Here is a 57,671-nt window from a genome sequence, read left to right as displayed (position 1 = left end):
CCCTGGCCCGACGGTTCCATCACCCGGTGCTTCACCGCCGAGCAGCTCACCGAGACGCTCTCGGACGCGGGTCTGGAACTGGAGTGGATCAAGCCCCGCACGGTGCTGTCCGCCTCCACGGTGGAGATGATGCTGGCCCGCGACCCGAGGTCGATGGGACGCCTGGTGGAGATGGAGCTGCGGGCGACCGAGTCCGACGACTACGTCGGCGTGCACCTGGTCGCCAGCGCCCGCAAGCCCGGCTGAGCGGCGTCTCCTCCGTCGGCGTCCGCCCCCCGGGGGGGTGCGGACGCCGACGGAGCACGGCGGTGGGCAGGGCTCGGGAGCCGGCGGAGTTTCTCGTGGAACCTGTGGTACCCACGGGGTTTTCGGTGCCCGTCGCGGGCCGGTCCGGGCGCCGACGCCGGGTCTGCGGGGCGGGGTCCTCCGCTACAGGGCCGCGGACAGGAGGACGGCGTTCGCGAGGGAGAAGACCAGCAGGACCGGGCCGGCGCCCGCACCCGTGGTGAAGCTGGGAGCCAGGCCCCGGCGGTTCGCCAGGCACACCGCGAGGAACGGCCACACGGTCAGCAGCGCGGCGAGCAGGTACAGGCCGGGGTCGGCCAGGACCGGCGCGAGCGGGAAGAAGTGAACGCCGACCACCAGGCACACCCACGGGGCGAGGTAGGCGCCCCGCTTCAGCGCCAGCAGCACGAGCACGCCGAGCAGGGCGACGCCGAACTCGACGCCGAGAACGGTCAGGTACAGGTCCATCCCGCCCTCGACGGACAGGACCGAGGCGGTGTCCCAGTGGATCCAGGCCGTGATCCCGCCGAACGCCGCGAGGAGCAGCCCCAGGGCCGACCCGCCGCCCAGCCACCACGTCGCCCGGCCCTCCGGCGGCCTCTCCTGCGCCCACCCGAACCATGCGGAGGCAAAGAAGCCGAAGATAGCGGTGGTCATGGCGGCGTCGCGGACGAGAACGTCCATGGGACCTCACAGGCGGTGCGGGGGTGGTCGGGGGGCACGACAGCCTTCCACATTCCGCGGCCGGCCCGCCCACGTGGCCTGGCTCCGCTCCGCCGGGCACGAGATCCTGGAACAATCTCCCGCATGGGTGTCAATGTTGGGCGCGCCGCTCTCCTCGCGAACCGCGACCGTCTGGCGAAGTGGGGTGAGCAGATCGCGGACGAGCAGAGGGACGTCGCCTGCCTTCTCCTGTTCTACGCCGCGGAGTGCGGACTCAAGGCGGAGCTGATCCGCCGGTCCGGGAGTCGAGACTCCGTCAGTCTGGCGAGGTCCCACGATCTGCGGAGCCTGGCGAGGGCGCTCAACTTGCCCGGCTCCGTGATGAGCGGGCTCATCGACTGCCGTGCCAGGCACGACGTGAACCAGCGCGTCCCGATCAGGGACCTCCACGAAGCCTGGCGCTACGGTGCGAGACTGGATCCGTCGGATGAGAAGAAGGCCCTGGTCGCACTCCGAGCGCTGATCCGTTGGTGTCAGCAGGCGTGAACCGAGTCCTGTGAACTGACGACAGGGAACGAGGAGGAACAGTGGAGGACTTGGTCTCATCAGCACCCGTCCGCCTGTACACATGGGTGGACGTCGAGGAGCGGCTGAGCGAGCTCGCTCTGGGAGACGGCTGGCCGACGTGGCTTCTCGAAGTCGACGCCTGGTGGGACGGGCTCCAGATGGAGGTCGTGGACGGAACCGAGCCGGGTACCGTCCTCGCCTGGCTGGAGGACGAGAAGTGCTTCGGCCCCGGGTCGGTCTCCCGCGTGGGCGGGGCACCGGCTCTGCTCTTCGACGGGCCGTCCCAAGACCCGGCGCCGACTCTTCCCATCGAGATCGGAGCCGGACGCGGCGGTTCGGACCTTCGCCGTCTGCCCCGACTCCGTGAACGCCGCATCGTTCGCGAACTGGCCGACCCGCTTCCCCGCCCCGGATCCGACCAATTCGTCTCCGGGGTCCAGGTTCTCGCGTTCCACTCCTTCAAGGGCGGGGTGGGGAGGACCCTGCACGCCGTCGCCCTCGCCGATCACCTCGCCCGACGCGGCAGCCGTGTCCTTCTCGTGGACGCCGACCTGGAAGCTCCCGGCATCACGTGGATGTACCAGGAGCAGGGCGGGCAGATGGACTTCGCCTACGAGGACTTCCTGGCAAGCCTGCACGGTTCGGTCGGCGAGGACAGAACGCGCGCCGTCGCCCTGGCCGCATCGTATCTGCCCAACCAGCAGATCGGCAGGCATCCCGGCGGAGGAGCTGTGCTCGTGCTGCCCGCCAGCCGACGAGGTCTCCTCACCCCGCCGAGGATCGACCCCGGCGATCTGCTGACACCCGACCGCTCGCGCTACTTCGTCTCCGAGGCCCTGGCGGAACTCGCGGAGTCGGTCCGGGCGGACGTCGTCATCGTGGACCTTCGTGCCGGTTCCTCCGAACTGTCCGCGCCGCTCCTGCTCGACCCCAGGATCCAGCGCGTCTTCGTCACGACCCTGAGCGGCCAGTCCCTCTCCGGGACGGCACGACTCATCAGGCAACTCGGCCGCCGGGCGCCGTCGGTCCACGGCACCGACCCTGTCAGCTCCGTCGTGATCACCCAGTTCCGCCACGACGCGCACAGGGAACAGGTCGAGGCCGCGCAGCAAAACCTCTCGGACGCGCTGGCCGATTCGGTGGGCATCGTGCCGGAAGAGAGCGTCGAGGACAAGCCCGCGCTTCTCGACACCGACTTGTTCACGCCGCCGCTGCTGAGTCCCTTCAACGAGAACCTGTTGGCGCTCCCGCCCCAGTGGGACGGGGTGGTGACAGCCATCGAACGCTCAGAGTTGAGGGAGACGCTGTCCGCGCTGGTGCCGGAACCACCGGTACAGGACGCCCCGTCACCGGAAGAACAACGGATCGACGTCCGAGACCGGCGCCGGCGCCTGGCGAGCTCGGCCGAGGACCTCGTCTACGCCGAGAACCAGGGCCTCACGTCGGCGACCGGGTTCCTTGCCACCGAGCCCCTGCGACGCCTGGTCGGCGACCACCGGACCGAACCCCCGATCGCCCTGGTGCTAGGAGCCAAGGGAGCGGGGAAGACCTTCACGTACGCGAAGGCGTGCGCGGCGCGGGAATGGCGCCGCTTCGCAGAGCAGTCGGACGTCGCCGACGTCACCTTGGACGCCTCGATCGTGCCCGTCCTGGAGCCGGACTCCCTCCAGCAGAACCAGGCGAGCCTGACGACGCAGACCCTGCGGGACACCTTCGCCGAGCAGCACGGCGGCACGGCGGCGACGACCATCGACATCCGCGACACTCTCAGCCGGGCCCTCTCCGCCCTCCCCGCTGAGGACACACTCCAGTGGCGGTCGATGTGGTTGCGCTGCCTCGCCATGGCTGCCGGGGCGGACGTGTCCGAGCGTTCTCCCGAGGACGCACTGGTCGCGCTCGGAGGACGGGTGCGCGCCGTCTTCGTTATCGACGGTTTGGAGGACCTGCTCCAGAAACTGGACTCCGAGGTCAAGCGCACCGCACTGCGAACGCTGTTGATCGACACCCTCAACTGGCTTCGTGCCCTGCGCGGGCGGCCGCTCGGCATCATCGCCTTCGTCCGCAGGGACCTGGTGAACTGGGCGGTACAGCAGAACAGCAGCCAGCTCGCGGACCGGTACAAGTCGTACGCGCTGCGCTGGGACAGCACGGACGCCCTGCGTCTGACCGTGTGGATCGCCTCCCAGGCCGGGGCGCTGGACAAGCCCGGGGTGGACATCTCCGACATCGCGGAGGACGACCTGCCCAAAATCCTGGTGCCCCTCTGGGGATGGAAGATGGGTTCCGAGAAGTCCCGGGAGGCACGTTCCCACCTCTGGGTTCCCGCCGCTCTGGCCGACTACAACAAGCAGGTCCAGGCGCGTGACGTCACGGCGTTCCTCGCCGAGTCGGCCAAACTGTCCCAGGGGTCGGGCAACAGCCGCTGGACGGACCGGGTGCTGGCTCCCTCGGCCATGCGCACCGCCCTGGCACGCTGCAGTCAGATCAAGATCGACGCGATCAAGACGGAGAACCAGGACATCGGCAAGCTCCTCGCCCGGCTCCAGAGCCGTGGAGCCACGGTCACCGTGCCCTTCACCCTCGACGACGTCGGCCTGACCACGGACGAGGCGGACGCCCTTCTCACCGCGGGAGTGTTCTACTTCGACGACAGCAGCGGGCGGTACAGGGTGCCGGAGATCTACCGTCACGGACTGGGATTCAACAGCAGCCCCAAGGCACGAGTGCTCAATCCCTGGGGACCCGGAGCACGGGGGAGCCTCGGAGCGGTTCCTCGCCCCGACCGCCGCGAGCGGCCCGCCCCCCGGTCTCCCGGGGGACGGGCCGGGCCCGCGGACGCCTGACCCTCCGGGGCGCCCGCGGCGCACGCCCTACTCGGCGAGGGGGAGGTACACGCGTTTGCCCTGTTCGGAGAACTCCGCCGACTTGTCGGCCATGCCCCGCTCGATGGCCTCGACGGTGTCCAGACCGTGCTCCTCCGCGTAGCGGCGCACGTCCTGGGTGATCTTCATGGAGCAGAACTTGGGCCCGCACATGGAGCAGAAGTGCGCCGTCTTGGCCGGTTCGGCCGGCAGGGTCTCGTCGTGGAAGGACCGGGCGGTCTCGGGGTCGAGGGACAGGTGGAACTGGTCCTGCCAGCGGAACTCGAACCGCGCCCTGGACAGCTCGTCGTCCCACTCCTGGGCCCCGGGGTGCCCCTTGGCCAGGTCGGCGGCGTGCGCGGCGAGCTTGTAGGTGATGACGCCCGTCTTGACGTCGTCGCGGTCGGGCAGCCCGAGGTGCTCCTTGGGCGTGACGTAGCAGAGCATCGCCGTGCCGAGCCAGCCGATCTGCGCGGCACCGATCGCCGAGGTGATGTGGTCGTAGCCGGGGGCCACGTCGGTGGCCAGGGGGCCGAGCGTGTAGAACGGCGCCTCGCCGCACAGCTCCTCCTCCAGGCGCACGTTCTCCGCGATCTTGTGCATGGGGACGTGCCCGGGGCCCTCGATCATCACCTGGACGTCGTGCGCGCGGGCGACGTGGGTGAGCTCCCCCAGGGTGCGGAGCTCGGCGAACTGGGCCTCGTCGTTGGCGTCGGCGATCGACCCGGGTCGCAGCCCGTCGCCGAGGGAGAAGGTGACGTCGTACTCCCGGAGGATCTCGCACAGCTCCTCGAAGTGGGTGTACAGGAAGCTCTCCCTGTGGTGGGCCAGGCACCAGGCGGCCATGATGGAGCCGCCCCGGGAGACGATGCCGGTGACCCGGCGGGCGGTGAGCGGCACGTACCGCAGCAGCACCCCCGCGTGCACCGTCATGTAGTCCACGCCCTGCTCGCACTGCTCGACCACGGTGTCCCGGTAGACCTCCCAACCGAGCCGGGCCGGGTCCCCGTCGACCTTCTCCAGTGCCTGGTAGATGGGCACGGTGCCGATCGGGACGGGCGAGTTGCGCAGGATGCGCTCACGGGTCTCGTGGATGCGCCTGCCCGTGGACAGGTCCATGACGGTGTCGGCGCCCCAGCGGGTGGCCCACACCATCTTCTCGACCTCCTCGGGCACGGAGGAGGTGACGGCGGAGTTGCCGATGTTGGCGTTGATCTTGACCAGGAAGTTCTTGCCGATGATCATCGGCTCGGACTCGGGGTGGCACCGGTTGGCGGGGATGACCGCGCGGCCCAGTGCCACCTCGGAGCGGACGAACTCGGGGTCCACGCCCTCGCGTTCGGCCACGAAGCGCATCTCGGGGGTGAGGGTCCCGGCCTTCGCGCGGGCGAGCTGGGTGGACGCGCCGCCGGCCGTCCGGTGGTCCCCGGCCCAGGCCAGGCGGGTCGAGGGAAGGCCCCGGTGGACGTCGACGGACACGGCGTCGTCGGTGTAGGGGCCGGAGGTGTCGTACAGGTCGAAGTGGCTGCCGTTGCTGAGTCCCACCCTGCGCCGGGGCACGCGGAGCGTGTGCCCCTCCGGGGTCACGACCTCGCGATAGACCTTGGATGATCCCATGATGGGACCGGTGGTCACCCGGTGAACTGCGGTGTCGGAACCTCTGGTGGAACTGACGTCACGACCGTCGGTAGCCGTCATGGCATGCCTCCCTACGTCGGAATTACCCGAACAGGTTCTGCGGTCGGCGACACCGTCGAGTCGCCCTCTCAGCCCGCCATGGCGCGAGCTCCCGCGTTGCGTATTCACATGTGTGGGCACGTCGAGCGTGCCGCGGCACCTCGATCCCGGTGCCGGGGCCCTTCGGCCACGCACACCATACACAGGGCCGCCCCCGCCGTGTCCACCGTCACAGGGGTCAGAAAAGTGTCCCCGGTTCGCCACCCCCGGTGTCGGTGAGGGGTTCGAGCAGGTCGGGACGGTTGTTCTTGATGGTGTTGACGTCGGTGGACACCTCGTCGACCGCGAACCGGTCGACGGGGGTCTCCCCCAGCAGGTGCGCGAGCTCGTCGGCGCCCGAGGCGGGGTCCAGCCAGGCGGCCCAGTCCTCCGGCGGCACGACGACCGGCATGCGCTCGTGGATGTGGTCGAGCCCGGGCGCCGCCTCGGTGGTGATGACCGCGCAGCTCCACACCCAGGCGGCGGGGTCGTCCTCGGGCACCTCGGGGTCGCGCCAGCGCTCGAAGATGCCCGCCATCGCCAGGGGGCGGTCGTCCCGGTAGTGGATCGAGTAGGGCTTCTTGTCGGCCTTGGCCTTGCGCTTCTTGTGCTGGGGGTCGGTCGCGGGCGAGGTGCTGGCCTGCACGGTGCCGTCCTTGCCGACGAGCTGCCACTCGTAGTAGGCGTCGGCGGGCAGCAGGCACCGGCGGCGGCGGTAGGCGGTGCGGAAGGCCGGCTTGTCGGCGACCGTCTCGCTCCGGGCGTTGATCATCCGGTAGCCGACGTTGCGGTCCTTGGCCCAGGAGGGGACGAGCCCCCAGCGCAGCGTGTGCAGGGTCCTGGGCCCGGGCGGGCCCTGGTCGCCGGCCCGGGGCGGCGGACCGAGCACGGCGTACACCGGCCTTCCCGGCGAGATGTTGTAGTCCGGCTCCAGCTCCTCCAGCGGAGGCCACGACCGGGGGTCCGCCTCCTCGGGGAGGGCCTGCTCGGGCAGCCCGAAGGCGAGCTGCAGCTGGTGCACGTTCCGGGACTGGGCATAGCGACCGCACATGTGTCCGATACTACGGCGTGGCCTCCTCGCCCACCTCCGGAACACAGGCGTGCGCCGGCGGACGCGGCCCCGTCCGCCGGGGCCCGGTCACCACTGCGGGTCGAGGGGTTCCCGGGCACGCCGGCGCCCGCGCCTCCGGGCGGGGGCCTCCCGATCGGCGGGGCCGGCGTCCGCGTCCACGCTCCGCACACCGTCCGCGGGGGCGCCGTCCGCACGGTGGCCCCGCCATGCCCCCACCAGGCCGACGAGGACCGCCAGCCCGCCGAGCGGTCCCAGCGCCCAGGGCGCCCAGGAGTCCAGGGCGCGCAGCAGCACCGACCGGACGCGGGCCTGCTCGGCGTAGGCCGAGACCTGGTTGTCCGCCATGACCAGTTCCGCGTACAGGAGCGGGACCTCGCCCCCGCCGTCCTGCGGGCGCAGGGTCTCCGAGCGCGTCTCGTGGGCGTCGACCACGATCCCGCTGACCGGCTCCACCCAGAACGTGCGGCTCACCTCCAGCCAGCGCGTGGCGGTGACCGTCCCCCGGGCGCCGGACCGGAACAGTCCGGCGGGCACCGGGCGCGCCGACTCCGGCACCTGGGAGGCCTCGACCCACTGGCTGTACCGGCGCACGGGGACCCCGGCGACCTCGTCCCACTCCTGGAACTCCAGCATCGGCGCCGAGCGCACCTCGGCGTCGTAGAACGGGTGGTCGCCCTCCTCGGCCCCGGGCGGCCACGAGTACACGAGCCCCGCCTGGCGGACCGCGCGGTCGCCGTCGACGTGCTCGCCGCAGCAGTTCACCGCCCTGCCGGTCTCGCGGTCCACGATCACCCGCCGGCTCCAGTGGTCGATCATCCGGTCGGGCACCGAGGTGTCCACGGACACCTCCCACGCCGACCAGTCCCCGCCGTGGGCCGAGCCGTCCACGCGGGTCACCCGGGTGAGCTCCGCGGCCTCCACCCACCGCCAGGTGGAGGTGTCGAGGTAGCCGGCGTCCTCGTCGACCATCCTGACGTCGAACCGGGTCTGCGCCGGCAGCAGGGCGATCCTGTCGTGCACGTACAGCGGCAGCAGGGCGGCCAGTGTCAGCAGGAACGCCCCCAGCGCCACCATGACGGCGCCCCGCGGCAGGGGGCGCCCGGGGGACCCGGGCGGGCCGACCTGGCTGTCGGTCCGCGTCCCGGTCGCGCTCATGCGCGGGCCTCCTCGGAGTCGGGCTCCCTCAGGTCGCCGTCACGGGGCTCCGCCGCCGGGGCGCTCCCGTCCGCCCCGCCCGGGTCCGGTCCGCGGGCGGCCCCCGGGGCCGCCCCGGCGGCCTCGCGGACCGCCGGCGGGTCGGCGTCGGCCGCGTCGCCGTCGCCGAGCCGGCCCATCTCCATGACGAGCCTGGCGAGCGCGGGCAGGCACAGCAGCTGGGCCGCCCAGCCGCGCAGCGCTCCCCCGAACGCCTCCGTGACGTCGTGGAAGGGCATGTACAGGGCCAGGTGGGTGCCCAGGGCCACGGACAGCCCGGCCAGGCCCAGCGACACCACCGGGGGCCACGGCCCGGCCAGGTGGGGCAGCAGGCGCCCGCCCATCGACGGCCGCCCGGGCCTGGCGTGCCTGAGCCGCCGGGGCGCGCGGCGGCCCAGCCACCACATGCACAGCAGGATCAGGCCGACCAGGGCCGCGCCGACCCAGCCCGCGACCCAGACCCCGTAGGCCAGGCCGAGCGGCAGGACCGCCCAGCGGCCCGGCCACCCGGAGCCGGCCGCGGGCAGGGCCCGGGAGCCGCGCGGGGGCGAGGCCCGGAGGGCGCGCCCGCCCGGCAGGAGCCGGCGGGGCCACAGTGCCGCCGCCACCAGCACCGCGGCCAGGGCGGCGCCGACGGCGAGGGCGCGGTGGTAGGCGGTGTCGGGCGTGTACGTCAGGGTGACCGTGCCCGCGCTGCCCTCCGGGAGCACCCAGGCCTGCTTCCACCCCTCCAGGCGGATCGGCTCCAGCGGCGCGTCCCCGCCCTCCAGGACCGCCCGCCAGCCCTCGTTGAAGTTCTCGTTGACGACCAGGAAGCTGTCCTCGTCGACGTCCACGTCGAACCGGCGCTCGCCCGGCCCCCACTCGTGCAGCGCCTCCACCTCGGCCGTGGTGACCTCGGCCCGGTCCGCGGCCGGCCCCGCGGAGCCGATGAGCGCCGAGCGCACCTCGTAGCGGTTGCCCGGGTCGACCACGACCCGGTTCTCGCCCTCGACCAGGTCCAGGTCCGTGCAGCTCTCGTAGGGCACCGGCCGACCGGTGAGCTGGTCGGCGAGGGCGCCCCCGCTGATCCGGGTCTCCACGCGCTGTCCGTTGACCCGCAGCGTGGGGCCCAGGCCGCAGGCGGTGGACGCGTCGCCCTCGGGCAGCGGGTCGACCGGTTCGACGCCGGGGAGCTCGACGGAGCCGATCTCCAGCGACTGCCCCTCGGGCCGCTCGAACGTCACCCGCAGCGAGGACGCGGTGAACTCGGCGAAGTCCACCCGGCCGCTGCCGTCGAGCCAGCCCTCGCGGACGGTGCCGCCGCCCTCCACGGTCACGCGGATCGGCCGCATCACGCTGTCGGCGCGCGGGAACTCGACGGCCAGGTACCCGATCTCGGCGGGAGTCCCCAGGTCGATGTCGAGCCAGGGATTCTTCTCCTCCGGGTCCGGGTACCAGACGGTGCTCTCGTCACCGTCCAGGACGCCCCGGCCCATGGCCGCCGGGTGCTCCACCGCGGTGGAGGAGGCGGTCACGTGCGGATGGGGGCCGGCCCGGTTCGCGGCGTTCTCCGCCTCCCTGGGATCGGTGAGCACGACCTCGCCGGTCACGGAGTGCGGCGTGGAGGCCGCGTCCGCCGACAGGTCGAAGGTGCGGTCCAGCCCGCGCGCGTCCTCCCCCTGCACCTGGAGGCGCGGGTTGCAGACCCACACGTGGGAGCCCTCCATGCAGCCGGGCACGGTCCCGGTGGAACCGGTGAACAGCAGCGTCCCGGTGTCCGCGGGGCCGGGCACGCGCAGGGTGCGGTCCGGTTCGAGGCCGGGGACCGAGACGGAGGAGATGCCCACACGGGTGCCGAACCGGTACTCGGGCTCCCAGGCGAGCTCGTCCACGCGCACGCGCAGCGTGCCGGTGGGCCCCGGCGGGGCCATGAGCTCCTGCGGCTCCGCCGTCTCGGCGACGGGGACCTCCGCCTCGCCGTTGTCGGTGACCAGCGTGACGCGGGAGGGCGGCGGCTCGCCGGCGAGCTGCTCGAAGGCGATGCTCAGCCCCGTGAGGTCCTGGGGCTCGGAGAACTCGACCTCGATCCACTGGCCCAGGGCCCCGGTGAAGGCGCTGGACCGCCACGAGGTGGTGAGGTCGTCGTCGAGCGCGGCGTGCGGGGCGTGCCCGGGGTCGCGGTCGCCGGCGCGTGCTCCCGCGCCGCTCTCGGACGAGGAGGCCCTCACCGACTCGATCCCGATGTCCTCGGCGTGGGCGACGTGGTCCTCCCAGGCCGGGTCGAGGACGTCGGGCGCGGGGACGTCGCGTTCGAGTTCCTCGTCCTCGGTCAGGGTCGCGGACACGTTGCGGCGCACGTCGGGGTAGACGACCTCGCGGCGGCGGGCGGTGTCGGTGACGATCGTGTCCTCCGCGGCGATCCCGGCGGCGCCGGGGTCGTCGCCCAGGAGGACGGGGCGGTCGTCGGTGAGCAGGCCCTGCTCGGCCAGGTGGAGCACGGACTCGGGCCCGCCGGTGACCCTCAGCGTCCCGTCGGAGGGGACGGTGCCCACGGTCGGGGCAGCCTCCCCGACCTCGTAGACGGTCAGGGCCGGGTACGGCTGGTCGAACCACTGCGAGGCGGACTGGTGGTCGAGGGAGCCGATCACCGGGCCGAACTCGGCGGCCTCGGTGATGCCGGGCGAGTTCCGGAGCGCCTGGTGGACGCGTGCGGGCCAGCCGCCGTTGTTGGCGGTGCGCTGGAGGTCGTTGCGGACCAGGAGGTGGGTGACTCCCATGCGGGCGAGGGTGGCGGAGAGCCCGGCGGAGCCGCGGCCCGAGGAGACCCTCTGGTCGATCTCGTGGGTGATGCGGGAGACGCCCGCCGACCCCCACGGGATGATCTGGTGGTTGGTCCAGGCACCGTCCAGGAGGGGTTGCAGGGGTTCGTCGAGGGGGCGTCCCCACTCGTACTCGCCGCGCGCGGAGCCCGGCAGGGCCATGGTCATGCCGCGCTCGTCGGAGCGTTCCTCCAGCCAGTCGGCCGCCTCGTACCAGTACTCGGGGATCCGCTCGTAGCCCCCGGCGGGGGCGATGCCGACGGCGCCGATGGGCACGAGGGTGACGAGGAAGACGGAGGAGGCGCCGCCCGCGACCGCCCGGCGGACGCGCCCGGGGACGGGGCCCCCGCTGCGGTCCGCCCGGTCGCGCGCCACCACGACCGGCAGGTGGGCCAGCCCCAGGACCAGCGGCAGGCGGATCAGCGCGTCGAACTTGTGCACGTTCCGGAACGGGGAGAGGGCCCCGTCGAGGAGGGTGCGCACCGTCTCCGCGAAGGGCCCGGTGAGGTCGCCGGTGAAGCCCGCGACGATGATCGCGGTGCCGGTCAGCAGGCTCGTGATGAGGAACAGGCGCTCGGGGGTGCGCCGGTTGACCAGCCCGGCCAGGCCGAGCCCGGCGACCACCGCGGTGGCCGCGATCAGCCAGGGGGTGGTGGACAGCTCCGCACCCGAGGGCAGGGCCGTGTTGCCCTGGTCCGGGAGGAACCCCATCCAGTTGGAGGTGCCGCGCAGCGCGTTGACCAGGGACGTGACACCGGTGGTGACGGCGGCGTCCTCGGTGTAGGGCATGAACGAGTACACGTACCGCGACATGATGAGCAGCGGCGCGACGTACCAGGAGGAGGCCAGGACCAGGGCCGCCGTCCACCACGCCATGAGCCGCCGCTTGCGGGGGCCGTTGGCACGGGTCAGCAGGTAGAGGCCGGGGACGACCAGGACGGCCAGCTCGGAGGCGGCGTTGGTGCCGCCGCACAGGAGGAAGGCCAGGCCGGACAGCAGTGCGGCGCGGGCCGGGGAGTACCCGTGCCGGGCCCCCAGGACCAGGGGCAGCAGGATCCACGGCATCAGCAGCATGGGCTGGAGCTCGGCCGAGTTGTACGACAGCAGCGTCAGCACGCGGGGGGCCAGGGCGTAGGCGACCCCGGCCAGGATGCGCGTGTTGGCGGTGCCGATGCCCAGGGCCTCGGCGACCTTGTACACGCCGGTGAAGGCCGCGACGAGCAGGACCGCCATCCACAGCCTCTGGATGAGCCAGTCGGGCATGCCCAGCGAGTCGAACAGCAGGTGGAAGGGGCCGTTGGGGAAGAAGTACCCGTAGGCCTGGTTCTGGATCTGCCCGAAGTAGGAGGCGTCCCACAGGTGCAGGGCCCGCTCCATGAACCCCAGGGGGTCGGCCGTCAGGTCGATCTTGGTGTCGCTGACGATCCTGCCGGGGTCGATGCTCGCTGCCAGAGCGCCCAGTAGCAGACACACCGTGAGGACCTTGAGCCGTGTGAGCAGCCTCTGGTCCAGTTCTCCGCGGGGGGCGGTCGGTGTGCTGGAATCCTCCGGTTCGCGCCTGGCGGTGGATTCCGCCGAAGTCACATTCGCTCTTTCCTGCCTGCTGCCCCGGCCGGGGCGCCCGGGGTGGTCGTGGTGGCCGGGGCCTCTCCGGCGCCGGGGTGGTCGGGGGTTCCGCCGGGGAGGTCGAGTTCGGCGGCGACCAGCCGGGCCATCCGCGCGCCGCTGGCCTCCCAGGTGAACCGGGCGGCCCACGCGAGGCAGGCGCGGCGCACGGCCTCGGCCCGTCGGGGGTCGGACAGCTCCTCCAGGGCCCTGGCGACCGCGCCGGCGAGGTCCTCGCCCTCGCGGACCAGCCACCCGGTCTCACCGTCACGCACCGAATCGCGAAGTCCGTCCACATCGTAGGCCACGGTGGGCACGCCGAGGCGTGCGGCCTCGATGACGGTCAGGCCCCAGCCCTCGAACTCGGAGGCGGTCACGTGGAGGTCGCACGCCGCCAGGACGCCGTTCTTGTCCTCCTCGGAGAGGAAGCCGTGCAGGCGGACCCGGTCGCCGATGCCGTCGCGCACGACCTGTTCGGCCAGGTGGTCGCCCTCGGGGCCGCGCCCGATGATGTGCACCTTCAGGCCGGGGTGCGCTCCGCGCAGGCTGCGCGCCAGGTCGACCACCTGCGAGACGCGCTTCTGGACGACGAGGCGGCCGAGGCTGACGACGGCGGGGCTCCCGAGGCCGGTGGCGGGGGCCGCGGGGGGCCCGGGGAGGAGCCGGCCGGAGGGCGCGGTCCGGGGGTGGTGGAGGGCGGCGGGCCGGAGGGGACGCGCCGGGGGCGTGCCCCCGTTGTGGACGATCTCGATGGGCGCCCTCCAGCCGAGCTTCTCGCGCATGGCCCGGCGGGAGGACTCCGACACGGTGACGGTCGTGCAGTCGCGGTACACGCGGGAGGCGACGGCCGACTCGATGAAGCGGCCCACCCGGGCGAGCGGGGCCGCGAAGTAGGCGTTGAACTGGAGGTCGTGCACGTGGTGGACGACGCTGACCACCCTGGTGCCGCGGCGCAGGACGAGCCGGGACAGGAAGGGGATGCCGTTCATGCAGTCGAAGGCGAGCATGTACTCGCGCCGCCACAGGGCGAGCCACGCCATGACGCGCGGGTAGACGGTGAACTTGCCGCCCATGCGCCTGATGACGATGCCGTCCCGGGTCTCGACGCGGGCCTGCTCGGGTTCGCGGCTGGTGAGGAAGGTGACGATGGCACCGCGTTCGGCCAGGTGGCGGCTGATCCGCCAGGCGTACTCCTCGGCTCCCCCGGCGGCGGCCTGCCAGGGGTCGCGCCAGTTGATCATGACCAGGCGGACGCCGTCGAGGCGCGGTCCGGGGTCGGGGGGCGCCTCCGTGCCGGCTTCCGCCGGGGCGGGTGCGGTGGTGGCGGCCGGGGACGCGGCGACCCGGGACAGGACGGGTTCCGCCCCGTGGCGGACCTTCTGGAAGACCACACGCTCTCCTTCCGCGCGGAGTCCGGGAGGATCGACCGCGATCACCCTCCGCGTACGCATGGACACGTACGGCGATCACGCGGGGGAAGGGTGGAACGCATGCCGAACAGACCCGTCGACCGGACGTCTGTGGGGGGCGGCCTGGGACGGGGGCCGCGGGGTTTCGGGGGTGGGGCGCCCCGCTGGGGACGGGGCGCCCGCTGTCCTCCGTCGAACTCGGGCTTCCTAGCGGTCGCCGTAGTTGTAGAGGGTTTCGTTCACCGGCTCCGCGGTCGCGGTCGAGTCCGTGGCGAGGCTGGTGGCCAGAACAGTGCCACCCCCCGCCAGGGCCGCGCCGATGACGCAGGCGGCGATTACCTTGATCACTTGGGGATCTCCTTCCGCGCGCCCGACCCCGAACTGGGACCGAGGCACTGGAAAACGAGACTAGAACCTGATCTAGCCATAGACCAGATGATTGCCCCAACTGTAACTAACCCGCCGGTAACTTCCAACCCCGAAATGGTGGCTTTGTCTGCCTTGATGTGCTGATCCTGAACCTCCAGAAGCACCATGTCGGCCCCCTCCACCACCACGGACAGTCCGTCCACCCCGGACCAGAACTGGTTATCGACCGGTGCCGTCACCGCCACGTACCGCACCCCGGCCCCGGCCAGGACCCCGGGGTCCAGCCGCTCGGGCAGCCCGGTCCCCGGGTCCGGCCGCAGCAGCCCGGCGACCTCCCGGGCCCGGGCGTCCTCGCCGGTCACCACCACCGCGCCGCCGTCCGGAGTGCCGACCACCAGGTCGTCGTTCCACACCGTCCGCCGGTCGAAGAGCCGGGTGGCCGGGTCGAGCACGACGGTCGGCCGGCCGGACCAGTCGATCCCCCGGTAGGCGCTCCACGGGAGCACCAGCACCGCCCCGGGGCGCCCGTCCCCGGCCACCGCCCGCTGGGCCTCCAGCCAGGAGGCGGGGTAGTCGGCGGGAGCGAGCGCGCCGCCCGCGCCCCACAGGAGACCGGGGAGGGTCACCACGGGAAGGAGCCCCGCGAACACCGCCAGCACCATCCGCCACAGCCCGGCGGGCTCCGGTCGGGAGCCGCCCGCAGGCGGGGGGCCGTCTCCCCCCGGGGAACGGACGGCGCCCGCCACGGGGAGGCCCCGCGGCGGGGCGCCCCCCTCCCCCGCCACGGAGGAGCCCGACAGCCACAGCACCGCCGCGCCCAGCCCGAGCGCCTGCACCAGCGCCAGGGGGGCGACGTAGAGCTGGCCGTCCCGCAGCACCCCGAACCCCGGCCACAGCCCGACCAGCCAGCCCAGGAGCTCCCGGCCGGGAGCAGTGGCGCCCAGCAGGGCGATCGCCAGGCCCGCGGCGGCGGCCGCGGAGAGCCCCGCCCCGAAGGGTGGCCGCCCCCTCCGCAGCAGCCACGCCCAGCCCGCGAGCGCCGCCAGGCACAGGAGCAGCCGCACGGCGGCCGTCACCGGCTCGCCGTAACCCGCCGGGACGGCCCCCGAGTTCCACACCCCGCCCAGGAGCAGCAGGGACACCGCCGTGCCGAACGGGGTGTCGGACCTGGCCGCGAACGCCTCCACCCCTGCCGGGTCGGTCCCCGCGCCGCTCGTCAGCGACGGCAGCAGCCACGGCAGCGCGACCGTCACCAGCGCCGCGAGGAAGAGCCCGGTCCGCGCCCACCGGCGACCGCCGGGACCGCCCGCTCCGGGCGGGGCGCCGCCGGGCGCCCGACGGGCTCCCAGCAGAGCCACCGGGCCCGCCGTGAGCCCGGTCAGCACCACGGACGAGAACCCGCCCACGGCCGCCGGGACGAGCGCGCGCACGACTCCGGCGAACCCCGCCCCCGGCCGGAGCTCCGCCGACCGGACGACGGCCCCCACCACCCACGGCAGCCCCGCGTAGCCCAGGAGCACGGCCCACTGGCCCAACAGCAGGCGTTCGGCGACGAACGGGTTCCACACGTACGCCAGGCCCGCGGCGGCCGAGGCCGCGAGCGTCCCGGCCCGCACCGGCCCGTCTCCCGCCCACGCGCGGGCGAACAGGACGGACGCCCCCGCCCCTCCCACGGCGAACACCGCCAGCAGCGCCAGCGCCTGCACCGCGTCGCCCGGCAGCACGCCCGACAGCGCGGCCACCACCACGTCGCTGGGCACGGCCCGGGGGAAGCCGTCCGTCCCCTCCAGCACCGTGCCCGGGGACAGGTCCGGCACGAACACCATGTCGTAGCGGAGCACGTACCCGGGGCCGAGCGCCGGCCCGAGCGCCAGGACACCGGCGAGCAGGCCCACCGCCCACGGCAGCAGGCGTGCCGCCCACCGGAGCCTCCGGGCGCCGCCCGCGGCACCGCTCCGCACGGCCATCAGCCGCCCCCCAGGAGGGCGCTGTCGGAGAAACCGCCCTCCACGTAGTCCCGGTAGGAGCGGACCACGACCTCGTAGGCGCCCGACACCGTCGCCGTCCAGCGCGGCTCCTCCCCCGCCGAGCCGAGCGTGCGCCAGCCCTCCCCGTCCTCGGGGCCGCGTCCGTCGCGCCGTTCACAGCCGCCGTCCGGCTCCGAGGGGGCGGGCAGCGGCGCCTCGGGCGCCGGGGTCGGGCCGGGGTCCGGCAGGGGCGGGTCGGTGGGAACCGGGTCCGGTGCCGGCGGGGACGGGTCCGCGCCCCCGTCCGGCGGGGCCGCGCCCCCGCCGTCCGGGCTGCCCGGCATCCCGTCCACGTCCGCGGGGATCCCCGGGGACCGCCGCTCGTCGGCGGACACGCAGTCCAGCGGCCGCACCCACACCTCGTAGTGGGAGGCCTCCTCCACCGCGTCCCACACCACCGTCGCGCCGCCGTCCCGGACCCCGATCCCGTCGGGGCCGGGGGGCGGGTCGTCGTCCCACACCAGCTGCAGGGGCTCGGACTCCGCGCCCTCGTCCCTGCCCTTGAACGGTCGCACGACGAACTCGTACCGCGCACCGCTGAACAGCGACTCCACCAGCACGGACCTCTCGCCGCCGTCGTCCTCCACCTCGACCGGCAGCACCGACGCCTCGTCGGGGTCGGGCTCCACCCGGCGCTGCACCACCCGGTAGCCGGTCGCCCCGGGCACGGCCTCCCAGCTCAGCACGAGTCCGTCCCCGGTCTCCTCCGCGACGGGCTCGGGAGCGGTCGGCGGCCCGACCGGCAGGCGCGGGAGCGGGCGCTCGAACGCCCGGCCGACCCCCAGCGGATCGGCGAGCGCGTCGGCGAACGCCGCGGCGATCCTCAGCTCGCCGCGCGCGTTCGGGTGCGCCTCGTCCCAGTTGTCGCGCGCCGGCGCGTACCCGTCGGCGACCCGCGCGACGACCACGGGCGAGTCGCCGGAGGTGAGCTGCCGGGCCAGGTCGACCAGCCCCATGTTGAACCGGGCGATCTCCTCGTTGAACCGGCCGTCGTCGCCGGTGCCCTCCACCGCGGGCAGCTCCCCGATGACGAAGCGGGTCTCGCCCTGCACGACACGGACCGTGGACACCGTCTCGCCGATGCCCTCCAACGCGTGGTCCGCCCCGTGCCCGGCGAGGATGTCCTCGGTCCCGGCGAGGAGCAGCAGGTACTGGGGGGCGTGCTCGGCCGCCACTTCCGCCACACCGGTGGCGAGTTCCCTCGTGGACGTGCCCCAGCGCGCCGCGTGGTCGGTGTCGAAGCCGGGGTCCGCGTAGTCACGGTTCCCGGGCTCCCCGTCGTCGAGCCCGTACAGGTCGTCGCGGGGGCCGACGAAGTCGATCTCGACGTCGGCCTCCCGCAGGTGGGACCACAGGTGGAAGCGCCAGGTGTAGTCGCCGCTGCTCCCCTGGGTCAGGGAGTCGCCGACCAGCATGAGGCGCAGCTCGCCCGCGGGCGGCCCCGGAACCGTGACGGGCTCCTCCGCGAGCTCGTCCCCCTCGCCCCGCGCCCCGCCCGAACCGGTCTGGATGAGCAGGAGGGTGACGGCCATCGCCGCGAGCATGACCCCCAGGAGCCCGAGCGGACCGGGCTCGAAGCGCGAGGAGCGGTACCGCCAGGGGGTCGGGCGCGGCCAAGGCAGGTCACGCCACGAGAAGTTCCGCGCGTACCCGCGCCAGGAGTGCGGGAGCAGCCCCGCCGCCCGCGACCACGGCGAGGGGCCCGCCCCGCCGGCCGCGGAGGAGCGCTCCTCCGCCTCCGGTTCCGAGACGCCGTTCGCGCCGTCCCCCGCCTCCGCACGCGGGGGGCCGACCGCCCCGCCGCGGGGCTCGGAGGTGTCCTCACCGGGCTCGCCTGGGTCCTGCACCATGCCCCATCCCTCGCCGTCACGCCCTTCGGCAGCCCCGGAACAGGTTCTATGCCCACTCCCGGAGCCACACCGTCCCTGGCTGTTCAGACGAGGACATGGGGCTCGTCAGACCAGACTAGAACTGGTTATATGGAGGTCGTCAACCGTCCAAAGTCCTCCGGCGGCCGATGTGGGACCGCGCATCCCGACGTTAGCGCCACCCGTGTCCGCCGAGACCCCCGCCCCGGCGCTGCCGCACCGGGCGCCGACGCACGGGCCCTCCCGACGCCGCCGCCTCCGAGCCGAAAGGCCCCTCCCGTGATCGGACTCCTGGTCGCGCTCCTGTCCGCCGTGGTCTACACCGTCGGCCTGAGCGTGCAGCAGCGTGCTCTGCACGGGTCGGAGTCGATCTCGGTCAACCGCCCCCTCCGCCTGGCCCGCGTACTGCTCGGCAACCCCCGCTGGGTGTTCGGCTGCCTCTTCACCGCGCTCGGCAGCGTGGGGCTCATCGTCTCCCTCGGCCTGGCCCCGGTGTCCGTGGCCCAGCCCGCGTTCGCCGCCGGGGTGGCGTGCGGCATCCTCGTCGTCACCCTCGTCGTGGGCGAGCGGATCACCCGCGGCGAATACGTGGCCCTGGCCCTCATGCCGGTCGCCCTGGGCCTGCTCACCCTGTCCACCGCCGACGGCGCGGAGACCGGGACCACCGCCGACACAGGGCTGCTCGTCACCGTCAGCCTGGCCACCGTGGCGGCGTGCCTGGCCGTGGTCGCCCTCACCGGCGGCGGCGGACGGTCCATGTCGGCGGCGGCCCTGGGCGCCGCGGCCGGCTTCGCCCAGGGGAGCGCCGGACTCCAGGGCAAGGGCCTGGGCGGACTGCTGGCCGACCACGGCCTGTGGGCGGCCGTGGCCCCCGCGCTCCTGTCCCCCTACCCCTACCTGTACGCGGTCGGGTGGGCGGTGGGCATCGTCCTCTTCCAGACCTCGCTCCAGCGCTCCCGGGCGTCGATCACCGCGCCGGTGTCCAACGTGGCGGGCAACGTGTTCATGGTCGTGATGGGCACGATCCTGTTCGGGGAGCGGCTGCCCGACGACCCGCTCATGCTGGCGCTGCGGATCGGCGGCTTCGCGCTGACCCTGGTCGTGGTGGTCCTGGTGCGCGGCAACGTGGCCCGGGCCGAGGCCGACACCAGCCGCAGGCGGGCGCACCTCGCCGACGCCGCGCCGACCGCCCCCGCCCGGAACGGCACGGACGCGCCCGGGGCCTGACCCCGGCCGTCCCACGGAAGGCGGGGCCCGGCGCCGCCGCCCCGCACCGGAGCCGGCGGCGGGCCCGGGTCCGCGGACACGGGCCCGCCGCCGGCGGACGGCAGGTCCGGGTCAGGCGGCCACGGAGACGGCCTGGCGCAGACCCGGGGCGGCGACGTCCGCCCAGGCCCGCACGACGCTGTCGGGCCGGCCGGTCTCGTCGTCGGCCAGGATCAGGCCGGGCTCGGCCACCCAGGCGCCCAGGTCGGCGAGCAGGATCCGCAGGTCCTCCTCGATGCCGTGGCTGTTGCGCAGGTCGTCCACGACGGCCAGCGGAACCGCGACGGTGTGGCCCAGGCCCAGCTCGGGCAGGCGGTCGAGGAACACCTTCAGCAGGCCGGTGTAGGTGCCGTGCGCCTGCGGGGACGCGACGAGCAGGACGTCGCTCCGCCGCACCGTCTCCAGTGCGGCGTCCACGGCTTCGGAGGACTCGGCGAGCAGGTCGGGGCCCAGCTCCGCGAGGTCGATGACGTCGGGGACGGAGGCGACCCCCGCGCGGGAGGCCACCTCGGAGGCGGCGCGCAGGGCGGCGTCCCGGACGGCGGAACGGGAGCGGGGGGCGGCGACGAGCACGGTGAAGCGGGTCATGCGGAACTCCTGGGTTCGGTCAGAGCGAGCCGGGATCGACCGGAGGAAACGTCGGGGGGCGGCGATCGGGGTGCTGACACCGGAGAGGACGTCGTTCCTCTTACCGACACGGGGAGTGGACCTCGTCGTCCGGGACTCGGTGCGTCGGGCCTGGCAGGGAGGCTCCGCGGGCCGGGGTACGACCCGGGCCCAGAACTGGGAGTGATGAGCGTCCGGTGTCTGCGGTAGGGCACGGTCACGGGAGTACACCCGTGGCGCGGGGCTGCGGCCCCGCAAGGCACTAGCTACGACAGAGCGCGCTCGCCTGCTGTCTCAGATCGACATGCAGGCGCTGGACAAGCAGCTCACCGGCGGACATGCCTCCATCATGAGGCGCGGCGGCCGCTATCGTCAATGCGTGCCGCCCCCCGCCTCGCGACGACAGGCCCCGACGACGTACGGTCCAGCCCTCGGACAGCCGTCCCAGGGTTCGGAACGCCCCAGCTCCGCAGGGGATACGGGGCGCAACGGCGGAAGGCACACCCCCTTCCACCCGGCGCCGACGCGGCGATGTAATTTGCGCCACACAACCTTCGCCCTCCCGTTCACCGGGCGCCGCAGACGCAGAGAGAGCTCGAACATGGCCCACACCCCCGTCACGCTCACCAACGCGCGCGTCGTGACCCCCGACGGAGTCCACGACGGCTGGCTGCGGGTCGAGAACGGCCGCGTGGCCGCGCTCGGCTCGGACGCCCCCTCCTCCGGAGCCTCCCCCGGCGAGGTCCGCGACCTCGCCGGCTCGTGGGTCGTCCCCGGCCTGGTCGACACCCACATCCACGGAGGGGCCGGGCACGCCTTCCCCGAGGCCGATCCGGAGGGAGTCCGCGAGATCGTCGCCTTCAACCGCCGCCACGGGGTGACCTCCCTGGTGGGGGGCCTGGTGGCCGCCACCCCCGAGGACACGGTCCGCCAGGTGGCGGCCCTCGCCGAGCTCTGCGACGCCGGGGAGCTCGCGGGGATCTACCTGGAGGGGCCGTTCATCGCCCGCTCGAAGTGCGGGGCGCACGACCCGGAGCTGCTGCGCGACCCGGACACGGTCGAGTTCGACCGCTGGCTGAAGGCCGGCCGGGGGCACGTGCGCATGGTCACGGTGGCCCCCGAACTCCCGGGCGCCCTGGACCTGATCGGCGCGGCGGTGTCCTCGGGGGTGGTGGCCGCCGTGGGGCACACCGACGCCGGCTACGAGCAGACCCTGGCGGCCTTCGACGCCGGGGCGACGGTGGCCACCCACGTGTACAACGCGATGAGGCCGCTCAACCACAGGGACCCGGGACCGATCGCGGCCGCGCTGAACGACGGCCGGGTGACCCTCGAACTGATCATGGACAACGTGCACGTCCACCCCGGCGCGGCGGCCCTGGTGTTCGCGGCCGCGGGCGCGGACCGGGTGTCCCTGGTGACGGACGCGATGTCGGCGACCGGGCTGGGCGACGGCGAGTACACGCTGGGCGACCTGCGGGTGCGCGTGAGCGGCGGAGAGGCGCGGCTGGTGGAGAACGGGGCGATCGCCTCCAGCACCATCGTGCTGCCCCGGGCCGTGCGCAACGCGGTCGAGGGGCTGGGGGTCGGCGTGCCCGAGGCGGTGCGGTCCGCGTCGTCGGTCCCCGCGGCGGCGCTGGGCCTGGCCGGAGCGGGGCGGATCGAGGTCGGGGGCCACGCCGACCTCGTCGTCATGTCGGAGGGGCTCACCGTGTCCGACGTGATGTACCGGGGGGCCTGGACGGCATGACGGCGTGTCGCCATCCGGGTGCGTAACGGTATTATAACCTTGAGTCACAATGGCGGCAGGGCATCGAGGAGAGCACCCGCGCTCGACACGAAAGGATCTGCGCCATGGCCCAGTCGAGACAGACCGAGGACGAGCAGCCGACCCAGGAGGCCTCCGAGGAACACGGGCACCTCGGCAAACTCGCCGGCGAACTGTCCCGTTACTCCGTCCGGGCGGACGTGGTCGACGGCCGCTCGCCCTACCTTCGGGTGAGCAATCCGGCGTCCACCTGCGCGGTCGAGGACGTGATCTGTGAACGCAGGGAATTCGACTACGCGTTCCTCGCCTCGTTCGGGGTCCACCTCGGCAGCAGCGGGAGCCTCGGGGTCACGGCCCACAAGGTCGCCTGGCTGGTGGGGGCCACCGAGGCGTGAGGACCGCGCGTCCGCGCCGACGGGGGCGGCGCCGAGCGGCGCCGCCCCCGTCCGTGCCCGGGACCGGGCCGCCGGGAGGCGCCGCGGCGACGCGTCCGCGCCGCACGTGGGTACGCACCGGGACCGGCCGTTCCATCGGAACGGGGCATGGCACCCCCTGCGGCCTTTACGACGTAGATTCAGCAGGAGCGGACGGCTCGGGACGGCGGACAGCGGCCGCCGGGCCCCGGTGGCGCGGACAGGACCCCTGCCTCAGCCTGCCTCGGACCGGGGCCCACGGGCGGTGACGCGGATCTTGGACTGGCCGTGCGGCCGTTCCTCCCAGTCCTCCATGAAGCGCGCGTCGAGCCCGTGCTTCTCCGCCAGAGCGATCAGCGTGTCGGTGCGGTAGTAGAAGTCCTCGCGCAGCACCTGGTGCTCCTCGCCCTCGGTCCGGTCGAACGTGAAGTCGAAGAACCCGCCCGGCGCCAGGATCCTCTCCACGTTCGCCAGGGCCTCGTCGATCACCTCGATCGGCGAATGGGAGAACACGCTGTGCGCGTGCACCACGTCGAAGCGGCCCTGGGGCAGGAACGAGAACGTCAGGTCCCGCGTGATCGTCAGGTGCGGCAGCTTGGACTGGAGCCCCCGCTCCACGAGGACCCCCTTGGCGGCGATGAGGATGTCCGGGGAGATGTCGATCCCGTAGTAGCCCCCCTCGTCCAGGTAGTCGATCAGCCGCCACCCCGCCCGCAGGTTGCCGCAGCCGATGTCCAGCATCCGGTGCCCGGGTTCGAGGCCGTGCTCGACCAGGTAGTCGAACTGCATCCGCCCCAGGGCCAGCCAGCGTTCCTCGTTCCGGCTGCCCACCGCGGCCCTGGGGTCCCTGGCCGCGTCGGAGGCCATCACCGCCCGGTAGTAGTCCACGTGGTCGCGGTGGGTCATCCGCAGTCTCCAGTCCCGGACGGACCGGCGCACATAGGGCACCACCCTTCCGGGGTTGCGCAACGCGTAGCGCACCTTGTGCGCCAGGGACGAACGGTTCGCGTTGAGGGACTCGGCTGTCTTGTTCGGCATCGGCAGAACTCTCGTGTCGAAGGCGCTCCGCGTGCCCGCCGGGTCGCGGGCCAGGGGACCACGAGGCTACTTCTTCCGACCCGGCGGCGAAAGGGAGGCCGGGGCGCCGCGGGCGCGCGCCCGGGAGCCCCCTCAGCCTCCGGAGCGCTCCCGCCGGGCCGCCGCCAGGCGGACGGCGCCCCAGACCGGGAGGAGGACGGCGATCGCCCCCACCACGGCCCCGGTGGCGAACCCGGCCAGGTCCGCGGCGCCCTCCGCGTCGGCGACGCCGGACACCAGGTTCAACACCGACCACCCGCCCGCGACGAGGGCGACCGTGAGGGAGGCTCCGATGACGAGCACCCCCTTGCGGCCGAAGAAGTAGCGGCGTCCGCCGGGCGCCGGCGGGGAGTCCAACTCCGCGCCGGGCCCCGCGGTGACCGCACCGGGACGCTTGAAGTAGGAGAGGACGGACCAGCGCCCGCACGGCTCCCAGCCCCCGGGCGCCAGCCGCTCCCCGAGGGTTTCACGGTCCGCGCGCCCGGAGCCGACCTCCTGGCGGTACTCCCACGTCTGGGGCCGTTCCGCGGACCTCCGGCTGACGAAGCGGCCGAGCCTGTCCACCCGCTCCACCTCCCATCCCTGGGCGCCCATCTCGTTGAGCCGGGCGGGCGCCTCGAAGGCGTCTGCGGTCCACACGAGGGCCTCGTCCTCCGGGTCGGCCCCGGTACCGCCGGAGTCCACCTCGCCGGAGGCGCGGGTCAGCGCCGAGGCGAACTCCTCCACCGGGCCGAACTCCTCCTCGGGGTCCGCACCGCTCTCCGCCGCGTGGGCGGAGAGGTCGTCCAGCAGCGCCCGGGACCGCTCACCGTCCACGCCGTGCTCCCGCAGCCGTGCGGCGAGGGCTCCGAAGTAGTCGCTCATGCAGTCTCTCCGTCCACGAGTACCGAGCGCACCGAGGCGTCGAACTCCATCCAGGCCGCGCCCTGCTCCCGCAGGAAGGCACGTCCACCGTCGGTCAGTGTGTAGTAGCGGCGGCCGGGCCCCTTCGGTGCGGCGCGATACTCCGCGACGACCAGCCCGGCCTCTTCCAACCGGTTGAGCACCGGGTAGAGCGTGCCTCCGCGGATCCTGCCGAACCCGCTCCCGTCCAAGCGCTTGGAGATCTCGTAGCCGTAGCTCTCCCCCTCGGTCAGGGTGGCCAGGACCAGGAGGTCCAGCACCCCCTTGAGCCAGCTCGCGCGGCGGTCCATGCGTGCGTCCTCCTCCGTCGGGAACCGCACGCACCGGTCACCCGGAACCTGCTCCCCCTCGCCTCCGCCACCAGCAGTGGCTCGACTTCACTACCTAGACAGTATCGCCACCTAGTCAGGGATACAACCTAGGTGGCATCGCCGCACAGATACAGGTCCGGGCACACGAAGGGCCCCGGCCCGCCGACTGCGGCGGACCGGGGCCCGGAACGACGGACGGCCCCGCGAGCGCGATCACGCGCGGGCGGGGCCGTGCCGTCATGGAACAGGGGTGACGCGAACCGGCCGCGAACCGCGAGGCGAAGCCTCGCGCCGGGTCCGGGAAGGCGTCCACGGACACAACGACGGGACGGCCCCGCGCGGCGGCATGAGCCGTCGCACGGGACCGTCCCGTCATCGAGTGGAGGTGGCGGGAATCGAACCCGCGTCCTTCAGCACCGAGCCAGGGCTTCTCCGGGTGCAGTCTGCGCTGTCGTTCTACTCGGCCCCAGCGCTTGCACAGACACATCGCTGACAGGCCCAGCCACGAAAATGTCCCGCTCAGGCCCCGTGGCCTGATCTGAGCGGTAAGTCACCTTGTTGATGCCGAGTCCTGGGCCGATGACATGCTCAGGTCGACAGAGACGCTATCGCTTAGGCAGCGAGAGCGAACTCAGTGCGCTTAGAATTGGCACTTGTGTTTATGCGAATGCAGGATTAACGAGGTCACAAACGCAACCCTCGACCCGCTTCCCCTGGAACGACTACCGAAGTCGAAACCGATCACCCCCTGTGAAATTGTCAAAGCCTCCCGTCAGACGGTCGGCCGACACGCGAGCGTCGAACGCCCGTGCGTCCGTCACTCTACCCTTACAACGGCACGGGGGCCAAGCTGATTCCCGTGCGGGGCCCCGAATCCTCCCGGACGCGGAGAACCCCCGTGAGCGCGGACGCGAGAAGTGGTCGACGCGGCTCACGGGGGGCGGTCGGCAGGGTCCGGCCGACCTCGTGGGAACCGGCAGGATCTCCCCCGAGATGAGGTCCTGCCCCACGTACTGGTCCGCTACCCCCGTGGCGGTCCCAGTCACAGGGGAAGACGCGAGCGGTCCCCCCGGGAGTTGCCCGGGGGGACCGTTCTTTGCCGCTCCTTGGCCCGCGCGGACCCGCCGCCCGCCGGGGACCGCCGGCCGGCCGCGACAGGGCGGGGCCTGCGCCCCGCCGGCCGCTACCAGCCGACCTGCTCCTCGCCGCCGGTGAGCTCGGCCCCGTCCAGCGGGACCGTCCCCTCGGCGGGAGCGCCGGAGGCCAGGGTGGTGAGGAAGACGTTCGTGGCGTCCACCGCGTACTGCGACCACGCGGTCATGCTCGGGTCCACCTCGGCCAGGACCGCGAAGGCGATCCCGTCCTTGTAGCCCACGAACCAGTGCAGCGCGGTGCCGTCCTGCTCGGTGCGGGCGGCCTGCCCGTACACCTCTCCCCCGCCGGCGAGCAGTTCGGGCATCCGGTTGACGACGGCGTCGCGCATCCCCGTGCGCACCACCTCGAGGTGGGCCTCGTCCAGGGCCTCGGCCCCGGCCGGGGACGGGCCCTCCTGCCGGACCAGGGTGGGGGCGTGCCAGGTGCCGTCGGCGACGGCGCCCGCCGCGAGCGCCATGCTCAGCGGGCTCACCCGGACGCCGTGCTCGCCGATCATGGCGGAGGCGACGTCCTCGTCGGCGCCGCCGATGGAGACGGCGCCGGAGGACGCGGGGACGGGCAGCTGCCACTCGGCGCCGATGCCCAGCTTCTGCGACGTCTCGGCCAGGGCGTCGGCCCCCACCTCGGAGCCGAGTTCCACGAACCCGACGTTGCAGATGAAGGCCAGGTTGCGGGCCAGGTCCGGTTCCCCGGACAGGAACCCGCTGCTGGGGTTGACGTAGGTCCGTCCGCCGACCTCGGCCGAGAAACCGCACGGCACGACGCCGTCGGGCGTGGTGGCGCCGGACTCCAGCGCCGCCAGGGCCGACACCATCGTGAAGGCTCCCCCGGGCTCGTAGGAGCCGGTGAGGGCCGCGTCGTCGGTGGTGTTGCCGGAGGCGTTGGCGGCTGCCAGGACCTCGCCGCTGGCGGCGTCCACGGCCACCAGGTAGCCGTTGTCGGGCAGGGTCTCCAGGGCCGTCTCCGCGGCGCGCTGCACGCCCGAGTCCAGGGTCGTGTCGATGACCCCGCTGAGCTCCCCCGCCCACGAGTCGAGGACGTCGGTGACCTCTCCGCCGTCGTCCAGGGAGACGACCTGGGTGGTGCCGGAGCCCGCCAGCTCGTGCTGGAAGATGTTCTGGAGGCCGCTCAGCCCGATCGTGTCGCCCGCCTGGTAGGGGCCCGGCACACGGGCGGACACCCGGTGCTCGGACGTGCCGGCGACCTCGCCCAGCAGGAACGGCGCCATCGACGGCGTCAGGTTGATCTCGACCTCCTGCGTGTCGACGCCGGAGATCCTCCCGGCCTCGCTCAGCAGGTTCTCGTCGACGCTGGAGCCGCGCATGAGCACGAGCGGCTGGAACTGCTCGGGCGGGGCGGAGCGCACGCGGTTGAGGAGCGGGTCGGGGTCCTCCTCCAGGAGTTCGGCGAGCTGGGTGACCCCGGCCTCCTTGTCCTCCATCTCGGCGGGGAACACGCCGAACGCGGTCACGCTGTCCGCGGAGACCAGCGGCTCGCCCTCGCGGTCGAGGATCTGCCCGCGCTCCTGGCTCTCGTAGCTGACCGCCAGCCGCTCGTTCTCACTGAGGTCGGGGTGCAGGACGCTCGAGGACCAGCTGATCTTCCAGCCGTCCGCGCCCCACACCAGGGGCATGCGGCCGGTGTAGTTCCATGTCGGGTCGCCGATGCCGAGGTCCGCGTGCACCTCGAACTCGGCGTCGGCCGCGTCGCCGTCACGGGTGATGGGGCCCAGGCCGAAGCGCAGGGACGCCAGGTCGAGCTGTTCGCGCATGTCCGTGAGCGCGCCCGCGACCTCTTCGGGGTCGCCGTCGGTGTACGCCGCGGCCCCCTCGTGGTCCCCGTCCTGCCAGGCGAGCAGGAAGGACCTGACCGCCACCTCCGGACTGGGGTTCGGTGTGCAGGCGGCCAGGGTGGCGGCGAGGATCAGTGCGCTGCCGACGGCCGTGAACCGGCCAAGGGGACGGGGGGACACCGTGTGTGTTCCTTTCGGGCGCCTCATCGGTTGCGGCGGCGGAGCGCGCGTTCCATGTCCCGCTTCGCCTCGCGCTCGGCGATGTCGTGGCGCTTGTCGTACTCACGCTTACCGCGGGCCAGAGCGATCTCGACCTTGGCCCGGCCGTCGCTGAAGTACAGGGAAAGCGGTACCAGCGTGTGACCGGGCTCCCGGGTCTTCCCGATGAGCCGGGAGATCTGCTCGCGGTGCAGGAGTAGCTTACGCGATCGCCGGGCCGCGTGGTTGGTCCAGGTTCCCTGCGAGTACTCCGGGATGTGCACGTTCTCCAGCCACACCTCGCCGTCGTTGATGTGGGCGAAGCCGTCGACGAGGGAGGCCCGGCCCTGCCGGAGCGACTTGACCTCGGTGCCTGTGAGGACCAGACCCGCCTCGTAGGTCTCGTCGATGTGGTAGTCGTGCCGGGCTCGCTTGTTCTGCGCGATGAGCTTGTGCCCGGTTTCCCGTGCCACAGGTCTGTCCCTTCATACGTCCGGGGGGCACGAGGCCCCCCGGTTGTGGTCTTTCCGCCCCTCGGCGGCCGCGTCAGACCTTCAGGTAGCGGCGCAGGGTGAGGAACGAGGTCACGGCGCACAGCAGCACACCGAGGATCATCGACACGCCGATGACGTACATCAGCGCGCCCGTGCCGAGGGCGACGTCGAACTGGAACCACTCCTCGATCCGGGTGAGCAGCGTGAACCGTGTGGCCACGATGAACCCGGAGGCGATCAGACCGCCGGCGAAACCGGCGATCGCGCCCTCGAGGAGGAACGGCAGCTGGATGTAGAAGTTGGACGCGCCGACCAGCCGCATGATGCCGGTCTCCCGGCGGCGGCTGTAGGCGGAGAGCCTGATCGTGTTGCCGATCAGCAGCGCGGCCGCGGCCAGCTGCACGAGGGCGACGACCAGGGCGGCCCACTTGAGGACGTCCAGCAGACCGAAGAACTGCTCCAGCAGGCCCCTGTCGTTGGAGACGCTGTCGACGCCGGGCGACCCCTGGACCGCCGCGCGCACCGTGTCGTAGTGCGACGGGTCGGTGAGCTGCACCCGGTAGTTGTCCGGGATGTCGCCCTCCTGGGCGGCGCCGGCCAGGGCCTCGTTGGAGGCGCCGAGCCGGTCCTGGAAGTCCTGCCAGGCCTGGGCCGGGGTCAGGTACTCGTAGCCGTCGACCTCGTTCATGCCGTCCAGCTTGGCGGCCAGCTCGGCGCGGTCCTCCTCCGTCGCCGCGCCGTTCTCCTCGCAGATGCTGGTCGGCGAGATGTCGGTGCACATGTAGACGGTCAGCGTGATCCGCTCGTCCCAGTAGGTGCGCATCTCGGAGACCTGCTGGTTGACCAGCAGACCGGCACCGAACAGGCTGAGGGAGATGGCCACCGTCGTGATGACGGCGATGGTCATCGTCAGGTTTCGACGCAGGCCGATCCACGTCTCGGAGAGAACGAATTGTGCTCGCATGATCTGTTAAAGGTCCATCCTTCGGGGCTTTGCCGCGCCGGTCCTCGCAGCAAGGAGGTCAGTACGCCTGGCCGTAGACGCCGCGCGTCTGGTCGCGCACTACCAGGCCCTCTTCAAGCTCGATCACGCGCTTGCGCATCGAGTCGACGATGGCGGCGTCGTGTGTCGCCATGACGACGGTGGTGCCCGTGCGGTTGATTCGGTCCAGCACCTTCATGATGCCGATGGAGGTCGCGGGGTCGATGTTTCCGGTGGGCTCGTCGGCCAGCAGGATCTGCGGGCGGTTGACGAAGGCGCGGGCGATGGCCACGCGCTGCTGCTCACCACCGGAGAGCTCGTTGGGCATGCGCCCGGCCTTGCCCTCCAGGCCGACGAGTTCGACGACCTCGGGCACGACCTTGCGGATGAAGCGCCGCGGCTTGCCGATGACCTCCAGGGCGAAGGCGACGTTCTCGAAGACGTTCTTGTTCGGCAGGAGTCGGAAGTCCTGGAAGACGCATCCGATGCGTCGGCGCAGGTGCGGGACCTTCCAGTTGGAAAGCCGCGCGAGGTCCTTGCCGGCGACGTGGACGCGTCCCTTGTCGGGCTTCTCCTCCTTGAGCACCAAGCGGAGAAAGGTCGACTTTCCGGAGCCGGACGGGCCCACCAGGAAGACGAACTCGCCCTTGTCCACGTCGATGGAAACACCGTCGAGCGCGGGACGCTTCTGGGTCGGGTACTGCTTGGTGACGTTCTCGAAGTGGATCACAGGCGCATCACAAGGCTCTCGAAGGTATGGGCGACCTGGCGGAGGATACTCCGCTCGGGTCGTACCGGCCACATGGCCAACCGACAGTGTAGAGGGGGGAGCGGCCCGGATTGTCCAGGTCGCGTCTCGCCCGCAACGTCAGTGCACTCTCGGACAGCAGCCACGAGCATATCGGAGGTGTCAACCGATGATAACGTTCACATATAGCAACTTCGGTAAAACTGCGGAGTCGTACTCATCACCATTGGGCTACGGTGCCCCCACCGGCCCCGCCCGGACACCCGCGGTACCGGTTCCGGAACCGGGCGTGTTCCCGCTGCGGGGCGCGGCCCCGGGGCCTCCCCGGGCGCGGACCGCGGGTGACGCGGTTCGGCCCGGCGGACGCGGGCCCGGAACGGCCCGCGGACCCCGGCCTAGCCGTCCTGGCGCTCGCGGCTGCGCATCCAGCGGATCTCCGCGTCGATGAAGTCGTCGATCTCACCGTCGAGCACCGCCGACGTGTTGCCGGTCTCCATGCCGGTGCGCACGTCCTTGACGCTCTGGTAGGGCTGGAGCACGTAGTTGCGCATCTGGGTCCCCCAGCTGCTCACCGAGTCGCCGCGGATCTCGTCCAGCGCCGCCTGCTCCTCCTCGCGCTTGCGTGCGAGGAGCTTGGACTGGAGCATCGACATGGCGGTCGCCTTGTTCTGCAGCTGCGAGCGCTCGTTCTGGCAGGACACCACGATCCCGGTCGGCAGGTGGGTGATGCGCACCGCCGAGTCGGTGGTGTTGACGCCCTGGCCGCCCGGACCGCTGGAGCGGTACACGTCGATGCGCAGCTCGGTCTTCTCGTCGATGTCGATGTGGTCGCTCTTCTCGACCATCGGCACGACGTCGACGCCCGCGAAGGAGGTCTGGCGCCGGTTCTGGTTGTCGAACGGCGAGATGCGCACCAGGCGGTGCGTGCCGTGCTCGCCGCGCAGGGTGCCGTAGGCGAAGGCCGACTTGACCGCGAAGGACGTGGACTTGATGCCCGCCTCCTCGGCGTAGGAGGTCTCGTAGACCTCCGTGGGGTAGCCGTGCCGCTCCGCCCAGCGCAGGTACATGCGCTGGAGCATCTGCGCCCAGTCGGCGGCGTCCACGCCGCCCGCCTGGGAGTTGATGGTGACGATGGCCTCGCTCTCGTCGTGCGGGCCGTTGAGCAGGGTCCGCACCTCCAGCTCGCCGATCTCCTTGCGCAGCTGCTCGAGCTCGCGGTCGGCCTCGTCCTTGGTGTCCGCGTCGTCCTCGATCTCGGCCAGCTCGAAGAGGACGCCGAGGTCGTCGAGCCGCTGGCTGATGCCGTTGACCTTGTTGACCGTGGACTCCAGGACGGAGAGGCGGCGCGTCACCTTCTGCGCGTTGTCCTGGTCGGCCCACAGCTCGGGGTCCGCGGACTGCTCGCGCAGCTCGGCGATCTGGGTGCCCATCGCCTCCAGGTCCAACACTGCGGAGACGCTCGCCAGGGTCGCCGCGAGTTCTTTGATCTTCTCTGCTGGGTCCATGTCTGCCACGGTCCCCAGTGTAGGTCCCCGGGACGCGGCAGGGCCCCGCGCGGCGTCGCGCGGGACCCTCGGGCACTCCGGGACCGGGGCTCCCGCCCCGGGCCGGGTCCGGCTAGTCGACCAGGGAGCGGAAGGACCGCAGGGCCACCGACAGCGTGGCCAGGTCGAACCGCTCGTGCTCCTGGATCTCCGACAGGGTGATGCCGGCGCGCTCCACCGTCTCGCTGTTCTGCGCCAGCCAGGCGGCGATCAGCTCGTCGGCGTCCTCCGACGGCCCGCTCTCCAGGACCCGGCCGGTGAGGTCGGCGTGCGCGGCGTACAGGTCGTCGCGCAGCGCCGAACGCGCCATCGTGGCCCACCTGTCGTCGCGCGGCAGGTCGATGATGCGCTCGCGCCACCAGCTGATGTTGAGCCGGTCGGCCAGGGCGAAGTACAGCTCCGCGACCTTGGCGACCGGTCGGCCGGTGCGGCGCGCGGTCTCCACCAGGTCCAGGGTGGAGTACGCGGGCACCATGGCGGCGACCCGCTCGGCGAGGCCGGAGGACACCCCCATCGCCATGTAGCGGTCGCGGCGCTCGGTGAACGCCTCGCGGTCGCGTCCGCGGAGCATCTCGACCAGGCGCGGCAGCACCTCCCCGACGCCGTCCGCGAAGAAGCCGATCTCGCTGCGGATGTCGAAGGGGAAGGTGCGGTTGCGCAGCAGCCACCGGGCGGAGCGCTCGGCCAGCTTGCGCGTCTCCAGCAGGAGGGACAGCTGGCTGTCCACCGAGATCTCGTGGTCCAGCTCCTCGACCACGCCCCAGAACCTGCGGAGCTGGAGCACCTCCTGGACCACCAGGAACGCGCGGGCGATGTCCGCGGCGCCGGATCCCAGCTCCTCGTTGAGGCGGAACGCGAACGTCACCCCGGAGCGGTTGACGAGCTGGTTGACGACCTGGTTGACGATGATCTCCCGCCTCAGCGGGTGGGAGGCCACACCCCGGGCGAAGCGCTCCGACCGCAGGGGCGTGGGGAAGTAACCGGTCAGGGTGTCGGCCAGGTACGGGTCCTCGGCCAGGTCGGACGCGGCGATCTGGTCCTTGAGGCTGATCTTGGTGTACGACAGCAGCGTCGCGAACTCAGGCCCGGTCAGGCCCTTGCCCGCGGCACGCCGCTCCGCGAGGGTCTTGTCCGACGGCAGGTCCTCCTGCTTGCGCTTGAGGACCTTGGTGCGCTCCAGGTGCCGCATGTACCTGCCGTGCACGTGCAGCATCTGCCGGTCCTGCTTGCGCGCGGCTCCCAGGACCGTGTTCTGGGCGTAGTTGTTGTCCAGGACCAGGTCGGCGACCTCGTCCGTCATGTCGATGAACAGCTGGTCCCGGTCGCCCTTGCCGAGGCTGCCCGCCCGCACCTCGCGGTCGAGCATGATCTTGATGTTGACCTCGTGGTCGGAGGTGTCCACACCGGCGGAGTTGTCGATGAAGTCGGTGTTGACCCTGCCGCCCTCCCGGGCGAACTCGATGCGGGCGGGCTGGGTCAGGCCCAGGTTGCCGCCCTCGCCGACCACCTTGACGCGCAGTTCCGTGGCGTCGACGCGGACCTGGTCGTTGGCCTTGTCGCCGGCGTCGGCGTGCGTCTGGGTGCTGGCCTTGACGTAGGTGCCGATGCCGCCGTTCCAGAGCAGGTCGACCGGCGAGGTGAGGATGTGCCGGATCAGCTCGTCCGGGGTGAGCGAGTCGACGTCCTCGTCGATGCCCAGGACCTCGCGCACCTGCGGGGTGACCGGCACGGACTTGGCCGTGCGCGGGTGCACTCCGCCGCCCGCGGAGAGCAGGGCGGGGTCGTAGTCCTCCCAGGTGCTCCGCGGCAGGTCGAACAGCCGCTTGCGCTCCGCCCAGGAGGTGTGCGGGTCGGGGTCCGGGTCGAGGAAGACGTGGCGGTGGTCGAACGCGGCCACCAGCTTGGTCTGCTTGCTGAGGAGCATGCCGTTGCCGAACACGTCGCCGGACATGTCGCCGACGCCGACGGCGGTGAACGGCTCCTCCTGCACGTTGACGCCCATCTCGCGGAAGTGGTACTTGACCGACTCCCAGGCGCCGCGCGCGGTGATGCCCATGGCCTTGTGGTCGTAGCCGACCGAGCCGCCCGAGGCGAAGGCGTCGCCGAGCCAGAACCCGCGCTCGGTGGAGATGGCGTTCGCCGTGTCGGAGAAGGTCGCGGTGCCCTTGTCGGCGGCCACGACCAGGTAGGAGTCGTCCCCGTCGTGCAGGACGGTGCGCTCGGGGTGCACCACCCGGCCGTCGACGAGGTTGTCGGTGACGTCGAGCAGGCCGCTGATGAAGTCCTTGTAGCAGGAGACGACCTCGGCCGTGACCTGTTCGCGGGTGCCGTTCTCGGGCAGGCGCTTGCAGACGAACCCGCCCTTGGCCCCGCTGGGGACGATCACGGAGTTCTTCACCATCTGGGCCTTGACCAGGCCGAGGACCTCGGTGCGGAAGTCCTCGAAGCGGTCGGACCAGCGCAGTCCGCCACGCGCGACCGATCCGAAGCGCAGGTGCACGCCCTCCACCCGGGGGGAGTACACGAACATCTCGAACCGCGGCCGCGGGTGGGGCAGCTCCGGGATCGCCTGCGGGTTGAGCTTGAGCACCAGGTAGGGGCGCCCCTGGTAGTGGTTGGTGCGCAGGGTGGCGCGGATGACCGCCAGGAAGGAGCGCAGGATGCGGTCGTGGTCCAGGCTGGCCACGGCCTCCAGCTCGCCCTCGACCTTGCGGATGATCGCGTCGGCGCGCTCGTCGCGGCCCGCGTCGGACTGGTCGGGGTCGAAGCGGGCCTCGAACAGCTCGACCAGCAGGTTGGCGATCCCGACGTTGGCGACGAGGACGTCGGCCAGGTAGTCCGGGGTGAACGTGGACCCGGTCTGGCGCAGGTACTTGGCGTAGGCGCGCAGGACGGTGAGCTGGCGCCAGTCCAGCCCCGCCCGCACGACCAGGGCGTTGAACCGGTCGGACTCGCCGAGGTCGCGCCAGGAGGCGTCGAAGGCCTCCTCGAACAGCGCCTTGAGGCGGTCGGGCCGGAGGTCGGACTCGGGGATGGGGCCGAGGCCGAAGTCGTAGACCCACACCTTGCCGACGCCCTGCACGGAGATGTCGGAGGGCCACTCGTCCACGACCTCGACACCGAGGTCCTCCAGGACGGGCAGGACGCGGGACAGCGAGATGGGCTCGCCGATCCGGTAGAGCCGGAACCGCCAGGCGCGGGGACCGTCCTCCTCCCTCCGGTAGAGGCTGGCGGAGAACGCGCCGTGCCGCTCGTCGGGGTCGGTGCGCCCGATCAGCTCCTCCAGCACGCCGATGTCTCCGGCGGCCGTGGCGGGGCTGTTGTCGACCTTGTAGGCCTCGGTGATGCCGCTGCCGTAGCGCTCCTTGTACGCGGTGGCCCGGACGGGGCCGAAGGCCTCCGTGAGGGCGTCGTCGAAGTCGGCGTCCCAGGAGCGGGCGGCGTTGCGGACCTTCTCCTCGAGGGAGACCTGGTCGATGTCGGCGAGGGTCCGGCCGTGCTCCGCGCGGGCCACCAGGTACAGGCGGGCGAGCGGCGCGGCGCCGATCAGCACGTTGTGGTCCATCGTGGCGCCCTGGAAGGCGTCGGCGAGGACCTTCTGGATGTCGAGGCGCACCCGGGTGCTGTACTGGTCGCGCGGCATGTACACGAAGCAGGACATGTAGCGGCCGCCGTACGGGTCACGGCGCATGAACAGCTTGGTCCCGCGGCGGTCGCGCAGGCGCAGGACGCCGCGGACGATGTTGTACAGCTCGTTCACGGGGATCTGGAGGAGTTCCTCCCGGGGGAAGGTCTCCAGGAGCTCGATGAGGTCGGAGCCGTCGTAGCTGTCGGCCTCGAACCCGGCCAGGGCCAGCACCTCGGCCTGCTTGCGCCGCAGGATCGGGATCTGGGCGATGCTGGTGGTGTTGGCCTGGGAGGTGAACAGCCCCAGGAACCGGCGCTCGCCGACGATGTTGCCCTGGGCGTCGAACTTCTTGACCCCGATGTAGTCCAGGTACTTGGGGCGGTGGACGGTGGCCCGCGAGTTGGCCTTGGTGAGGACCAGGATGTAGGGCTCACGGGCCTTGCCCCGGATCTCGGGGGGCAGGGCGGCGAAGCTGGTGGAGGCGGGCGAGTCCATGCGCAGGACGCCGAGGCCGGATCCGGGCTCTGGGCGCAGGGAGTCGTCGCCGTTCTCGTCGGTGACCAGGGCGTACTCGCGGTAGCCCATGAAGGTGAAGTGGCGGCTGGCCGTCCAGCGCAGGAAGTCGACGCTCTCGCCGATCTCGCGCGGATCGACCCCTCCGGCCGCGAGTCGGTCGGGGTACGCGGCGAGCTCGTCGGCGATCCGGATGGCCCGGTTGCTCATCTTGGCGGCGTCCTCGTCCACGTAGCGGACGTCGTTGAGGACGCTCTCCACGCGGTCGGTGATCTCCTTGACCCGCTCGGGGTCGGACTGCAGGTCGATCTCGATGTGCATCCAGGACTCGTCGGTGGGGAGCAGGCCCTCCCCTCCGAGCTCCGGGTCCACCCTCACCAGGCGGCCGGCGAGGTCGCGGCCGACGGTCATCTGCGGGTGGATGATCAGCCGTGCGCCCGCGCCGAGCTCGTTGAGCGCCATGGTCACGGACGAGACGAGGAAGGGCGCGTTGTCGGTCACGACCTCGACGACGCTGGTCTGCTGCTCCCAGCCGTCGCGGTCCGCGGCGGGGGTGTACACGCGGACCTTGGCCCGCCCCGGGGTGCGCTCGGTACCGAAGGAGCGGTGGGCGCCGGCGGGACCGCAGATCTGCTCCGGGGTGCGCCCGGCGATCTCCTCGGGGTCCGTGTGGCGGTAGTAGAGGGGCAGGAAGCGCCGCACCGCGTCGGCCTCCTCGGGACTGAGTCGCGTCCCCGGGGACCACTTGGCGGCCGCCTCGCTGAGCAGCTTCTGGAGGATGACGTCGGATTGCCCGGTCATGTGGCTATCTCACTCCTTTGTGAGCAACGTCGCACGCACACTGGGAGAACACCCGGTCATATGACCTGTGAACTTCTGTGCATAGGTGTGATTCGACGTGAGGACCTTGGGCCGCAAGGAACCCCACGACCATGGTGTTGGGTTGAGCCTGTGCGCACAGGCGGCGGAGTAGCGAGGCGCGGGACCTCGTTGTTCCGGCCTCGTCCGCTGACCAGGCTACTGCTTTTCGGACGCGAGGGCATGACCAACACCGTTACACGGTGGTTACGTACTGTTAGAACTGGATTGCGGTCGTCGTCGGCGGTACGCACGGGGGCCATCCTGCCCCTCACGGGAACGAACATGCCGTCACCCGGCGGTCGCCTGGTGGACCGCCGTCATCACGGCCCGCGGGTCGGTCAGGTCGGGCAGCACTATGCGGGCCCCGGCGTCGCGCAGCTGCCCCTCGGTGGTCGACCCGTTGAGGACCGCCACCGGGGTGGCCCCGCCGATCACCGCGGCGCGGACGTCGGGGGCCGAGTCGGTGACGAACACCGTCTCCGCCTCCGTGTACGCCCGGCCCCCCTCGCCCGCGGCGTGCAGCCTGATGGACTGGATGAGGCTGGACTTGGGGTAGTTGACCGACCCGTACCCGCCGATGGCCAGGTTCAGGTGGGTGTCCAGGCCGAACGCGACCAGCTTGGCCGTGGCGTTCACCCGGGTGCTGCCGCTGACGACGGTCTGGACCGTGTCGGGCAGGGAGGCGACGGCGGCCAGGGAGGCCGCCGCGCCGGGCATGACCCGGCCCCGGGAGAGGAGTTCGTCGGCGCGGTTGCCGAAGGACTCCTCCAGCGAGGCGAGGAACTCGCCCAGGACCGCCGTGTCGGGTTCGACGTCGACGTAGTTGCGGGCGCAGAACTCGAAGAACATCTCCGAGTCGGTCCGGCCCGCCGACGAGGTCAGGTAGACCAGCGGCTCGCCGGTGACCTTCTCGAAGGCCTCGGCGTAGGCCGCCCTCATCACCTGGCCCGCGTCGAGGAGGGTGAGGTCGATGTTCCATAGCACCAGGCGGCTGATGGCTGACTCCTCGGCGTTCGGGGATGGAGGGACGGGCCCCATTTTGCCGTATGGGCGTTTCCCGGCGAAAACCACGCCGGCTCCCGGCCCGCGCGGCAGAGCCGGGGCCCGACCGAAACACGGCCGGGCCACCCGGCTCAGGCTCGCGCGCGGTCCCAAGCGACCATCCGGGCGAAGGCGGCCCACTCGGAGGCGCCGACGGGGAGGAAGCCGAGTTCGGGGTGCTTCGAGTCGCGGATGGCCGCGCCGGCGGGCAGGTCCGCCACCTCGACGCAGTTCTCGTGCCCTGTGGAGTAGGAGGACTTGCGGAAGGCGGGAGACACCTGGGCCACCTCGACACAGTTGTCCCCACCCGACGAGTAGGAGGACTTACGAAAATCCAGCAACATGGTCAGGCTCGCTTGTCGTGTTCGGCGGCGATGGAACCGATGAGGTCGAGGGACCCCCGCGGATCCAAAGCCAGGTTCTGGGCAGCGTCGAAGATCAGCGCGTGCTGATCGAAGTAGCCCGGATCCTCAACGTACAGCGCCTCGACCACAGTAGGAATCGAGACTATGCCGGGCTCCGGCCTGGGGAAATCGAACAGGGTGAAGGCACCGTCAACGGCAGGATGGGCCCCTGCTTCATCAGGCAGAACAAGGACGGTCACCTTGTAGTGCGCGGCCATGCCGACGAGGAAGCGCAACTGCTCCGCCATCACGGCATGCGAACCCACGACCTTACGTAGCGCGGGTTCGTCGATGACAGCGGTCAGCCGGGGCCCGTTGGGAGCGTCGAGCACTCCACGTCGCGCCATTCGGGACTCGACCTTGCGGTCGATCTGTTCTGGAGGAACGATTTGGCTGGCCTTGGACACGGCTGCCGCGTAGTCAGGCGTCTGGAGCAGGCCAGGGATCAGCACCGCTTCGTATGTCCGGATCCGGACCGCCTCGGCCTCCAAGTCAGGAAGCGGGCCGGTGAAAAGGTCCGCGTATTTGTGCCAATCACTGCGACCCCGTGCCTCCTCGGTCAGACTGAGAAGATGCGCACGGTCATCTCCCTCCACTCCGTAGAGGTCGAGTAGGGCTTCCACGTCACTGCGCTTGGGAAACTTCCACTCGTTGCGCTCGGAGCGGGTGAGCTTTCCTGTGGACCACTTGAGCCGTTGGGCAACGGCTGCGGCGGACATGCCCTTGTCCTCGCGGAGTTTCTTCAGAGCCGCCGACAGCCGACGCCGTCGCACCCCAGGTGAGTGCCCACCAGCCACGGAAACCCCTTCCAGACACCACATGCGTGCTTCGATCGTAGTGCTCGCTCGCATCGATGCAGATTTTCTTAGCCGACTACAAAAAATACTTGAAATCATAGCCAGTCAGCAACATACTGGAGCCAGTCGCACACCCCTACCGGGTGTCGCCTCCTCCGAGTAAGGAGCTGACTCCATGGCGTCAACAACCGTGACCCTCGTCGACCTGTACACCGAAGTGGTCCAGGTGATCCGGGGCGGTGAGCCCGACGACGAGGGCATCTCCCTCGCGGGCCGGATCTCGCCGCTCGCCCCCAGCCTCAACACGCGCACCTGCGCCTGTACCTGTGCGCCCTTCCCCCACGGGCTGTGGGAGTTCCTCGACCGCCTGAACCCCTACGCCGGGAACAGCGACATCTGGCTGCGCGTCATCGGTGAGGACGACGACGGCTCCGAACTCCCCGAGGGCGCCACGCTCCTCGAGACCCGGCGGGTGAGCTACAGCGTCAACTGACCCGTGTTCCCTGCCGTTGGGCGGCACCACCCTCGTACCGTGGCGCCGCCCAACCGCACGGCCACCGACCGGTCACGCGGAAGCGGAGCAACGGACTATCGGTTCTCGCCCATCGCGGCCCGAAGCCAGTCCACAGGGTCCCCGGCAAGTGCCGCTTCCGCGAGTGCCCGCCCGCTCTCGGTCTTGATCCTCGCCCTGGAGTTGTCGATCCAGCGCTGCGCCGAACTGTAGCCCTGGGCCCTGTACTCCAACCCCTGGAGCAGGCATTCCAGCTTGTCCGCGTCCTTGGCGCACCATGCCTCGGCGGTCTCCTGGGCCTCGTACTCCGCGACCGCGCCACGCACCATCTCGGCCAGTGGAGCGGGCAGTCCCTCCGTCTGGTCGGCGGCGATCTCGCGGGGGTCGGCTGAACCCTCCACATACTTCCTGCCCAGGTGGTTGACGTCCCCGCTGCGGGTTTCCCCTGTGTCGTGCCACGTGGCGATCAGGGCCGCCCTCGCGGGGTCCGCGCCCTCCATCGACGCGAGGACCGAGGCGATCAGCGAGGTGCGCCAGGAGTGTTCGGCGACGGACTCGGGATCGCGAACACCCGCCATCCACCAGCCCGTTCGACGCTGGTTCTTGAGCGTCCCCGCCTCGTGGAGGAAGCGGGCAGTGCTGACGGTCTCGTCCATGGAAAACCTGCCTTCTACGCCCTGGAGAGGCGAATCGCGTAACGGATGCCATCGAGATCACGGCGCGCCACCGCCGACACACCACCGCCATCCAACAACAGCCCCACCTGTTCAGCCAGGGGTTCGGGGTTGCGGAGGAGATGGGGCTTGACGGCGATCAACGCCCACATCGTGTGGACGTACAGGTCGAGATTGCCGTGCTCGGGGGCGAGCCGGTCCAGCAGGTGCCGGTACAGCCGATGGCCGCCCCAGGGGCCGACACGACCCGTGGCCATGAAGTCGTCCGTGAGTTCAGGGCCGGTCTCTCCCACCCAGTACGACCAGTACGCCAGGTTCGCGGCCTCTCCCCAGTCATCGTTCACCAGCGTCGTGGAGACGAATCGGGCAAGTCTGTCCCTGTCACCGCGCATGGTGGCGACGGAGGCTACGGAGCGCTCCGCCAACCAGCGGGAGAGTGCGTCCCGTGGGGCCGAGCGGCGCTGCTGCTCCGTGAACCAGTCCGCCGAGTCGGCGATCGTGTCGTATCCGGACAGGTAGAGCGCCTGTCGTCGGAGGAGAAACCCGTCAGCGGTCTCGGCCATCCGGCGTAGGTGGGCCGACAACCGGTTCCGTTCGTCAGCCGTGAGAGTCGGCCGGTCAGCGGAGGGACCGCGTCGGGTCCGTGGCGTCAGGGCTTTCAAAGGTTCTGGCGGCTGCCCTGTGAGAGGCCACACGAGGAACTCGACAAGATCACGCTGGAGTACCCACCCCGCCAGAGCCCCGGGGTCGTTCCTGAGCAGCATGGCGAGGAGGACGTCGGATTCCAATGCCCTGTCGAGCGCTGCCAGGAGTACTGGCTGAACTCCGAGACGGAGCAAGGCGTGTCGGTGGGTGAGCAGCTGCCCGATGGGGACGGCGGTGAGCGGACGCCGCCCGGTCTCCCAGGCGGCGAGGGTGTCGGGGGACACCAGCAACCGCTCGGCGAGGACTTCCCGAGACAAGCTCAGCTGTTCGCGCGCCAGGCGCAGGACGAACCCGGACACGAGACCTCTGCGGGTGCCAGTACTCATTCCCTGACCGGGGGTCAGGGTTTCCCTGTGTGGCGGGGGCATGTGCGGCTCCTGTACCGCGGATACCCGTACTGGGGGTCACTTCTGACGGGGGACCGCGAACCATAGTGTCGTCACTGTCAGTACCAAGGTTCCCCCAGGCGGTCACGGCGTATGAGTACAAGCGCCGAATCCGCCCCGGATACGACAGGAACGCGCCCATGACCACCAAAGCTCCTTGTCAGGAGATCACTTCGGTGATCCATCCTGGTACCCCCTGCGCAGCCGAGTGCCCCAACTGCGGTGGTTCCGGGAAGGTCTGGCTCGAAAGCGACGGAAGCGGTCCGTGGAAGGGTAAGAAGTTGGTTGACTGCCCCCTATGCAAAGGAAGTGGTCAGTCTTGAATCTGGAGGATATGCACGAGCGACTGGTCGATGGCTTGGAGACCACCGAGCCGATTCGGGCCGCGTTCGCGGCGCACCCACGACACGGCTTCGTCCCGGACATGATCTGGCCCAGCGCCACCGGGCTACCGCTCTACCGCACTGCCGACCCCGATCGCTGGGCGCGCATCGTCTACTCCGACGACGCCGTGACCACCCAGGCCAACGACGGAGGCAGTGGTCTTGTCAACACCCCGTCTTCGTCCACCTCGGCACCCCTGGTGATGGCGGACATGATCCGCGCGTCGGAGGTCGGTCCTGGGTCACGGGTCCTGGAGATCGGAACCGGCACGGGCTGGAACGCGGCCATCCTCTCCTCTCTCGTGGGCCCCACGGGTTCGGTGATCTCGCTGGAGATCGACCCCGAAGTGGCCGAACACGCCAGGGAACGCCTGGCCGGAACCGGAGTCCAGGTCGTCACCGGAGGGGTGCCGCCCGAGGGGGCCTACGACACGGTCATCGCCACCTGCGCGGTGCGGCACATCCCTGAGGAGTGGACTGTCGGCCTGGCGGAGGGCGGCCGAATCGTCCTGCCGTGGGCGACCTACGACTGGCGCGGCCCCACCCCGATCGTGGCGCTATCCGGTAGCACCCCTCTGACCGGTGCGTTCGTGCGCGACGGTTCGTTCATGCGAGATCGGACGCAACGTGTGCCTCCGAACAGGTTTCCCGGCATGGACGGCGAGATTGAACGTGAGGGTCGCTTCCCCATCAGCTCCGACGAGATGATCGAGCAGGATCTCCTGACCCGGCTGGTCTTGGCCGCGCCAGAGGTCTGGGTCGGTTTGGGTGGCCGCCCCTGGGAGGACGGTCACGCCTCGATCATCGCGCTCGGGGCCGGTGACTCCTGGTCGTACGTGTGGCCGGACGGGTCCACCACCGGCGGCGGTCCCCGCGACCCGGCGGAGGAGTTGGCGAAGATCTACGCCGCACTGGAGGACGCGGGGTGGCCCGAGCTGGACGAGTTCACCCTGGAGGTCTCCCCCGACCGCCGAACGCACCGCGTCCGTTCCGGCACGCTCGGACCCTGGGACCACCGGGTGTAGAGGTACCGTGCCCTCTCCCCGGCAGAGGGAGGGCACGTCTATGTGCCGCTCCCGAGGCTCGGAGGACTGGACTACGACATGCCGATCGAGGACTGAGGATGACGAGCGACGACGTGACGGTACGGGTGCGCGAGGAGGCCGACCTCGGGGCGTCGGCCCGCGCCCTGGTCAAGGTGCACGCCGTGGACGGGTACCCGGTCGAGGGCGTGGCCGACCCCCGGGCCTGGCTGACGCCCCCAGGGCTCCTGCGAGCCTGGGTCGCCGAACTCGACCGTGAGGTCGTCGGGCACGTCGGCGTCGGACGTGCCGACGGCGGGGACGCCGTGCTGAGAGGGGCCGAGGCCCTCGGCGGATCCGGGGAGCGGATCGCCGTGCTGGCCCGGCTGTTCGTCCTGCCCGAGGCGCGGCGGCGCGCCGTCGGGGAACGTCTGACCGTGGCGGCGACGGAGTTCGCCCGGGCCTCGGGGCTCCGCCTGGTTCTCGACGTCATGGCCAAGGACCGGGCCGCGATCCGCCTCTACGAACGCCTTGGCTGGGAGTGCACCGGGCAGGTCCGGCACGCGGTGGAGGGCGCGGAGGCCGTTCCGGCCTACTGCTACCTCGCACCTCCGGAAGGATGACGCGCCCAGGAGGGCGGGACGGACCCGCCCTGCCGGGTGCCCCCGTCACTCCCCGGACACGAGGTGGCGGAGCTCCTGGACGGCGAACCACATGAGCTCGTGGTCGTCGGCGGCCCCGGACCCGGGATCCGCCGCCGCGGCGGCGACGTCGGCGGACGCGGCGGGGTCGTCGACGTGCGCCGAGGCCAGCTTCTTGTAGGGGACGGCGGCGGTGACCCGCACGCGGACCACCCCGTCGGCCGCGCCGCCCTCCCGCTCGACCACGGCGTCGGGCATGTTCGCGGCCAGCACCACCCGGCGGCGGGGCGCGGCGGGGTCGGCGGCCAGCAGGGCCAGGGACTCCTCCGCGGCGGCGTACATGGCCTCGTACTCGGCCTCCTCGGTGTCGCCCTCCGGGCCGGGGTCGGCCGCGAACGCCGTCAGGGGGGCGCCCTCCAGTCGGCCCTCCTCCAGGAGCGCGGCGAGGGCGGGGACGGTGCTGGGCAGGAAGACGTACATGGGCGCGGCTGCTCTCCTGGATGTGGGCGGGACCCCTCGAGTCTGCCAAGGAACCTGAGGTGGACGCGCCGGGGGGCGCGGCGCCGCCGCCCGGTCAGGCCGCCGCGCGCCCCCGGCGGTCGGCCGCGGGCGGCGCGCCGTCGCCGTCCGGCTCCAGGAAGCGGTCGAGCGCCCGCTGCGTCTGCGCCACGTCGGTGTGCAGGATCCCGGTCATGCCGAGTTCCTCGGCGGTGCGGACGTTGTGCTCCAGGTCGTCGATGAACACGCAGTCCTCGGGCCGGAGCCCCAGGAGGTCACAGGTGTGCAGGTAGATGCGGTGCTCGGGTTTGCGCATGCCCACCTCGCCCGAGATCACGACGGCGTCGAAGGTCGACTCGAAGTGCTCGCGCGGGTAGCCGTTGCCCCACGAGTTGGACAGGAGGGCGGTGCCGGCGCCGCCGAGCCGGGCCCCGCGCAGCGCCTCGTACATGGCGTGCACGGGGTCGAAGTTGGAGAACATGCGGTGGATCAGCCCCTCGGCCACGACCGGGCCGCCGTGGGTGGAGCGCAGCAGCGCCGCGATGGCGCGCTCGAACTCCCGCGTGTCGACCTCGCCCCGCTCCAGGGCGTGCACGGGGTTGGCGTCCGCGAGGCTGCCGTCGAAGTAGGGGCGCATGACCTCGTAGTAGTGCTCCACGTCGATCCGGTCGGCGTGCAGCCAGGCCCGGATCCCCTCCGCGAGGGGCGGGGTGAGCACGCCTCCCCAGTCGGAGATGACCCCTCGCCGGGTGCCGTTGGTCCGGCCGTCCATCCGATCGCCTCCTTGGCCGTCCGTGTGCCGGGACACCGCCCGGCCTCCCGGACGCACGGAGGGCCGGGCGGGGAACGGTTCTTCCCGTTCCCCGCCCGCTTCAACCACTGCGGTGCTCCCCGGGCCACCAGGTCCAGGGCGGGTTCAGAGGGTGAGGCCGGTTCCGGCGTCGACCCCGGCCCCGGGGATGTCCACGGGCAGCTTGCCGGTCGGTTTCACCTGTCCCCCGATCACGCGTGCGGCGGCGTTCGCCGACACGTCCACGGCGGAGTAGACGGCCAGGAAGCCCTCCACCTCGGGGAAGGCCTCCAGGTCGTAGGGGCCGCCCTGGGAGACCACGACGACGGGGAGGCCCCGGGCGCGGGCGGACTCGACCATCCCGCGCTGCTCCTGGGAGCCGCGTGCGCCGTCGGTACCCACGACCACCACGTCGGCGCCGTCGGCCACGACGTTCATCCCGGCCTCGGTGAGCCCTTCGGAGAGGACGTCCGAGCCGACGCCCTGCACGCTCACGGCGGTCCCCGCGGAGAGGGGCAGCAGGTCGCCCTCGTTGCGCACCAGGGTCGCCGAGGCGTCGGCCACCCGTTGGGCGGCCTCCGCGTGGGAGGGGTCGTCCACGACCTCGCCCGCGGCGGCCGGGTCGACGGGGCCGGCCTCCAGCACGCCCCGCTTCTCCTTGAGCGCGAGCACCCGCAGCACGGACTCGTCGATGCGCTCCTCGGTCAGGCGGCCCTCCTCGACGGCGGTCCTGATCGCGGCGACGGCGGCGGCCGGGTCCGGCGGCATGAGCAGCTGGTCCACGCCCGCCTCCAGGACGCGGACGGCGATCTCGCCGTCGTCGTGCCTCTGCCGCACGCCCTCCATGTTGAGGGCGTCGGTGGTGACCACGCCGTCGTAGCCGAGCTCGTCGCGGAGGATGCCGTCGATGAGCGCCGGGGAGAGGGTGGCCGGCTCGGGGTCCTCCCCGCCGTCCAGCCGGGGCATGAGGACGTGCGCGGTCATGATCATGTCGACGTCGGCCTCGACGGCGGCCCTGAACGGGGGCAGGTGCTCGGCCTCCCACTGCTCGCGCGGCAGGTCGATGACGGGCAGGCCGCTGTGGCTGTCGACGTCGGTGTCCCCGTGGCCGGGGAAGTGCTTGACGGCCGAGGCCACGCCGTTCTCGGAGTAGGCGTTCGCCTCGGTGACGGCCATCTCCGCGACCAGGTCCGGGTCGGATCCGAACGAGCGGATGCCGATGACCGGGTTGTTCGGGTCGGTGTTGACGTCCGCGTCGGGCGCGTAGTTGAGGTTGACGCCCAGGGCCGACAGCTCGGCGGCGGTGGTGGACGCGCGCAGGGCCGCCAGCTCGGGGTCCCGGGTGGCGCCGACCGCCATGGCGTCGGGGAACCGGGTCCCGACGGGCAGCCTGACGACGAGGCCCTGCTCCTGGTCGATGCCGATGAACAGGGGGATGCCCTGCCCCTGTTCGGCGGCGAGCTCCTGCACCCCGGCGGACATGGTCGCGATCTGCTGGGTGTCGGTGAGGTTCGCGTCGAAGTAGATGACCCCGCCGGGGCGGTAGGTCTCGATCATGAGGGCGTTCTCGGCGGCCGAGGTGCCCTGCGCCGTCAGGACGAGGAGCTGGCCGATCTTGTCGTCCAGGTCCATGTCCGCGAGAAGCCGCGGCGCGAGCACCGGTTCGAAGGGCTCCGCGCTGGGCGACGGCTGGGGTTCGTTGTCCTCCGGCGAGGAACCCACCTCCTCTGTGGAACATGCGGTGGCGATCAGGGCTAGTCCCACGCAGGCCGGGGCCAGGGCGTGCGGAACGGGCAGTTTCATGGCGGGCTTCATCTCCGGCGGGTCATGGGGTTCGCCGCCGGAGACTACCCCCTCCCGGCCGGGGCGGGGCCGAGGCCCCACCGGGGGCGGCCGGGGAAGTTCGGCGCGCGGGCCGTTCCGCCCGCGCGCCGGGTGTTCATCCCCACGTGAAGAGCAGGTCCCCCAGGCCGACCCCGCCGCTCGCGACGTCGCCGAGGTCGCCGGGGCGCGCGTCCAGGGCGATCACCGGCACGACCGACGGCTTGCCCTGGGCCGCGACGCTCCCCGGCGACCAGCGGACGACCGGTGTGCCCGCCTCGACCGCGTCCCCCTCGGCGGCGAGGAGCGTGAACCCCTCCCCCGCGAGCTGGACCGTGTCGATGCCCAGGTGGACGAGCACGCCCCTGCCCTGGTCGCGGGAGAGCACGACGAACGCGTGGGGGTGCAGTTTCACCAGGGTCCCGGCGATGGGGGCGACGGCCTCCTGCCGCCCCTCCTGTCCGCCCTCCTGCCCGGGTTCGGGGTGGATGGCGACCCCCGGACCGACCATGGCCTGGGAGAACACCGGGTCGGGCACGGAGGAGAGGGGCAGTGCGGTTCCGGGCACGGGGGAGAGCACGCGGAGCGCGCCGATCACGTCTGACATGGGGTTTCCCTTCCCTCACGGGGAGAGTTAATCCAGGATGTCGCGGATGTCGTCGGTGAGGGCGTCGGCTTCGGGGCCGACCACCACCTGGACGACGTTGCCCGAGACGAGGACCCCGTGGGCGCCGGACGCCCGCAGGGCGATCTCGTTCACGAGGGAGGGGTCGGCCACCTCGGTGCGCAGGCGGGTGATGCAGGCCTCGATGTCCTCGATGTTGCCCGCGCCGCCCAACCCGGCGACGATCGCCGCTGCCTTGTCCGCCATGTGTCCTCCGTGCTGTGCCGTGGGAACGGGGATGTCCCCGGGACCTGAGGCGAGCTTAGGGGTGGCGCAGGCCACACACCAGTGCCCGGGGGCGGGCCGGGGTGTTGGGGCGGCGCCCGGACCGCGGCGCCGCCCCCGCACCGGGAGGGTCAGCCGGTCTGGGTGACCTTGTTGAGGCCCCGCGGGACGTCCGGGTTGTAGCCCAGGCGCCGGGCAAGGCGCTCGGTGAGCAGCTGGGCGGGCACGATGAGGTTCATCGGCGACACCCACTCGGGGACGTCCGGGACGGGCACGGACACGTCGCTGGCGGCGGCGAGGGAGGCCCCGCCCCCGAAGCCGAACACGGGCGCCCCGGCGGAGCGGGCCCGCTCGGCGAGGGCGACCGTGCCCTCCAGGGTCGGCCCGGTGGGGGCGGCGATCAGCAGTGCGGGGGTCCGCGGGTCCACGACCGCGATGGGGCCGTGCAGGAGGTCGGCGTAGGAGAGGCCCATCGCGTGGAGGTAGCAGGCCTCCTTGAGCTTCAGCGCGGACTCCAGCGCCGTGGAGAAGGCCATGCCCCGCCCGGAGATGACCGCTCCCTGCACGGCGACCATCCGCTCGACGATCTCCTCCAGGGCGTCGGCGGGGGCCGCCAGGGTCTCCTCGATGGCGTCGGGCACGCGCGACAGGTCCGCGGGGTCCAGGTCGGCGCCCAGGCCCAGGGCGAGGACCGCGAGAGCGGCCAGCTGGGTGTTGTAGGTCTTGGTGGCGGGCACCGCCACCTCGCTCCCCGCGCGGGTGACCAGGGCGACGTCCGCCTCGGCGGCCAGGGGGGAGTCGGCGCCGTTGGTGACGCCGACGGTGCGTGCGCCGCAGTCGGCGGCCCAGCGCATGGTCTCGACGATCTCCTCGGTCTTCCCGGACTGGGAGATCGCGACGGCCAGGACGTCGGACAGGTCGATCCTGGCGCCGTAGGCGGTGGCGATGGAGGGCGAGCCGAGGGTCGCGAGGCGGCCCGCGTGCGCCTGGAGGAGGTAGCTGCCGTAGACGGCGGCGTTGTCGGAGGAGCCGCGCGCGATGAACAGCACGTGCTTGGTGGTGCGGCCCAGCGCCTCGACCTCGGAGCGCAGCGGCAGCAGCTCCGCGAAGGTCCGGCGCAGCGCCTCGGGCTGCTCGGCGATCTCGGAGCGCATCACGCTCGTCGTGGTGGTGGTCATGCGGAACCTTCCCCTGATGTGACGGGCGGTCCGGGTCTTGCGCCGGGGGCCGCGCTGGACGCTCCGCACCGGGTGGGCCGCGGCCTGCCGCGATACCGGTTCACACCGCTTGCCGTTGGGTGGATTGACACGCGGATGGAGCTATGGTCTAGTCCGGACTATACCAGTCATGTCCGGCTTCGACCGATGTTCGGGCGGGCCTCCCGCGCTAAGGTTCTGACGCCGACCCCACCCGCCTACCGAGAAGGCCGCTCGCCATGTCGATCGACCCCAACAACCCGCTGCCCAAGTACAGCCAACTCCGCGACCTCCTCCTGGACTGGATCACCGCGGCGGGTCTGGGCGTGGACGACATGATCCCCTCCGAACGGGAGCTCAGCGCGACGTACTCGCTGTCGCGGATGACCGTCCGCCAGACCATCGACCTGCTGGTGGCCGAGGGGCGGCTCTACCGGGTCCCCGGCAAGGGGACCTTCATCGCCCGGCCCAAGATCGAGATGTCCCTGGTCCTGGCCTCCTTCAGCGAGGACATGCGCGCACGCGGCTTCGAGCCGGGCGCGCGCGAGCTGATCCGCCAGGTCATCCCGGCCAGCGGGCACACCGCGCGCATGCTCGACATCGCACCGGGAACCCTGGTCCACCACATCGAGCGCATGCGCACCGCCGACGACGAACCCATGGCCGTGGAGCGCTCCAACATCCCCGCCGCCATGGTTCCGGGGCTGGAGGACTTCGACCTCGCCGAGCGCTCCCTCTACGAAGTGCTGGAAAACGAGTTCGACATCCTGTTGGATTCCGGGGAACAGACCATCGAGGCCGGGATCTGCGACTCGGCCGACTCCCGGCTCCTCGGTCTGCCCGCCGGAAGCCCGGTGCTGGTGATGCAGCGCCGCAGCTTCGCCAAGGGACAGTGCGTGGAACTGGCACTGTCCACCTACCGTGCCGACCGCTACCAGCTGCACTCCCGCCTGGACCCGCGCCGGCACGGCGACTGACCGCCCCGCGCCCGCGGGGCGCGCGTCCGAGGGAGGACCCCCCACCATGAGTTCGGACCAGACCCCCGCACCACCCGCCCCCGCGGGCGGTGCACGGACCCGCAAGACCGGTTCCTCGGCCCTCGCCGTCTTCCAACGGCTCGGCCGCAGCCTGATGATGCCCATCGCGGTGCTGCCCGCCGCCGCCATCCTGCTCCGGCTGGGCCAGCCGGACCTGCTCGGCGCGGACGGCCTGGCCGGGCTCCGGGGCATGGGATGGATGGTCCCCGTCGCCGGGGCCATCGGCACCGCGGGCGACGCGGTGTTCCAGGCCCTGCCCCTCCTCTTCGCCGTGGGCGTCGCGATCGGCTTCGCCAAGCGCGCGGACGGCTCCACCGCCCTGGCCGCGGTCGTCGGCTACCTGGTGTTCGACCGGGTGGCCACGTGGACGATGGTCACCTTCGACGGCCCCACGGGCGACCTGGGGTCGCGACTGGTCACGTACCCGCTCCCGGTCGACCCGGTGACACGGCAACCGCTCACCGACCCCGACGCGGTGGCCGGTGTGGGCGAGATGATCAACCACGCGGTCAAGAACCCCACCGACGTGCTGGGCGGTATCGCCGTCGGCCTGATCGCCGCCGTGCTGTGGCAGCGCTACCACCGGATCCAGCTGCCCACCTGGCTCGGCTTCTTCGGCGGACGCCGCTTCGTCCCCATCGTGACGGCGCTGGCCGGCCTGTTCCTGGGCGTGGCGCTGGGGCTGCTCTGGCCGGTCGTGGGCGGATGGATCCAGAGCCTCGGCGAGAGCATCGTCGGAGCGGGCGCCCTGGGCGCGGGCATCTACGGCGTCGTCAACCGCATCCTGCTGCCGCTGGGCCTGCACCACGTGGTGAACTCGTTCATCTGGTTCGTGTCGGGCACGTACGAGGGCCCCGACGGGATCGTCCAGGGGGAGATCACCCGGTACTTCGCCGGTGACCCCGACGCCGGGGGCCTGCTGTCCGGCTTCTTCCCGGTCCTCATGTTCGGCCTGCCCGGGGCCGCGCTCGCCATGTGGCTGGCCGCGCACCGGGAGCGCCGCGCCCAGATCGGGTCGATCATGATCCCGGCCGCGCTGACCGCCTTCGCGACGGGGATCACCGAACCCGTCGAGTTCGCCTTCATCTTCGTCGCGCCCGCCCTGTTCGTGGTGCACATCGTCCTCACCGGGCTCTCGATGGCGATCCTGAACGCGCTGGACGCCCAACTGGGGTTCGGGTTCTCAGCGGGACTCATCGACATGCTGCTGAACGCGTCCAAGGACAACACGGAGGGCCTGGGGCTGATCCTGCTCCTGGGCCTGCTGTACTTCGTGGCGTACTTCGCGATCTTCTACGTGCTGATCACGCGCCTGCGCCTGCCCACGCCGGGGCGTGAGGCGGACCCGGAGGAGAACGCGGCGGCGCCCACCGTGCCGGGTGCGGCCGGGGAGGCCTCCGGCTCCGGCGCGGACGGCCCCTCCCCCGGGAGCGGCGGACGGGGCTGAACCGTCCCGCGGAGCACGAACGCGTGCGGGCGCGCCCCCTCGGGGGCGCGCCCGCACGCGTGTCGGCGGCCGGGGCCTATCTGGCGGCCGCCGGGTCGCCGTGGCACTTCTTGTACTTCTTGCCCGAGCCGCACGGGCAGGGCGCGTTGCGCGCCGTGCCGGCGAACTCGTCGACCGTCTCGCTGTGGCGCTCGACGGTGCCGTCCTCGCTGGGAGCGGAGTACTGGAGCCTGTCCGGCTGGCCCTCGCCGAACCCGGGGACGACCACGTCCTCGGCCGGCTCCGCCTCCTCGGCCGGGGACGCCGCGTCGGCGGCCTCCTCGTCCTCCTCGACCGCGGTCGCGAGGGCCGTGGCGCCCGTGGCGCCGCCCACGCCCGCCGCGGTCCTGGCCGCGGCCGTGGCGGTGAGGGCGGGCTCCTCCTTCTTACGCACCTGCACCTCGACGTTGAACAGGTAGCCGACGGCCTCTTCCTTGATGGCCTCCAGCATCTGCTGGAACATGTCGAAGCCCTCGCGCTGGAACTCGATCAGCGGGTTGCGCTGAGCCATCGCGCGGAGGCCGATGCCCTCCTGGAGGTAGTCCATCTCGTAGAGGTGCTCACGCCACTTGCGGTCCATGACCTGGAGCAGGACCCTGCGCTCGACCTCGCGCATGGCTTCCTCGCCGAGGTCGGCCTCGCGGGTCTCGTAGGCGGCCCTGGCGTCCTCGACCACGCGTTCGGCGATCATCTCGCCGGTCAGCGTCTGGAGGTCGCCGTTCTCCTCCACGAACTCGTCGACGGTGAAGCTGATCGGGTAGACCTGCTTGAACGCGCGCCAGAGCTTGTCCAGGTCCCACTCGTCGGGGTCGCCCTGGGAGGTCTCCTCGACCACGTAGCCCCGCAGGACCTCCTCCAGCATGCCGATGATCTGCTCGCGCAGGTCCTGGCCCTCCAGGACCTTGCGGCGCTCGGCGTAGATGACCTTGCGCTGCCGGTTGAGGACCTCGTCGTACTTGAGGACGTTCTTGCGGATCTCGAAGTTCTGCGTCTCGACCTGGCCCTGCGCCGAGGCGATGGCCTTGCTGACCATGCCGGACTCGATGGGCTGGTCGTCGGGGATGTTCAGCTGGTTCATGAACACCTCCAGACGGCTGCTGTTGAACAGTCGCAGCAGGTCGTCCTGGAGGGAGAGGTAGAACCGGGAGATGCCCGGGTCGCCCTGGCGGCCGGAGCGGCCGCGCAGCTGGTTGTCGATGCGCCGCGACTCGTGCCGCTCGGTTCCGAGCACGTACAGGCCGCCGGCCTCGACGACCTTCTCGTGCTCCTCCTCGTAGTCGGCCTGGGCCTTCTCCAGGGCCGCCGGCCAGGCGGCCTCGTACTCCTCCGGGGTCTCCAGCGGGCTCAGGCCGCGCCCCTGGAGCTCCTCGTCCGCGAGGAAGTCGGGGTTGCCGCCCAGCATGATGTCGGTACCGCGACCGGCCATGTTGGTGGCGACGGTGACGCCGCCGAGCTTGCCCGCCCGGGCGATGATCGCCGCCTCACGGGCGTGGTTCTTGGCGTTGAGGACCTCGTGCGGGACGCCCTCGCGCTTGAGCATCCGCGACAGCAGCTCGGACTTCTCGACGCTGGTGGTGCCGACCAGCACGGGCTGCCCGGCCTCGTGGCGCTCGGCGATGTCCTCGGCGACCGCCTGGAACTTGGCGTCCTCGTGCTTGTAGACGACGTCCTTGACGTCCTGGCGCACCATCGGCTTGTTGGTGGGGATGGGCACCACGCCGACGTTGTAGGTCTGGGTGAACTCCGCCGCCTCGGTCTGGGCGGTACCGGTCATGCCGGCGAGCTTCTCGTAGAGGCGGAAGTAGTTCTGGAGGGTGACCTTGGCGAGAGTCTGGTTCTCGTCCTTGATCTTGACGCGCTCCTTGGCCTCGATGGCCTGGTGCATGCCCTCGTTGTAGCGGCGCCCGGCGAGGACGCGGCCGGTGAACTCGTCGACGATGAGGACCTCACCGTCCTTGACGATGTACTCCTTGTCCCTCTTGTACAGCTCCTTCGCCTTGAGGGAGTTGTTGAGGAAGCTGATGAGCGGGGTGTTGACCGCCTCGTAGAGGTTGTCGATGCCCAGGTAGTCCTCGACCTTGGCCACACCGGCCTCGGTGATGCCGACGGTGCGCTTCTTCTCGTCGACCTCGTAGTCGACCTCGCGCTTGAGGCGCGGGGCGATCTTGGCGAACTCCGCGTACCAGCGGGAGTTCTGCTCCGAGGGGCCGCTGATGATCAGCGGGGTGCGGGCCTCGTCGATGAGGATGGAGTCGACCTCGTCGACCAGGGCGAAGTAGTGCTCGCGCTGGACCGTGTCCTTGAGCGAGAGCGCCATGTTGTCGCGCAGGTAGTCGAAGCCGAACTCGTTGTTCGTCCCGTAGGTGATGTCGGCCTTGTAGGCCTCGCGCCGGGCGGCCGCGGTCATCTGGGGGCTGATGACGCCGACCTCGAGCCCGAGGAAGTGGAAGATGCGGCCGAGGTTCTGGGCGTCTCGGCGGGCCAGGTAGTCGTTGGTCGTGATGACGTGGACGCCCCTGCCCGCGAGGGCGTTGAGGTAGACCGCGAGGCTTCCGGTCAGGGTCTTGCCCTCACCGGTCTTCATCTCGGCGATGTTGCCCAGGTGGAGCGCGGCGCCGCCCATGATCTGGACGTCGAAGGGACGCTGCCCCAGGGTGCGCTTGGCGGCCTCGCGGACGGTCGCGAATGCCTCTGGGAGCAGGTCGTCCAGAGACTCGCCGTCCTCGTAGCGGTCCTTGTACTCCTGGGTGAGGTCGCGCAGTTCCTCGTCGGTGAGCTCGACGTAGTCGTCCTCGAGGGAGTTGACCTGGTCCTTGAGCTTGTTCAGCCGGCGCAGGATCTTTCCCTCACCCGCGCGCAGGAGCTTGTTGAGTATCCCTGGCACTTCCTATGCGCTCCTCGCAGATCGCGGTTTGCTCCACACACGTGGAGATCAGATCTAGGCCCGCCTGACCGCTTTCCCGTGGCCGCGGAGGGCGGCGGGGGTTCCTGGGCCCTCGGGCCTACATCCTAGAGGACCCGAACTATACGCCCGCCCTCCGCGGGAGGGGGCGCTCGCACGCCTTTCCCCCAGGGGAACGGATGAAACGCCCCCGAATGTTCCCGCACGTCACCCCCGGTACGGCGGGAAGGTACGGGACGGCGCCCGGCGCCGGGCCCCGGGGGCGTCCGCAAACGCGTTCCACGGGTTTTCCGCCAAGGCTCCCGCGAACCGGCCCGCGCCGCCGCCGGTCAAAGGCGGGACCGATCGGCGATCTGCTTTTCTTACCCTTTTCCTACGATTCATGAAGCCCCGACCCCATCCCCGGGTACGCCATTCGTAGAAGGTCACGCCGTGGACCCGAACCACGGCCCGCCGAACGCGAACGCGATCGAGGGAGCGACCATGAGGGGAAGCAAGCGGGAGACCGCCGGGGAGGCGACCGGCGCGGGGGAGGCCCGCCCGGCGTCACCGACGCGCAGTCCGGTGGAGGTGCTCGACGACCTGATCACCAGGAGGCGCCACCCGACGCCGGACCCCGACGACGCCGACGACCCGGGCCTGGCCTGGGAACGGCACCGCCCCAGCGACGACGAGCAGCGGCGGAACGGCCGCATACGCGGGTTCCAGCGCCAGGGCGGCAGCCTGGCGCCCACCAGCAACCACCGGGGGCGCGCGGTCTCCTGGGTGGCGGTGGTACTCGCCTGCGCCGGGTTCGCCGTGGGCGGGGTCGGCATCGCCCTGGGGATGTCCGCGGTGCTCCTGGCGGTCGGAGGTGTGCTGCTCGTCGTGGCGGCGGTCGTGGCCATGCGCTACGACCTCCTGAGCGACGTGGTGCTGGACTCGCCGCGCGTGGAGTCCGAGGAGCCGCACGACACACCGCTGCACCGCATCCGGAAGGAAGACCGGGCGGGGTCCTGAGCGGCGCGCACGACCGCGGCGGGTCCGGACGGACCCGCCGCGGCGCTGTGTTGTCGGTGGTGCCGGTTCGCCCGGGACGGCGCCCGAGCCCGTCCTCCCGGACGGAACCGGGCCCGTGCCCCGTGCGGAGGTCCGCGGGGGGAGGCGCGCACCGTGCCGTGCCCGCCGGGGCGCCGCCGGCTCCCGGGCCGGCCCGGAGGGGGCGTGTGCCCGACCGCGGGCCGCCCCTAGTCGACCAGGCGGAGAACGCCGTAGTCGAAGCCCTTGCGGCGGTAGACGACGCTCGGCGCGTCCTTGACCTCGTCGTGGAAGAGGTAGAAGTCGTGGCCGACGAGTTCCATCTCCATCAGGGCCTGGTCGATGCTCATGGGCTTGGCCCGGTGGAACTTCTCGCGGACGACGATGGGAGCCTCGCCCTGGGTGTCGAGCTCGACGAACTCGTCGGTGAACTTGCCGTCCACCGCGGCGCCGTCGATCTCCTCCTCCCCGCTCCGCTGGGCCGGGGGCGCCTGCGTCGCGGTCGCTGTGGCTGAGGGCAGGTCCCCGGGAAGGCCGGCGGTGGCGGCCGCGACGGAGACGGGAGTGTGGTTTCCGCGGTGGACCTTGCGGCGGTCCGCGGACTTGCGAAGACGGGCCTCGATCTTGTCGATCGCGAGGTCGAGGGCTCCGTACCGGTCGGAGGTCGCTGCCTCGCTCCGGATGACCGGGCCGTTGGAGTGGATGGTCAGCTCAACCCTCTCGCAGACGTCGGCGAGCTTGGGGTTGCGCTCCTGGGACACCTCCACATCGACGGTCATCCCCTTGCGCTCCCACTTGGAGAGCCTGTCGAGCTTGTTCTCGACGTGCTGTCGGAACTTGTCACTCACACCGGTGCGTCGACCCTTGACGATGATGTCCATAGGACCCCCTTCATCGCGTGACCGCCGTGAAGGCGACGGCCAGGCTGGCTCTGCATCCCTTCCGCCGTCGGGGGGCGGAGGGGTGTCGCGCGCGTCAACCCCCTTCCGCTCGTGACCTGATCCTGAACGGATCACGTCTCGCTTGGAAGTGCGTATACCCACCAGGGGCACGGTCCTCACCCGCCACAGGGACCCGATTGGTCGGGCCTCTCCGGGCAGGGAGGAGGACTTCTGCCGTGTTCGCGACAAGACGCCCATGACTCGGCCGCTGACGCCCCGGTCGGCCGTGCCGCGGGGGCATGCGCCGGGCGCCGAGCGGTACGGGGACACCTCGGGGGGCGCTGCCCCCGGAGAGGTGGGGCGGTGCCCCCGGGAGCCCGCCGGTGAAGGCGAACTCCCGGAGTATGGCATGCCACCCGTCCGGCCGACCTGGTCTTCGTCCCCACATCCGCCTGCTGAGAGTGTCGCCGCTCTTAGACGCGACTACTGCTCTTCTCCCTGTCATGAGGGACATCTGGACCCTCCGCGGGGCAGGGCTTACCTCTAAGGCGCACCGTGATCGGTCGACGAAAAGTCGCCTTACGTGGGCCGTTTCGCCTGCGCCTGGCATCGGCTTGCCGAAGGGGCGCCCTGGGGTTTCCCAGGGCTCCTGATCTCCGGCGCAACCACGGACCCGGACGGGTGCCATACGGTGACCGTAACCTGTCCTGGCGAGGATGTCAGGTAGCGGCCGGTCTCCCAACCCGCTGACAACCACCGCAAAGCCTTGCATACGTGGACTTTTCACCTGTTCACGAGGGTTCGTAAAACCTTCTTGCCCCCTCGGCCCGAATTCCCTCGCCGTGCGCGGCGAGGCGTTCGGCGAGAACCACCGCCCCCGCCACCCGGATCCCCGCGGCCCTCAGCGCACGGGTCGCCTCGGCCGCCGTCGCGCCCGTGGTGAGGACGTCGTCCACGACGACCGCCGCTCCCCCGGCCCGGTCCCGGGAGGGGGGAACGGCGACCAGGGTTCCCTCGCGGTTGGCGAGCCTCTCGGCCCGTCCCAGGCCGGCCTGGCGCCTGGGCCTGCCCCGGTGGCGCAGGAGCGGCAGGACGGTCCCCGCCGCCGGACCGCCCGCGCGGGCCAGGCAGGCGAACGCCAGCCGGGTGACGGGGGCGTGCGGGTCGCGCGGCGGCCCGCGGCCCGGCACGGGCACGAGGAGCGTGTCCGGGCCCGCCAGCCCCGACGCCTCGTAGGCGGACGCCAGGCGTCCGCCCAGGACCTGGGCCAGGGAGTCGGCCCGGCCCTCCTTGTAGGCGAGCAGCACCCGGCGGTGGTGTCCGGCGTAGGGGCCCGCCGCCCACACGGGCGGACACCCCGGTCTCGGCGCGCAGCGGTGGGGCCGGCGCTGCAGCAGGGTGAGGCAGCCCGTGCACAGGGGCCCCGAGGGGCCCGCGCACCCGGCGCAGAGTTGGGGAAGGACCAGGTCGAGCAGTGCCGAGAACGCGTCGCGCACCGCGCCGACCAGGGGTGTCGTGTGGTTCACCCCTCCAGGATCCGGCCCGGACGGGGCCGGCGCCAGCCCCTCCCCGGACCTGTGGACAGGCCCCGGGGGACGCCCGCGCCGGGGCGGCGCGCAGGGCCCGAGGAGCCCGCGCCGGAGGGCTCCGTGCGGGCCCGTCCCCGGGTCACCCCGGGAAGGTGGGCGCTCCGCCCTCCACCACGTTCTGCCAGTTCAGGGGATCGTTGGAGATCCAGATGTTGCCGTCGTCGGAACCGGCGACCAGGGGCTGCCCGGGAGCTCCGGAGATGGTCATCATGCTCGCGACCGGGGTCCCGGCGCTGGCTGGCGGGGTCCCGCCGTCCAGCGAGACCAGGAACGCCTGCGCGGTGCCGCCGTCCCGGCCGCCCAGG

Annotated in this window: 46 protein-coding genes, 1 other RNA gene and 1 pseudogene (2 of these 48 cut by a window edge); 12 read left to right on the top strand and 36 right to left on the bottom strand. The window is 71.8% G+C overall.

Features of this window, described 5'->3' with window-relative positions; translation table 11 throughout:
• Positions 1-246: the 3' end of a class I SAM-dependent methyltransferase gene (locus ACFQBR_RS17935; protein WP_267948347.1), read on the top strand. It extends 570 nt beyond the left edge of the window; the window shows 246 of its 816 coding nt (coding positions 571-816); the start codon falls outside the window, past its left edge; it ends in the stop codon at positions 244-246.
• Between the two features lie 183 nt (positions 247-429).
• Here the strand turns inward: ACFQBR_RS17935 and ACFQBR_RS17930 are convergent, their stop codons facing one another.
• Positions 430-969, bottom strand: a complete 540-nt coding sequence (locus ACFQBR_RS17930; RefSeq protein ID WP_344179753.1) for a hypothetical protein — start codon at positions 967-969, stop codon at positions 430-432.
• A gap of 123 nt (positions 970-1,092) precedes the next feature.
• Here ACFQBR_RS17930 and ACFQBR_RS17925 point away from each other — a divergent pair, with 123 nt between their 5' ends.
• Both ACFQBR_RS17925 and ACFQBR_RS17920 read left to right on the top strand, forming a co-directional pair.
• Positions 1,093-1,494, top strand: a complete 402-nt coding sequence (locus ACFQBR_RS17925) for a hypothetical protein (RefSeq protein ID WP_344179754.1) — start codon at positions 1,093-1,095, stop codon at positions 1,492-1,494.
• A gap of 50 nt (positions 1,495-1,544) precedes the next feature.
• Positions 1,545-4,358 carry a MinD/ParA family ATP-binding protein gene (locus tag ACFQBR_RS17920; RefSeq protein ID WP_344179757.1) on the top strand — a complete coding sequence of 938 codons (2,814 nt, stop codon included), beginning with the start codon at positions 1,545-1,547 and terminating at the stop codon, positions 4,356-4,358.
• A gap of 27 nt (positions 4,359-4,385) precedes the next feature.
• On the opposite strand, the gene thiC is transcribed toward ACFQBR_RS17920, so the two are convergent.
• From thiC to ACFQBR_RS17880, 8 genes are all read right to left on the bottom strand, one after another.
• Positions 4,386-6,074, bottom strand: a complete 1,689-nt coding sequence (gene thiC / locus ACFQBR_RS17915; protein WP_344179759.1) for a phosphomethylpyrimidine synthase ThiC — start codon at positions 6,072-6,074, stop codon at positions 4,386-4,388.
• A 217-nt stretch (positions 6,075-6,291) separates the two neighbouring features.
• On the bottom strand, positions 6,292-7,143 hold the full coding sequence (locus tag ACFQBR_RS17910) for an SOS response-associated peptidase (protein WP_344179762.1): 852 nt from the start codon (positions 7,141-7,143) through the stop codon (positions 6,292-6,294).
• Between the two features lie 87 nt (positions 7,144-7,230).
• Positions 7,231-8,319, bottom strand: a complete 1,089-nt coding sequence (gene pgfA / locus ACFQBR_RS17905) for a cell envelope lipid trafficking protein PgfA (protein WP_344179764.1) — start codon at positions 8,317-8,319, stop codon at positions 7,231-7,233.
• The gene (locus ACFQBR_RS17900; protein WP_378553874.1) at positions 8,316-12,743 is read right to left on the bottom strand and encodes an alpha-(1->3)-arabinofuranosyltransferase; all 4,428 of its coding nucleotides are present in this window, start codon (positions 12,741-12,743) and stop codon (positions 8,316-8,318) included. The genes pgfA and ACFQBR_RS17900 overlap by 4 nt, the downstream gene beginning before the upstream one ends.
• On the bottom strand, positions 12,740-14,155 hold the full coding sequence (locus ACFQBR_RS17895; protein ID WP_344182427.1) for a glycosyltransferase family 4 protein: 1,416 nt from the start codon (positions 14,153-14,155) through the stop codon (positions 12,740-12,742). Before ACFQBR_RS17895 ends, ACFQBR_RS17900 begins: the two co-directional genes overlap by 4 nt.
• 225 nt (positions 14,156-14,380) lie before the next feature.
• Positions 14,381-14,521, bottom strand: coding sequence for a hypothetical protein (locus tag ACFQBR_RS17890; RefSeq protein WP_267948341.1), 141 nt, complete (start codon positions 14,519-14,521; stop codon positions 14,381-14,383).
• Positions 14,518-16,509: an MmpA family trehalose lipid delivery protein gene (locus ACFQBR_RS17885; RefSeq protein WP_378553872.1), complete on the bottom strand. Its 1,992-nt coding sequence runs from the start codon at positions 16,507-16,509 to the stop codon at positions 14,518-14,520. Before ACFQBR_RS17885 ends, ACFQBR_RS17890 begins: the two co-directional genes overlap by 4 nt.
• On the bottom strand, positions 16,509-18,419 hold the full coding sequence (locus ACFQBR_RS17880; protein WP_378553870.1) for a GDSL-type esterase/lipase family protein: 1,911 nt from the start codon (positions 18,417-18,419) through the stop codon (positions 16,509-16,511). The genes ACFQBR_RS17885 and ACFQBR_RS17880 overlap by 1 nt, the downstream gene beginning before the upstream one ends.
• A gap of 297 nt (positions 18,420-18,716) precedes the next feature.
• On the opposite strand from ACFQBR_RS17880, the gene ACFQBR_RS17875 reads away from it, so the two are divergent.
• Positions 18,717-19,664, top strand: a complete 948-nt coding sequence (locus ACFQBR_RS17875; RefSeq protein WP_344182431.1) for a hypothetical protein — start codon at positions 18,717-18,719, stop codon at positions 19,662-19,664.
• Positions 19,665-19,775: 111 nt separating this feature from the next.
• On the opposite strand, the gene ACFQBR_RS17870 is transcribed toward ACFQBR_RS17875, so the two are convergent.
• Positions 19,776-20,291 (bottom strand): NADPH-dependent FMN reductase, encoded by a 516-nt coding sequence (locus ACFQBR_RS17870; protein ID WP_267948338.1) that lies wholly within the window; start codon positions 20,289-20,291, stop codon positions 19,776-19,778.
• A gap of 619 nt (positions 20,292-20,910) precedes the next feature.
• On the opposite strand from ACFQBR_RS17870, the gene nagA reads away from it, so the two are divergent.
• The gene (nagA, locus tag ACFQBR_RS17865; RefSeq protein WP_344182433.1) at positions 20,911-22,059 is read left to right on the top strand and encodes an N-acetylglucosamine-6-phosphate deacetylase; all 1,149 of its coding nucleotides are present in this window, start codon (positions 20,911-20,913) and stop codon (positions 22,057-22,059) included.
• 104 nt (positions 22,060-22,163) lie between these two features.
• Positions 22,164-22,472, top strand: coding sequence for a hypothetical protein (locus ACFQBR_RS17860; RefSeq protein WP_330158937.1), 309 nt, complete (start codon positions 22,164-22,166; stop codon positions 22,470-22,472).
• A 252-nt stretch (positions 22,473-22,724) separates the two neighbouring features.
• Here ACFQBR_RS17860 and ACFQBR_RS17855 read toward each other — a convergent pair whose 3' ends face one another.
• The 13 genes from ACFQBR_RS17855 to ACFQBR_RS17795 form a co-directional block, all read right to left on the bottom strand.
• Positions 22,725-23,528, bottom strand: a complete 804-nt coding sequence (locus ACFQBR_RS17855; protein ID WP_344182435.1) for a class I SAM-dependent methyltransferase — start codon at positions 23,526-23,528, stop codon at positions 22,725-22,727.
• Positions 23,529-23,660: 132 nt separating this feature from the next.
• Positions 23,661-24,431 (bottom strand): DUF2812 domain-containing protein, encoded by a 771-nt coding sequence (locus ACFQBR_RS17850; RefSeq protein WP_344182437.1) that lies wholly within the window; start codon positions 24,429-24,431, stop codon positions 23,661-23,663.
• Positions 24,428-24,760, bottom strand: coding sequence for a PadR family transcriptional regulator (locus ACFQBR_RS17845; RefSeq protein WP_267948333.1), 333 nt, complete (start codon positions 24,758-24,760; stop codon positions 24,428-24,430). The genes ACFQBR_RS17850 and ACFQBR_RS17845 overlap by 4 nt, the downstream gene beginning before the upstream one ends.
• 398 nt (positions 24,761-25,158) lie before the next feature.
• Positions 25,159-25,530: a transfer-messenger RNA gene (gene ssrA, locus ACFQBR_RS17840) on the bottom strand.
• Between the two features lie 434 nt (positions 25,531-25,964).
• Complete coding sequence (locus ACFQBR_RS17835; RefSeq protein WP_344182440.1) at positions 25,965-27,908, bottom strand: penicillin-binding transpeptidase domain-containing protein; 1,944 nt, start codon at positions 27,906-27,908, stop codon at positions 25,965-25,967.
• A 23-nt stretch (positions 27,909-27,931) separates the two neighbouring features.
• Entirely contained in the window at positions 27,932-28,399 is a 468-nt protein-coding gene (gene smpB, locus ACFQBR_RS17830; protein WP_267948331.1) for an SsrA-binding protein SmpB, read from the bottom strand.
• A gap of 73 nt (positions 28,400-28,472) precedes the next feature.
• Positions 28,473-29,384, bottom strand: coding sequence for a permease-like cell division protein FtsX (ftsX, locus tag ACFQBR_RS17825; RefSeq protein ID WP_344182442.1), 912 nt, complete (start codon positions 29,382-29,384; stop codon positions 28,473-28,475).
• 58 nt (positions 29,385-29,442) lie between these two features.
• The gene (ftsE, locus tag ACFQBR_RS17820) at positions 29,443-30,132 is read right to left on the bottom strand and encodes a cell division ATP-binding protein FtsE (protein ID WP_267948329.1); all 690 of its coding nucleotides are present in this window, start codon (positions 30,130-30,132) and stop codon (positions 29,443-29,445) included.
• 413 nt (positions 30,133-30,545) lie between these two features.
• Complete coding sequence (prfB, locus tag ACFQBR_RS17815) at positions 30,546-31,664, bottom strand: peptide chain release factor 2 (protein WP_267948328.1); 1,119 nt, start codon at positions 31,662-31,664, stop codon at positions 30,546-30,548.
• Positions 31,665-31,767: 103 nt separating this feature from the next.
• Entirely contained in the window at positions 31,768-36,636 is a 4,869-nt protein-coding gene (locus ACFQBR_RS17810) for an NAD-glutamate dehydrogenase (RefSeq protein ID WP_344182444.1), read from the bottom strand.
• Positions 36,637-36,984: 348 nt separating this feature from the next.
• A complete protein-coding gene (locus ACFQBR_RS17805; protein ID WP_267948326.1) occupies positions 36,985-37,680 on the bottom strand; it encodes an HAD family hydrolase in 696 nt (231 codons plus the stop codon).
• A 149-nt stretch (positions 37,681-37,829) separates the two neighbouring features.
• Entirely contained in the window at positions 37,830-38,081 is a 252-nt protein-coding gene (locus ACFQBR_RS17800) for a DUF397 domain-containing protein (RefSeq protein WP_344182448.1), read from the bottom strand.
• Between the two features lie 2 nt (positions 38,082-38,083).
• Positions 38,084-38,938 carry a helix-turn-helix domain-containing protein gene (locus ACFQBR_RS17795; RefSeq protein ID WP_344182468.1) on the bottom strand — a complete coding sequence of 285 codons (855 nt, stop codon included), beginning with the start codon at positions 38,936-38,938 and terminating at the stop codon, positions 38,084-38,086.
• 175 nt (positions 38,939-39,113) lie between these two features.
• Here ACFQBR_RS17795 and ACFQBR_RS17790 point away from each other — a divergent pair, with 175 nt between their 5' ends.
• Positions 39,114-39,431, top strand: a complete 318-nt coding sequence (locus tag ACFQBR_RS17790; RefSeq protein WP_344182450.1) for a hypothetical protein — start codon at positions 39,114-39,116, stop codon at positions 39,429-39,431.
• 95 nt (positions 39,432-39,526) lie between these two features.
• Here ACFQBR_RS17790 and ACFQBR_RS17785 read toward each other — a convergent pair whose 3' ends face one another.
• The 3 genes and pseudogenes from ACFQBR_RS17785 to ACFQBR_RS17775 form a co-directional block, all read right to left on the bottom strand.
• Positions 39,527-40,105: an HD domain-containing protein gene (locus tag ACFQBR_RS17785; RefSeq protein ID WP_330158927.1), complete on the bottom strand. Its 579-nt coding sequence runs from the start codon at positions 40,103-40,105 to the stop codon at positions 39,527-39,529.
• A gap of 14 nt (positions 40,106-40,119) precedes the next feature.
• A complete protein-coding gene (locus ACFQBR_RS17780; RefSeq protein WP_378553923.1) occupies positions 40,120-40,686 on the bottom strand; it encodes a hypothetical protein in 567 nt (188 codons plus the stop codon).
• 327 nt (positions 40,687-41,013) lie between these two features.
• Positions 41,014-41,154: pseudogene (locus ACFQBR_RS17775) on the bottom strand (helix-turn-helix domain-containing protein); the annotation flags it as partial.
• Between the two features lie 379 nt (positions 41,155-41,533).
• Between ACFQBR_RS17775 and ACFQBR_RS17770 the strand changes: the two are divergent.
• Both ACFQBR_RS17770 and ACFQBR_RS17765 read left to right on the top strand, forming a co-directional pair.
• Positions 41,534-42,622: a methyltransferase domain-containing protein gene (locus tag ACFQBR_RS17770; protein WP_344182454.1), complete on the top strand. Its 1,089-nt coding sequence runs from the start codon at positions 41,534-41,536 to the stop codon at positions 42,620-42,622.
• A 98-nt stretch (positions 42,623-42,720) separates the two neighbouring features.
• On the top strand, positions 42,721-43,242 hold the full coding sequence (locus ACFQBR_RS17765; RefSeq protein ID WP_344182456.1) for a GNAT family N-acetyltransferase: 522 nt from the start codon (positions 42,721-42,723) through the stop codon (positions 43,240-43,242).
• A 45-nt stretch (positions 43,243-43,287) separates the two neighbouring features.
• Here the strand turns inward: ACFQBR_RS17765 and ACFQBR_RS17760 are convergent, their stop codons facing one another.
• The 6 genes from ACFQBR_RS17760 to ACFQBR_RS17735 form a co-directional block, all read right to left on the bottom strand.
• Positions 43,288-43,740, bottom strand: a complete 453-nt coding sequence (locus tag ACFQBR_RS17760) for a DUF6912 family protein (RefSeq protein ID WP_344182458.1) — start codon at positions 43,738-43,740, stop codon at positions 43,288-43,290.
• A 94-nt stretch (positions 43,741-43,834) separates the two neighbouring features.
• A complete protein-coding gene (locus ACFQBR_RS17755) occupies positions 43,835-44,530 on the bottom strand; it encodes an HAD family hydrolase (protein ID WP_267948324.1) in 696 nt (231 codons plus the stop codon).
• Positions 44,531-44,674: 144 nt separating this feature from the next.
• Positions 44,675-46,351 (bottom strand): glycoside hydrolase family 3 protein, encoded by a 1,677-nt coding sequence (locus tag ACFQBR_RS17750; protein WP_344182460.1) that lies wholly within the window; start codon positions 46,349-46,351, stop codon positions 44,675-44,677.
• A 136-nt stretch (positions 46,352-46,487) separates the two neighbouring features.
• Positions 46,488-46,976 carry a PTS sugar transporter subunit IIA gene (locus ACFQBR_RS17745; protein ID WP_344182462.1) on the bottom strand — a complete coding sequence of 163 codons (489 nt, stop codon included), beginning with the start codon at positions 46,974-46,976 and terminating at the stop codon, positions 46,488-46,490.
• 27 nt (positions 46,977-47,003) lie between these two features.
• The gene (locus ACFQBR_RS17740; RefSeq protein ID WP_267950263.1) at positions 47,004-47,273 is read right to left on the bottom strand and encodes a PTS sugar transporter subunit IIB; all 270 of its coding nucleotides are present in this window, start codon (positions 47,271-47,273) and stop codon (positions 47,004-47,006) included.
• 116 nt (positions 47,274-47,389) lie between these two features.
• On the bottom strand, positions 47,390-48,412 hold the full coding sequence (locus tag ACFQBR_RS17735; protein ID WP_344182470.1) for an SIS domain-containing protein: 1,023 nt from the start codon (positions 48,410-48,412) through the stop codon (positions 47,390-47,392).
• A 281-nt stretch (positions 48,413-48,693) separates the two neighbouring features.
• Between ACFQBR_RS17735 and ACFQBR_RS17730 the strand changes: the two genes are divergently transcribed.
• Both ACFQBR_RS17730 and ACFQBR_RS17725 read left to right on the top strand, forming a co-directional pair.
• Positions 48,694-49,431 carry a GntR family transcriptional regulator gene (locus tag ACFQBR_RS17730; protein ID WP_267948321.1) on the top strand — a complete coding sequence of 246 codons (738 nt, stop codon included), beginning with the start codon at positions 48,694-48,696 and terminating at the stop codon, positions 49,429-49,431.
• Positions 49,432-49,477: 46 nt separating this feature from the next.
• Positions 49,478-50,938, top strand: coding sequence for a PTS transporter subunit EIIC (locus tag ACFQBR_RS17725; RefSeq protein ID WP_267948320.1), 1,461 nt, complete (start codon positions 49,478-49,480; stop codon positions 50,936-50,938).
• 76 nt (positions 50,939-51,014) lie between these two features.
• Here ACFQBR_RS17725 and secA read toward each other — a convergent pair whose 3' ends face one another.
• A complete protein-coding gene (secA, locus tag ACFQBR_RS17720; RefSeq protein WP_267948319.1) occupies positions 51,015-53,861 on the bottom strand; it encodes a preprotein translocase subunit SecA in 2,847 nt (948 codons plus the stop codon).
• A gap of 501 nt (positions 53,862-54,362) precedes the next feature.
• Between secA and ACFQBR_RS17715 the strand changes: the two genes are divergently transcribed.
• Positions 54,363-54,878 carry a hypothetical protein gene (locus ACFQBR_RS17715; protein WP_344182183.1) on the top strand — a complete coding sequence of 172 codons (516 nt, stop codon included), beginning with the start codon at positions 54,363-54,365 and terminating at the stop codon, positions 54,876-54,878.
• A 227-nt stretch (positions 54,879-55,105) separates the two neighbouring features.
• On the opposite strand, the gene hpf is transcribed toward ACFQBR_RS17715, so the two are convergent.
• The 3 genes from hpf to ACFQBR_RS17700 all read right to left on the bottom strand — a co-directional run.
• Entirely contained in the window at positions 55,106-55,777 is a 672-nt protein-coding gene (gene hpf / locus ACFQBR_RS17710) for a ribosome hibernation-promoting factor, HPF/YfiA family (protein WP_344182180.1), read from the bottom strand.
• Between the two features lie 791 nt (positions 55,778-56,568).
• Entirely contained in the window at positions 56,569-57,303 is a 735-nt protein-coding gene (locus ACFQBR_RS17705; RefSeq protein WP_344182178.1) for a ComF family protein, read from the bottom strand.
• A 142-nt stretch (positions 57,304-57,445) separates the two neighbouring features.
• Positions 57,446-57,671 carry the end of an LpqB family beta-propeller domain-containing protein gene (locus ACFQBR_RS17700; protein ID WP_344182176.1) on the bottom strand. Its footprint extends 1,664 nt past the window's final position, so the window shows 226 of its 1,890 coding nt (coding positions 1,665-1,890); the start codon falls outside the window, past its right edge; it ends in the stop codon at positions 57,446-57,448.

It is taken from the genome of Nocardiopsis tropica (assembly GCF_042660575.1).
In the GTDB taxonomy this organism is placed as follows: Bacteria; Actinomycetota; Actinomycetes; order Streptosporangiales; family Streptosporangiaceae; genus Nocardiopsis; species Nocardiopsis tropica.
This window is presented reverse-complemented; position numbering and strand designations above follow the sequence as displayed.

Excerpts from the sequence above, each read along its gene's own strand:
- ACFQBR_RS17930 (WP_344179753.1), bottom strand. The coding sequence starts at position 969 with ATGGACGTTCTCGTCCGCGACGCCGCCATGACCACCGCTATCTTCGGC.
- ACFQBR_RS17925 (WP_344179754.1), top strand. The coding sequence starts at position 1,093 with ATGGGTGTCAATGTTGGGCGCGCCGCTCTCCTCGCGAACCGCGACCGT.
- thiC (WP_344179759.1), bottom strand. The coding sequence starts at position 6,074 with ATGACGGCTACCGACGGTCGTGACGTCAGTTCCACCAGAGGTTCCGAC.
- ACFQBR_RS17910 (WP_344179762.1), bottom strand. The coding sequence starts at position 7,143 with ATGTGCGGTCGCTATGCCCAGTCCCGGAACGTGCACCAGCTGCAGCTC.
- pgfA (WP_344179764.1), bottom strand. The coding sequence starts at position 8,319 with ATGAGCGCGACCGGGACGCGGACCGACAGCCAGGTCGGCCCGCCCGGG.
- ACFQBR_RS17885 (WP_378553872.1), bottom strand. The coding sequence starts at position 16,509 with ATGGCCGTGCGGAGCGGTGCCGCGGGCGGCGCCCGGAGGCTCCGGTGG.
- ACFQBR_RS17880 (WP_378553870.1), bottom strand. The coding sequence starts at position 18,419 with ATGGTGCAGGACCCAGGCGAGCCCGGTGAGGACACCTCCGAGCCCCGC.
- ACFQBR_RS17870 (WP_267948338.1), bottom strand. The coding sequence starts at position 20,291 with ATGACCCGCTTCACCGTGCTCGTCGCCGCCCCCCGCTCCCGTTCCGCC.
- nagA (WP_344182433.1), top strand. The coding sequence starts at position 20,911 with ATGGCCCACACCCCCGTCACGCTCACCAACGCGCGCGTCGTGACCCCC.
- ACFQBR_RS17860 (WP_330158937.1), top strand. The coding sequence starts at position 22,164 with ATGGCCCAGTCGAGACAGACCGAGGACGAGCAGCCGACCCAGGAGGCC.
- ACFQBR_RS17855 (WP_344182435.1), bottom strand. The coding sequence starts at position 23,528 with ATGCCGAACAAGACAGCCGAGTCCCTCAACGCGAACCGTTCGTCCCTG.
- ACFQBR_RS17850 (WP_344182437.1), bottom strand. The coding sequence starts at position 24,431 with ATGAGCGACTACTTCGGAGCCCTCGCCGCACGGCTGCGGGAGCACGGC.
- ACFQBR_RS17845 (WP_267948333.1), bottom strand. The coding sequence starts at position 24,760 with ATGGACCGCCGCGCGAGCTGGCTCAAGGGGGTGCTGGACCTCCTGGTC.
- ftsX (WP_344182442.1), bottom strand. The coding sequence starts at position 29,384 with ATGCGAGCACAATTCGTTCTCTCCGAGACGTGGATCGGCCTGCGTCGA.
- ACFQBR_RS17810 (WP_344182444.1), bottom strand. The coding sequence starts at position 36,636 with ATGACCGGGCAATCCGACGTCATCCTCCAGAAGCTGCTCAGCGAGGCG.
- ACFQBR_RS17800 (WP_344182448.1), bottom strand. The coding sequence starts at position 38,081 with ATGTTGCTGGATTTTCGTAAGTCCTCCTACTCGTCGGGTGGGGACAAC.
- ACFQBR_RS17790 (WP_344182450.1), top strand. The coding sequence starts at position 39,114 with ATGGCGTCAACAACCGTGACCCTCGTCGACCTGTACACCGAAGTGGTC.
- ACFQBR_RS17785 (WP_330158927.1), bottom strand. The coding sequence starts at position 40,105 with ATGGACGAGACCGTCAGCACTGCCCGCTTCCTCCACGAGGCGGGGACG.
- ACFQBR_RS17780 (WP_378553923.1), bottom strand. The coding sequence starts at position 40,686 with ATGGCCGAGACCGCTGACGGGTTTCTCCTCCGACGACAGGCGCTCTAC.
- ACFQBR_RS17765 (WP_344182456.1), top strand. The coding sequence starts at position 42,721 with ATGACGAGCGACGACGTGACGGTACGGGTGCGCGAGGAGGCCGACCTC.
- ACFQBR_RS17760 (WP_344182458.1), bottom strand. The coding sequence starts at position 43,740 with ATGTACGTCTTCCTGCCCAGCACCGTCCCCGCCCTCGCCGCGCTCCTG.
- ACFQBR_RS17755 (WP_267948324.1), bottom strand. The coding sequence starts at position 44,530 with ATGGACGGCCGGACCAACGGCACCCGGCGAGGGGTCATCTCCGACTGG.
- ACFQBR_RS17750 (WP_344182460.1), bottom strand. The coding sequence starts at position 46,351 with ATGAAACTGCCCGTTCCGCACGCCCTGGCCCCGGCCTGCGTGGGACTA.
- ACFQBR_RS17745 (WP_344182462.1), bottom strand. The coding sequence starts at position 46,976 with ATGTCAGACGTGATCGGCGCGCTCCGCGTGCTCTCCCCCGTGCCCGGA.
- ACFQBR_RS17735 (WP_344182470.1), bottom strand. The coding sequence starts at position 48,412 with ATGCGCTCCGAGATCGCCGAGCAGCCCGAGGCGCTGCGCCGGACCTTC.
- ACFQBR_RS17730 (WP_267948321.1), top strand. The coding sequence starts at position 48,694 with ATGTCGATCGACCCCAACAACCCGCTGCCCAAGTACAGCCAACTCCGC.
- ACFQBR_RS17725 (WP_267948320.1), top strand. The coding sequence starts at position 49,478 with ATGAGTTCGGACCAGACCCCCGCACCACCCGCCCCCGCGGGCGGTGCA.
- ACFQBR_RS17715 (WP_344182183.1), top strand. The coding sequence starts at position 54,363 with ATGAGGGGAAGCAAGCGGGAGACCGCCGGGGAGGCGACCGGCGCGGGG.
- hpf (WP_344182180.1), bottom strand. The coding sequence starts at position 55,777 with ATGGACATCATCGTCAAGGGTCGACGCACCGGTGTGAGTGACAAGTTC.